Origin of the sequence: Chelativorans sp. ZYF759 (genome assembly GCF_012911015.1) — a bacterium.
Classification (GTDB): Bacteria; Pseudomonadota; Alphaproteobacteria; order Rhizobiales; family Rhizobiaceae; genus ZYF759.
The window spans coordinates 54,202-110,587 of sequence record NZ_WVVV01000011.1; the positions used below are offsets into that span (position 1 = coordinate 54,202).

The 56,386-nt window shown below is 65.3% G+C and carries 55 protein-coding genes (2 of these 55 running past the window's edge); 23 read left to right on the plus strand and 32 right to left on the minus strand.

Annotated features, from left to right (window positions below; genetic code table 11):
• From GRZ55_RS16865 to GRZ55_RS16875, 3 genes are all read right to left on the minus strand, one after another.
• Window positions 1-213: the 5' portion of an ABC transporter substrate-binding protein gene (locus tag GRZ55_RS16865; protein WP_169288129.1), read on the minus strand. Its footprint begins 1,059 nt before the window's first position; the window shows 213 of its 1,272 coding nt (coding positions 1-213); it begins with the start codon at window positions 211-213; its stop codon lies beyond the left edge, outside the window.
• Window positions 214-352: 139 nt separating this feature from the next.
• Window positions 353-1,360 carry a branched-chain amino acid ABC transporter permease gene (locus GRZ55_RS16870; protein WP_210257390.1) on the minus strand — a complete coding sequence of 336 codons (1,008 nt, stop codon included), beginning with the start codon at window positions 1,358-1,360 and terminating at the stop codon, window positions 353-355.
• Entirely contained in the window at window positions 1,360-2,250 is an 891-nt protein-coding gene (locus GRZ55_RS16875; protein ID WP_210257391.1) for a branched-chain amino acid ABC transporter permease, read from the minus strand. The genes GRZ55_RS16870 and GRZ55_RS16875 overlap by 1 nt, the downstream gene beginning before the upstream one ends.
• A gap of 179 nt (window positions 2,251-2,429) precedes the next feature.
• On the opposite strand from GRZ55_RS16875, the gene GRZ55_RS16880 reads away from it, so the two are divergent.
• Entirely contained in the window at window positions 2,430-3,092 is a 663-nt protein-coding gene (locus tag GRZ55_RS16880) for a phosphoenolpyruvate hydrolase family protein (RefSeq protein ID WP_169288131.1), read from the plus strand.
• A 7-nt stretch (window positions 3,093-3,099) separates the two neighbouring features.
• Here GRZ55_RS16880 and GRZ55_RS16885 read toward each other — a convergent pair whose 3' ends face one another.
• The 11 genes from GRZ55_RS16885 to GRZ55_RS16935 form a co-directional block, all read right to left on the minus strand.
• Complete coding sequence (locus tag GRZ55_RS16885) at window positions 3,100-4,848, minus strand: phosphoenolpyruvate hydrolase family protein (RefSeq protein ID WP_169288132.1); 1,749 nt, start codon at window positions 4,846-4,848, stop codon at window positions 3,100-3,102.
• Between the two features lie 63 nt (window positions 4,849-4,911).
• Entirely contained in the window at window positions 4,912-5,730 is an 819-nt protein-coding gene (locus tag GRZ55_RS16890) for a sugar phosphate isomerase/epimerase (RefSeq protein ID WP_169288133.1), read from the minus strand.
• Window positions 5,731-5,750: 20 nt separating this feature from the next.
• A complete protein-coding gene (locus tag GRZ55_RS16895; RefSeq protein ID WP_169288134.1) occupies window positions 5,751-6,614 on the minus strand; it encodes a carbohydrate ABC transporter permease in 864 nt (287 codons plus the stop codon).
• Window positions 6,611-7,483 carry a carbohydrate ABC transporter permease gene (locus tag GRZ55_RS16900; protein ID WP_169288135.1) on the minus strand — a complete coding sequence of 291 codons (873 nt, stop codon included), beginning with the start codon at window positions 7,481-7,483 and terminating at the stop codon, window positions 6,611-6,613. Before GRZ55_RS16900 ends, GRZ55_RS16895 begins: the two co-directional genes overlap by 4 nt.
• A gap of 60 nt (window positions 7,484-7,543) precedes the next feature.
• Complete coding sequence (locus GRZ55_RS16905; RefSeq protein ID WP_169288136.1) at window positions 7,544-8,830, minus strand: ABC transporter substrate-binding protein; 1,287 nt, start codon at window positions 8,828-8,830, stop codon at window positions 7,544-7,546.
• Window positions 8,831-8,857: 27 nt separating this feature from the next.
• On the minus strand, window positions 8,858-9,907 hold the full coding sequence (locus tag GRZ55_RS16910; protein ID WP_246734830.1) for an ABC transporter ATP-binding protein: 1,050 nt from the start codon (window positions 9,905-9,907) through the stop codon (window positions 8,858-8,860).
• A gap of 97 nt (window positions 9,908-10,004) precedes the next feature.
• A complete protein-coding gene (locus GRZ55_RS16915; RefSeq protein WP_169288137.1) occupies window positions 10,005-10,925 on the minus strand; it encodes an ABC transporter permease in 921 nt (306 codons plus the stop codon).
• Window positions 10,925-11,992: an ABC transporter permease gene (locus tag GRZ55_RS16920; protein ID WP_169288138.1), complete on the minus strand. Its 1,068-nt coding sequence runs from the start codon at window positions 11,990-11,992 to the stop codon at window positions 10,925-10,927. The genes GRZ55_RS16915 and GRZ55_RS16920 overlap by 1 nt, the downstream gene beginning before the upstream one ends.
• Window positions 11,976-13,517 carry an ABC transporter ATP-binding protein gene (locus tag GRZ55_RS16925; RefSeq protein WP_169288139.1) on the minus strand — a complete coding sequence of 514 codons (1,542 nt, stop codon included), beginning with the start codon at window positions 13,515-13,517 and terminating at the stop codon, window positions 11,976-11,978. Before GRZ55_RS16925 ends, GRZ55_RS16920 begins: the two co-directional genes overlap by 17 nt.
• Before the next feature lie 109 nt (window positions 13,518-13,626).
• Window positions 13,627-14,715: a BMP family ABC transporter substrate-binding protein gene (locus GRZ55_RS16930; RefSeq protein ID WP_169288140.1), complete on the minus strand. Its 1,089-nt coding sequence runs from the start codon at window positions 14,713-14,715 to the stop codon at window positions 13,627-13,629.
• A complete protein-coding gene (locus GRZ55_RS16935) occupies window positions 14,712-15,551 on the minus strand; it encodes a GntR family transcriptional regulator (RefSeq protein WP_169288141.1) in 840 nt (279 codons plus the stop codon). The genes GRZ55_RS16930 and GRZ55_RS16935 overlap by 4 nt, the downstream gene beginning before the upstream one ends.
• Before the next feature lie 234 nt (window positions 15,552-15,785).
• Between GRZ55_RS16935 and GRZ55_RS16940 the strand changes: the two genes are divergently transcribed.
• From GRZ55_RS16940 to GRZ55_RS16985, 10 genes are all read left to right on the plus strand, one after another.
• Window positions 15,786-16,658, plus strand: coding sequence for an aromatic ring-hydroxylating dioxygenase subunit alpha (locus tag GRZ55_RS16940; RefSeq protein WP_169288142.1), 873 nt, complete (start codon window positions 15,786-15,788; stop codon window positions 16,656-16,658).
• Between the two features lie 23 nt (window positions 16,659-16,681).
• The gene (locus GRZ55_RS16945) at window positions 16,682-17,590 is read left to right on the plus strand and encodes an aromatic ring-hydroxylating dioxygenase subunit alpha (RefSeq protein ID WP_169288143.1); all 909 of its coding nucleotides are present in this window, start codon (window positions 16,682-16,684) and stop codon (window positions 17,588-17,590) included.
• Between the two features lie 19 nt (window positions 17,591-17,609).
• Window positions 17,610-19,376 (plus strand): Rieske 2Fe-2S domain-containing protein, encoded by a 1,767-nt coding sequence (locus tag GRZ55_RS16950; RefSeq protein ID WP_169288144.1) that lies wholly within the window; start codon window positions 17,610-17,612, stop codon window positions 19,374-19,376.
• Between the two features lie 8 nt (window positions 19,377-19,384).
• Window positions 19,385-20,032: a glutathione S-transferase family protein gene (locus GRZ55_RS16955; RefSeq protein WP_169288145.1), complete on the plus strand. Its 648-nt coding sequence runs from the start codon at window positions 19,385-19,387 to the stop codon at window positions 20,030-20,032.
• A gap of 42 nt (window positions 20,033-20,074) precedes the next feature.
• Complete coding sequence (locus GRZ55_RS16960; protein ID WP_169288146.1) at window positions 20,075-21,202, plus strand: S-(hydroxymethyl)glutathione dehydrogenase/class III alcohol dehydrogenase; 1,128 nt, start codon at window positions 20,075-20,077, stop codon at window positions 21,200-21,202.
• 153 nt (window positions 21,203-21,355) lie between these two features.
• Complete coding sequence (locus tag GRZ55_RS16965) at window positions 21,356-22,390, plus strand: TAXI family TRAP transporter solute-binding subunit (RefSeq protein ID WP_169288147.1); 1,035 nt, start codon at window positions 21,356-21,358, stop codon at window positions 22,388-22,390.
• Window positions 22,391-22,505: 115 nt separating this feature from the next.
• Entirely contained in the window at window positions 22,506-24,509 is a 2,004-nt protein-coding gene (locus GRZ55_RS16970) for a TRAP transporter fused permease subunit (protein WP_169288148.1), read from the plus strand.
• Window positions 24,510-24,564: 55 nt separating this feature from the next.
• The gene (locus GRZ55_RS16975; RefSeq protein WP_169288149.1) at window positions 24,565-25,890 is read left to right on the plus strand and encodes an NAD(P)H-dependent oxidoreductase; all 1,326 of its coding nucleotides are present in this window, start codon (window positions 24,565-24,567) and stop codon (window positions 25,888-25,890) included.
• A gap of 180 nt (window positions 25,891-26,070) precedes the next feature.
• A complete protein-coding gene (locus tag GRZ55_RS16980; protein WP_169288150.1) occupies window positions 26,071-26,463 on the plus strand; it encodes a MucR family transcriptional regulator in 393 nt (130 codons plus the stop codon).
• Between the two features lie 122 nt (window positions 26,464-26,585).
• On the plus strand, window positions 26,586-27,017 hold the full coding sequence (locus GRZ55_RS16985; protein WP_169288151.1) for a L,D-transpeptidase: 432 nt from the start codon (window positions 26,586-26,588) through the stop codon (window positions 27,015-27,017).
• A gap of 81 nt (window positions 27,018-27,098) precedes the next feature.
• Here GRZ55_RS16985 and infC read toward each other — a convergent pair whose 3' ends face one another.
• Window positions 27,099-27,635: a translation initiation factor IF-3 gene (gene infC, locus GRZ55_RS16990; protein WP_169288195.1), complete on the minus strand. Its 537-nt coding sequence runs from the start codon at window positions 27,633-27,635 to the stop codon at window positions 27,099-27,101.
• Window positions 27,636-27,833: 198 nt separating this feature from the next.
• On the opposite strand from infC, the gene GRZ55_RS16995 reads away from it, so the two are divergent.
• The 8 genes from GRZ55_RS16995 to cutA all read left to right on the plus strand — a co-directional run bounded on the left by GRZ55_RS16995 (window position 27,834) and on the right by cutA (window position 35,122).
• A complete protein-coding gene (locus GRZ55_RS16995; protein WP_169288152.1) occupies window positions 27,834-28,616 on the plus strand; it encodes a carboxylesterase in 783 nt (260 codons plus the stop codon).
• Window positions 28,617-28,716: 100 nt separating this feature from the next.
• Window positions 28,717-29,136 (plus strand): DUF2852 domain-containing protein, encoded by a 420-nt coding sequence (locus GRZ55_RS17000; protein ID WP_169288153.1) that lies wholly within the window; start codon window positions 28,717-28,719, stop codon window positions 29,134-29,136.
• A 95-nt stretch (window positions 29,137-29,231) separates the two neighbouring features.
• Window positions 29,232-29,993: a M48 family metallopeptidase gene (locus tag GRZ55_RS17005; RefSeq protein ID WP_169288154.1), complete on the plus strand. Its 762-nt coding sequence runs from the start codon at window positions 29,232-29,234 to the stop codon at window positions 29,991-29,993.
• Between the two features lie 87 nt (window positions 29,994-30,080).
• Window positions 30,081-31,451, plus strand: a complete 1,371-nt coding sequence (locus tag GRZ55_RS17010; RefSeq protein WP_169288155.1) for a bifunctional diguanylate cyclase/phosphodiesterase — start codon at window positions 30,081-30,083, stop codon at window positions 31,449-31,451.
• Between the two features lie 343 nt (window positions 31,452-31,794).
• Window positions 31,795-32,697, plus strand: coding sequence for a GGDEF domain-containing protein (locus GRZ55_RS17015; protein ID WP_368856636.1), 903 nt, complete (start codon window positions 31,795-31,797; stop codon window positions 32,695-32,697).
• A gap of 119 nt (window positions 32,698-32,816) precedes the next feature.
• Entirely contained in the window at window positions 32,817-33,476 is a 660-nt protein-coding gene (locus tag GRZ55_RS17020) for a phosphoribosylanthranilate isomerase (RefSeq protein ID WP_169288156.1), read from the plus strand.
• A gap of 96 nt (window positions 33,477-33,572) precedes the next feature.
• The gene (trpB, locus tag GRZ55_RS17025) at window positions 33,573-34,793 is read left to right on the plus strand and encodes a tryptophan synthase subunit beta (protein ID WP_169288157.1); all 1,221 of its coding nucleotides are present in this window, start codon (window positions 33,573-33,575) and stop codon (window positions 34,791-34,793) included.
• Between the two features lie 5 nt (window positions 34,794-34,798).
• Entirely contained in the window at window positions 34,799-35,122 is a 324-nt protein-coding gene (gene cutA, locus GRZ55_RS17030) for a divalent-cation tolerance protein CutA (protein ID WP_169288158.1), read from the plus strand.
• 4 nt (window positions 35,123-35,126) lie between these two features.
• On the opposite strand, the gene GRZ55_RS17035 is transcribed toward cutA, so the two are convergent.
• Both GRZ55_RS17035 and GRZ55_RS17040 read right to left on the minus strand, forming a co-directional pair.
• Window positions 35,127-36,125, minus strand: a complete 999-nt coding sequence (locus GRZ55_RS17035) for a GGDEF domain-containing protein (RefSeq protein WP_246734839.1) — start codon at window positions 36,123-36,125, stop codon at window positions 35,127-35,129.
• Window positions 36,126-36,433: 308 nt separating this feature from the next.
• On the minus strand, window positions 36,434-36,934 hold the full coding sequence (locus GRZ55_RS17040) for a DUF2306 domain-containing protein (protein WP_169288160.1): 501 nt from the start codon (window positions 36,932-36,934) through the stop codon (window positions 36,434-36,436).
• Window positions 36,935-37,088: 154 nt separating this feature from the next.
• Between GRZ55_RS17040 and GRZ55_RS17045 the strand changes: the two genes are divergently transcribed.
• Window positions 37,089-37,847: a LytTR family DNA-binding domain-containing protein gene (locus tag GRZ55_RS17045; RefSeq protein WP_169288161.1), complete on the plus strand. Its 759-nt coding sequence runs from the start codon at window positions 37,089-37,091 to the stop codon at window positions 37,845-37,847.
• Here the strand turns inward: GRZ55_RS17045 and GRZ55_RS17050 are convergent.
• The 15 genes from GRZ55_RS17050 to hppD form a co-directional block, all read right to left on the minus strand.
• Window positions 37,811-38,686, minus strand: a complete 876-nt coding sequence (locus tag GRZ55_RS17050; RefSeq protein WP_169288162.1) for a YiiX/YebB-like N1pC/P60 family cysteine hydrolase — start codon at window positions 38,684-38,686, stop codon at window positions 37,811-37,813. The genes GRZ55_RS17045 and GRZ55_RS17050 overlap by 37 nt on opposite strands.
• A 7-nt stretch (window positions 38,687-38,693) precedes the next feature.
• Window positions 38,694-39,632 (minus strand): CHAD domain-containing protein, encoded by a 939-nt coding sequence (locus GRZ55_RS17055; protein ID WP_169288163.1) that lies wholly within the window; start codon window positions 39,630-39,632, stop codon window positions 38,694-38,696.
• Window positions 39,629-40,102 carry a CYTH domain-containing protein gene (locus GRZ55_RS17060; RefSeq protein ID WP_169288164.1) on the minus strand — a complete coding sequence of 158 codons (474 nt, stop codon included), beginning with the start codon at window positions 40,100-40,102 and terminating at the stop codon, window positions 39,629-39,631. The genes GRZ55_RS17055 and GRZ55_RS17060 overlap by 4 nt, the downstream gene beginning before the upstream one ends.
• 133 nt (window positions 40,103-40,235) lie before the next feature.
• On the minus strand, window positions 40,236-42,377 hold the full coding sequence (pnp, locus tag GRZ55_RS17065; protein ID WP_169288165.1) for a polyribonucleotide nucleotidyltransferase: 2,142 nt from the start codon (window positions 42,375-42,377) through the stop codon (window positions 40,236-40,238).
• A 263-nt stretch (window positions 42,378-42,640) separates the two neighbouring features.
• Window positions 42,641-42,910: a 30S ribosomal protein S15 gene (rpsO, locus tag GRZ55_RS17070; protein WP_169288166.1), complete on the minus strand. Its 270-nt coding sequence runs from the start codon at window positions 42,908-42,910 to the stop codon at window positions 42,641-42,643.
• A gap of 176 nt (window positions 42,911-43,086) precedes the next feature.
• On the minus strand, window positions 43,087-44,790 hold the full coding sequence (locus GRZ55_RS17075) for a sensor histidine kinase (protein WP_169288167.1): 1,704 nt from the start codon (window positions 44,788-44,790) through the stop codon (window positions 43,087-43,089).
• A gap of 116 nt (window positions 44,791-44,906) precedes the next feature.
• Window positions 44,907-45,884 carry a tRNA pseudouridine(55) synthase TruB gene (gene truB, locus GRZ55_RS17080; RefSeq protein ID WP_169288168.1) on the minus strand — a complete coding sequence of 326 codons (978 nt, stop codon included), beginning with the start codon at window positions 45,882-45,884 and terminating at the stop codon, window positions 44,907-44,909.
• Window positions 45,884-46,291 carry a 30S ribosome-binding factor RbfA gene (gene rbfA, locus GRZ55_RS17085; protein ID WP_169288169.1) on the minus strand — a complete coding sequence of 136 codons (408 nt, stop codon included), beginning with the start codon at window positions 46,289-46,291 and terminating at the stop codon, window positions 45,884-45,886. Before rbfA ends, truB begins: the two co-directional genes overlap by 1 nt.
• Before the next feature lie 106 nt (window positions 46,292-46,397).
• Window positions 46,398-48,953, minus strand: a complete 2,556-nt coding sequence (gene infB / locus GRZ55_RS17090) for a translation initiation factor IF-2 (RefSeq protein WP_169288170.1) — start codon at window positions 48,951-48,953, stop codon at window positions 46,398-46,400.
• Window positions 48,950-49,612 (minus strand): RNA-binding protein, encoded by a 663-nt coding sequence (locus GRZ55_RS17095; RefSeq protein WP_169288171.1) that lies wholly within the window; start codon window positions 49,610-49,612, stop codon window positions 48,950-48,952. Before GRZ55_RS17095 ends, infB begins: the two co-directional genes overlap by 4 nt.
• A gap of 20 nt (window positions 49,613-49,632) precedes the next feature.
• Window positions 49,633-51,243: a transcription termination factor NusA gene (nusA, locus tag GRZ55_RS17100; RefSeq protein WP_169288172.1), complete on the minus strand. Its 1,611-nt coding sequence runs from the start codon at window positions 51,241-51,243 to the stop codon at window positions 49,633-49,635.
• Window positions 51,244-51,288: 45 nt separating this feature from the next.
• Entirely contained in the window at window positions 51,289-51,906 is a 618-nt protein-coding gene (gene rimP / locus GRZ55_RS17105; RefSeq protein ID WP_169288173.1) for a ribosome maturation factor RimP, read from the minus strand.
• Window positions 51,907-52,060: 154 nt separating this feature from the next.
• Window positions 52,061-52,588, minus strand: coding sequence for a DUF1697 domain-containing protein (locus GRZ55_RS17110; protein ID WP_169288174.1), 528 nt, complete (start codon window positions 52,586-52,588; stop codon window positions 52,061-52,063).
• A complete protein-coding gene (locus GRZ55_RS17115) occupies window positions 52,585-53,043 on the minus strand; it encodes a MarR family winged helix-turn-helix transcriptional regulator (protein ID WP_169288175.1) in 459 nt (152 codons plus the stop codon). Before GRZ55_RS17115 ends, GRZ55_RS17110 begins: the two co-directional genes overlap by 4 nt.
• Window positions 53,044-53,169: 126 nt before the next feature.
• Window positions 53,170-54,282, minus strand: a complete 1,113-nt coding sequence (hppD, locus tag GRZ55_RS17120; protein WP_169288176.1) for a 4-hydroxyphenylpyruvate dioxygenase — start codon at window positions 54,280-54,282, stop codon at window positions 53,170-53,172.
• 131 nt (window positions 54,283-54,413) lie between these two features.
• Here hppD and GRZ55_RS17125 point away from each other — a divergent pair, with 131 nt between their 5' ends.
• The 3 genes from GRZ55_RS17125 to GRZ55_RS17135 form a co-directional block, all read left to right on the plus strand.
• The gene (locus GRZ55_RS17125) at window positions 54,414-54,878 is read left to right on the plus strand and encodes an Lrp/AsnC family transcriptional regulator (RefSeq protein ID WP_169288177.1); all 465 of its coding nucleotides are present in this window, start codon (window positions 54,414-54,416) and stop codon (window positions 54,876-54,878) included.
• 145 nt (window positions 54,879-55,023) lie between these two features.
• Window positions 55,024-56,070 carry a TRAP transporter substrate-binding protein gene (locus tag GRZ55_RS17130; protein ID WP_169288178.1) on the plus strand — a complete coding sequence of 349 codons (1,047 nt, stop codon included), beginning with the start codon at window positions 55,024-55,026 and terminating at the stop codon, window positions 56,068-56,070.
• A 68-nt stretch (window positions 56,071-56,138) separates the two neighbouring features.
• A protein-coding gene (locus GRZ55_RS17135; RefSeq protein WP_169288179.1) for a flavin-dependent oxidoreductase crosses the window boundary here: on the plus strand, window positions 56,139-56,386 show its beginning. It continues 1,051 nt past the right edge of the window; the window shows 248 of its 1,299 coding nt (coding positions 1-248); the start codon lies at window positions 56,139-56,141; its stop codon lies beyond the right edge, outside the window.

Sequence of the window (56,386 nt, forward strand, 5' to 3'; positions counted from 1 at the left end):
TCCCGCAATCGTGTAATCGATCTCCTCGAACGCCATTTCCATGGCCCGGTAGGCGTCCTGGCCGCCCGTGGCGAACGGACCTTCCAGGGTCGTGATCGAGCCGATGACGATGACGTCGTCTTCGGCCGTGGCCGGAGCCGGGCCCGTCAGGACGAAGGCCGCGGCGGCGATCGCTGCAACGGCGGTCGAATGGCTGAGTCTCTTTCGCAGCATTGGGAATCTCCCTTTAGCGTTTCCTCTGTGGCGGCGGACATGACCTCGTGGTCCTGTCCGGTGCTCCTTGGCGGCATTATCTGCCTGCTTCTTCGTTCGGTTGCGCGGCGGAGCGGGCCGGCGGCCGTAGGCTCGTCAGTTAGGTTTTCTCCTCCATGGTTTCGGTGGCCACGCTGCGACCGGTCCGCCAGCCGGTAAGGCGACGGAAGAGCCCGAGCAGCCCGTCGGGCGAGACCAGCACGATCACCAGGAACACGAGGCCGATCAGCGTGTTGAACCGGTCGCGGTCGTAGATCGTGGCGGCGAACGTGTCGAAAAGCGTGTAGACCAGCGCGCCGATGAAGGCGCCGATCGGGTGGCCGAGCCCGCCGATGACGGCCATCACCAGCACGTTGACGGTGGCCCAGATGCCGATCGAGCCCGGCGTGATCCCGATATTGTAGAAGGTGATGAGCACGCCGCCCCAGCCGGCGATGAAGCCGGCCAGCGCGAAGGATGCGACACGGTGGACGCCGACATTGAAGCCGATGGCGGAGACCCGGCGCGGATTGTCGCGGATGCCCTGCAGCACCAGCCCGAACGGGGTCTTCACCACATAGAGGACCAGGAAATAGAGCGCCGTGGCGACCAGCAGCGACGAATAGTAGAAGACATAGAGATTGCGGAACGGATAGCCGAAGATGTCGGGCCCGAGAATGTTGCGGATGCCTTCATAGCCGTTGAACCAGTCGATGTTGGACTGGGCGAACAGGCTGAAGCCGACGGCCAGCGCCAGCGTGATCATCAGCAGATAGATCTCGCGGGTCCGCACCGCGATCAGCCCGACGACGGCACCGGCGAATGTGGCCGCCGCTACGGCGAGCGGGATCAGTGCCCAATAGGGGAGCCAGTGGTTGCCGAGCGGGATCGCCGTGGGCGCCAGCACCGCGACCGTGTAGCCCGCAATGCCCGCGATCATGGTCTGGGCAAGCGAAATGAAGCCGCCATAGCTTGCGAGGAAGGTCAGCGACATCGCGACGATGCCGTAGACGATCGCGCGTCCCATGATGTTGCCGGTCCAGAAGCTCGGCAGCAGGAAGGGCAGCGCCAGGAGCAGCGCGAGAACCGCCAGGCTGATGGCCCATTGCAGACGGGAGAGCATCGGCATCAGTCGGGCCTCCCCATGATGCCCTGCGGGCGCACGGCGAGCACGGCTACCATGATCACGAAGGTCAGGATGACCGAGTAGGTCGGCAGCAGCGCCTGCCCCCATTGTTCGGTGACGCCGATCAGGATCGCCCCGATGGCGGTGCCGGGAATGGAGCCCATGCCGCCGACGATCACGACGACGAGGGAGGTCAGCAGGAATTTCACGTCGATGCCGAGCTGCGTTGGCTGAGCCGTGGCGCCGATGACGCCGCCGAAGCCGGCCAGGGCCGCACCGAGCCCGAAGACGAACACCGCGATGAGCGGCACGTTGATGCCGCAGGCGGCCAGCATCTGCCGGTCGTCGACGCCGGCGCGCACCATGATGCCCAGCCTGGTCTTGTTGAGCAGCAGCCACAGGCCCACGCCGACGGCCACCGCGACGCCGATCTGGAACACGCGGAAGGTGGAGTAGCGGCCGACGAAGGGAATCTCCATGGGGCCGAACAGGATGTCGGGCGCGAAGAACTGGAACGGGCTTCCCCCGAAATTGGCGAGCAGCTGGTCGGCCACGATGATCGAGATGCCGATCGTCACCAGTGCCTGGCGCAGTTCCTGCCCCTGCATCCAGCCCAGGAAGGCCACCTGCATGACGATGCCGACGATCGCCGCGGCGGCGATGCCGGCCAGGATGGCGATGTACCAGGCATAGGAATAGGTGGCGTCGTTCATGTAGAGCGGGTCGAAGACCGCGAAGCCGACATAGGCGCCGATCAAGTAGAGCGAGCCATGCGCCATGTTGACAGTGCGCATGAGGCCGAAGATCAAGGAAAAACCGCTCGCCACGATGAAATACAGGGCGGCAAGCGTGAGTCCGTTAAGCGTTACGGTTAACGCATATTGCAGCGACAATGTCTCCTCCCGTCGAAAGACTTTACGTCTTTCGCGAATCCAATTCTTGTATCGCGATGCGCTGTCCGGGATTCTCGTGGCACGCATCTTTATTGCGACCAAGGTTGCAAACTGGCGGGGCGCTTGCCAGAGCGGATTTTGCCGGTTTATGGGTAAGAGTGGGTAACAAGGTACGATTTTTGGAAAAGGCGATCCGACTTCTCATCCGCAGCGATCATGTTCCGTCCGCGCCCGGCGAGACATTTGTCTCCGCGCCGTGGCTCCGCGCCCTGCCCGCTGGCAACCCCGATCTCCTGTCCCTTCTGCCCGTCGCCGATCTCAACGCGGCGGCCTTGCGCCATCTCGACCCGCCGGTGCGGGGAAGCGACCGCGGCGGTGTCTTCACCGCGCTTGCCATGGTCGACCCGTTCCTGCGTCCGCGCGATGCGGTGGCAAGGCTTCGCCGGGCCGGGATTTCGGGGGTCGCCAACTTTCCCACCATGCAGATCGTGGATGGCGAGACCGCGCGCGCCTTCGAGGGGGCGGGGGCCCGCACCACGCGCGAAGTCGAGATGCTCGAAGCCTTCGTGGCCGAGGGATTGCGGACCATCGCATTCGCATGCGGCGCGGACGGCGCGCGGGATGTGGCCCGCACGCGCCCGACCATGATGGTGCTGCATCCCGGCGTCGCGCTTTCAGACTGGCGCCAGAGGGCGGCCGGTGCGCTGGCCGTGCAGCGTCTGATCGAACCGTGCCGCGCGGAGGCCGGCTGCCCCGTTCTCGTCTACCGGCCCGAAGGCTTCGGCAGCGAACTCGACCAGGCCATCGCGGAAGCCGATGGGGAAGCGCGCATCGCGGGGTGAACTGTCGTCACTCCAGAAGGCCGTGAAGCCGCATCTTGTTGTAGAGCGTCTTGCGCGAGACGCCGAGGAACTCGGCCGTCTTGCCGCGCCGGAATCGATTTCGGCGCAAGGCGTCGACGATCCATTCCTTCTCCGCCATGGGCGGCGCGAGGGGCCGCTCGCGGTTTCTGTCCTCGAGCGCCGCCTTGATGTCGGCCGCCCCGATCATGCGGGTCTCGCAGGCCACCGCCGCGCGTTCGACGACCCGGCGCAGCTCGCGCGTATTGTCCGGCCAGGAATGCGCGAACAAGGTCCGGATGCCGTCCGCGGTGATTTCGAGGGGCTCGGCGGCGCGGCCCACCCCGACGGCTTCCAGCACCAGGCGCGCATAGGCCGGAATGTCCTCCGGGCGATCGCGCAGCGCGGGCACGTCGATGCGCGAGGCGCCGAAATGATGCGCGAGTTCCGCGATGAGAGCGTCACCGTTGCGCGAAGGCGGCGTCGTGATCGCGACCAGCCTTGCCTGCGCCTGCACCGGCCGTTCGCCGCCGACCCGCTCGAAGGCGCCACGTTCGAGCAGATCCGCCAGCCGCTTCTGCGTACTTTCGGAAAGATGGTGGGCCTCCTCCACGACGATGGTGGCGTGAGCGGTCTCCATCGCCCCCGTGCGCCGTACGCGGCCGAAAGATGGTTCGGCACCGAACAGGAACTCCTCGTGGTCCAGCTCGCTCGTGCGCGCGTTGAAAACGATCGCAGGGCCGCGCCGTTTGCCGAGCGCATGGATGGAGCGCGCCAGCGTCGTGCGTCCGAGCCCGCGCTCGCCCACGATCAGCACCGGCAGGCTCGTGCCTGCCAGCCGCACCGCCTGTTCCAGCATGGTGCGGATGGAAGCCGACTGTCCGGCCACGCCGGCCAGTCGCGCGGCATGGGCGATCTCTTTGCTTTGCGCCTGGTCGGCCTCGCGCAGCACGTTGATCGCCTTGAAGGCGGACGTCACCTGCATCACCGAGAGTTCCAGCGGCAGCCGGTCGAGTGTCGATCCCCCGACATAGCCGTCCGCCTTGGCGTCGCGGCACACCCGGTACATGTCCTCCGGGTTGACGATCGGGCCGCCCTCGACGAGGCAGATCGTCTCGGGGCGCACCTGGCGCACCTGGTGGATGATGCGCCTTGCGCGATCGGCCGCCTCCTCGATGGTGAAGATCTGCGGCACCCCGCGCGAGCCGCCGGCATTCCAGCCGAAATTGAGGCAGATCACGTCGATCTCGGCATCCAGCATCTGCTGGATCTCGTTGCGCGTCTTGGCATAGCCGAAGGCGACGAGGCCGCGGCTCTTGGCCTCGCGCAGCATCTGCACCTCGCGCCCGTAGCCGATGCCGGCCTCCTCCAGTGCCTTGCGGAAGCTGCCGTCATAATGCGTCACGGTCGGAAAGTTGGCCACGCCGTGATAGCCGGCATCCGCCACCTCGCCCATGAAGGCGTCGAGATCGAGCTGGGGGTTGAAGGCGCAGGCCCCGAAGAAGACGGGGATCGCCACCTGGTCGAGGATTTCCCGGCGCGCGAAAGTGTCGGTGAAGCGGTTGGAATCATCCAGCGGCAGCATGGCCGCGATGGAGGCCGCCCCCATCACGCGGTAGCGGCCCGCATTGAGCGCCAGCAGGAAGTCGGCCCCGCCGCGTTCGGCGGCTTCCGCCGTCATGCCGACCCCGATCGCCGCACCCACCAGCGGCTCGTCGCCGGTCAGCCGTCCTCTCGCGATTTCCTGCAGCAGCCTCATGGGCGCGGAGAATGCCGCGCCCTCCTGCGCCCTGCAAGCTCCACCTGGCGGAAGGCCTTCTGCCTAGCAGGCGAGCCCCTGGGCCTCCAGCCGCGCCACCGTCTGCGGCAGGCGTTCCAGTTCCGAGCGCACTTCCAGCACAAGCCGCGGCTGGCTTTTCACGGCCCGCAGCGCCGAAAAGACGGGCGCCCACAGGATGCAGCCCTCGCCGGGATGCCAGTGCCGGTCGGCGTGGCCGTCGACATCCTGCAGATGGACGTGGTCGAGCCTGTCTTCCGCCGCGGCGATGAAGTCGACCAGCGGCGGCGCGCCGTAATTCTGGTGGGCGAGCTCCGCATGGCCGGTGTCGATGGAAAGCTTGAGGTTCGGGTGATCGATCTCGGCCACGAGGTCGAAACGGTCGGCGGGTGCCGTGTCGTCGATGTTCTCCAGCACGAGCGTGCAGCCGGTCTCGCTGGCGCGCTCCAGCACGGGCCGCAGGCAATCGGCGCTGGCATCGAAGAGCGATCGCCGGATGTCGGGATAGTTCACATAGTTCAGCGTGTGCCAGAAATTGAACGGGCTGTGGATCACCATCTGGTTGGCGCCGAGCGCCTCGGCGATCTCCAGGCCCTTGAGGAAGCGGCGCTGGATGATCTCGCGGATATCGCGATCCGGATTGGAAAGGTCGAGCCCGAAGAAGGGGCCGTGGATGCCGCGCAGCCCCTGATGCCCGTCGAGCGCCTTGCGATAGGTCTCCACCATCGGCGCCGTGTCGCCGGCGATCACGTCCGGGAAGACGAAATCCTGGATCTCGATCGTGCGGTCGTGGTCGACGATCCAGTCGCGGAGGATCTCGAAGGTGGCGTATCGCGTGGCGACACCCAGGCGGGGAAGTTCCATGTCGATCCTTTCGGGGGAAGTTACTTGATTCCGGCGCGCATGAAGCTTTGCACGAATTGGCGCTGGAACAGAAGGAACCCGATCAACAAAGGTCCGGAGGTGATCAGCGTCGCCGCGTTGATGATCGACCATTCGATGCCGCTGTCGGTGGTCGCGAAGATCGACAGGCCCACCGTCAGCGGCCGTGTCTCCACCGAGGAGGTGATGATCAGCGGCCAGAGGAAATTGTTCCAGTGATGCGAGACCGAGACCAGGCCGAAGGCCAGCATGGTCGGCTTGGCGAGCGGGACATAGACCCGCCACAGCAGGCCGAGCAGGCTGCAGCCCTCCACTCGCGCCGCCTCGTCCAGCTCCTTGGGCACCGTCTTGAACGTCTGGCGCAACAGGAAGATCGCGAAGCCGGAGGCGAAATAGGGCAGCCCGATCGCCAGGATCGTGTCGACCAGGCCGAGCGCGCTCATGGTCGCGTAATTGCGCACCAAAAGGATGTCCGGCATCACCATCAGCTGCAGCAGCACCAGCGCGAACAGGACGTTCTTGCCCGGAAACTCCAGCCGCGCGAAGGCAAACGCCGCCAGCGTGCACAGCACCAGCTGCGCCGTCAGCACCATGGTGACGAGCAGGATCGTGTTGAGGAAATAGCGCGCGAAGGGAGCCGCGTTCCAGGCGCGCACGAAATTGTCCAGCGTCAGCGGCGCGAAGAGCTCGAAACGCGTCTCGTAGGCCGGCGGATGAAAGGCCGTCCAGATCGCATAGGCGAGCGGCAGCAGCCAGATCAGCGCCAGCGCCCAGGCGCCGGTCACGAACAGCACCCGGTCGAGCCGGATCTCGCGGGCGGCCGCCAGCACGGATGGGTTTTCCCTGTCGATCGTCACGCTGGTCATCGGTAGTGCACCCGCCGGTCGAGGAGGAAGAACTGGCCGATGCCGATGATCGCCAGGATAACCACCATCACCACGGTCAGCGTGGCCGCATAGGCGGTGTCCCAGAAGCGGAAGCCCTGGTCGTAGATGTAGTAAAGCAGCAGCGCTGACGCGTTGTTGGGCCCGCCCTGCGTCATCACGAAGACATGGTCGACCATGCGGAAGGCGTTGATCGTGGCGTTGACCGAGACGAACAAAGTCGTCGGCATGATCAGCGGCCAGGTCACCCGCCAGAAGAATGTCCAGCGCGACGTGCCTTCGAGCGCGGCCGCCTCGCGCAGGTTCTCGGGGATCGTCTGGAGCGCGGCCAGGAAGAAGATCATGAAGAAGCCGGCCTGGTTCCAGACCGTCACCGCCGTGATCGAATAGAGCGCCGTCGATGGCTGGCCGATCCAGTTGACGGGCCTCAGCCCGAACAGCCCGCGGATCTGGTCGAACAGGCCGAAGCCCGGCAGGTAGAAGAACAGCCAGATATTGGCGACCGCGATGAGCGGCAGCACGGTCGGCGTGAAATAGGCCATCCGCAGGAAGCCGAGCCCCATGATCCTGCGGTGCACGAACAGCGCCATCCAGAGAGAGATCGCGATCGAGGCGGGAATGGTGATCGCGGCATAGATGAGGTTGTTGGTCATCACCCGCAGGAAGACCGGGTCGGCCGTCATCCGCGCGTAATTGTCCCAGCCGACGAAGGTCGACGGGCGGCGCCCGCGCGGCGTCGACCAGAAGCTGTCGATGAAGGTCTGGACCGCCGGAATATGGGTGAAGCCGAACAGAAGCACGAGTGCCGGCAGGAGCAGCAGCCAGGCATGGATCCATTCGCGCTTGATCATCGGCAGGCGGTTCCTTGAAGGGAGAAGGCCGGGGCGGCGTGGCGCCGCCCCGGGAAGCATTTACTGCCGGTAGGGAGCCAGGATGGCGTCGGCCTCGCGCTGGGCATCGGCCAGCGCCTCGGCAGGGCTCTTGTCGCCAACAACGGCGGCGGCGATGTTGTCGTTGAGGATCTGCGTGACGCGCGGCCCCTCGAAGGTGGCGAGTTCGGCCACCGCGTATTCGAGCTGGTCGCGGGCGACCAGGGCGCCCGGAACCTCCTGCGCATATTCGCGCATGGCGTCCGTTTCCCAGGTGTCTTCACGCGGGGCCACATAGCCGGTGGCGATCGACCATTCGGCCGCCTGTTCGGGCGCGGTCGCCCATTTCACGAAGTCGATCGCGGCAAGCACTTCTTCTTCGCTGTGGCCGGAGAAGAGGTAGAAATTGCCGCCGCCGCTCGGCGCGCCGGGGCGAACCTTGGCCGGCAGCATGCCGACGCCGAATTCGAAGGGCGCATTGTTGCGGATATTGGTCAGGTTGCCAGTCGTGGTCCAGGCGATGGCGCTCTCGCCATCCATGAAGGCGCGCGGCGTTGCACCCCAGTCGAGGATGCCGGGGGCCATGATCTCGTGCTCGGTCGACAGCGAGACCAGATATTCGAGCGCCTCGACGACTTCCGGCGTGTCGAAATAGACCTCGGTGCCGGCGTCATTGGCCAGACCGTCCTGCCCGTTGGCCGCCACCAGGCCGGTGAAGAGCCAGGATGGGAAGCCGGAGGAGGGGATGCGCACGCCCCACTGGGTGACGTTGCCCGCATCGTCGCGGATGGTCAGCTGCTGGCCCATCTCGACCATCTCGTCCCAGGTGGTGGGCGGCGTCTCGGGGTCGAGGCCGGCCGCCTCGAAGGCTTCCTTGTTCCAGTAGATCACCGGCGTCGAGCGCTGGAAGGGGATGCCCCAGGTCTTGCCCTCGGTCTGGCTGTTTTTCATGAAGGCGGGGTAGAAGCCACCGATCCAGTTCTCGATCTCGTCCTCGGAAAGATAGTCGTCCCAGGCCTCGACGATGTCCTCGTCGATCATGGTGAACATGTCGACCGAGAGCAGGATCGCCAGATGCGGCGCGTTGCCGCCACGCGCCGCCGTGATGGCGCGGGTGGTCGTGTCGGCATAGCTGCCGGTGTAGATGGCGTTGATGTTGACGTCGGGATTCTCGGCCACATAGGCGTCGGTCAGCGCCTGGATGGTGGCGGCGGCCTCGCCGCCCACGGCGACGGGGAAATAGAATTCAAGGTCCACGGCCAGCGCCGAGGACATCGACAGGGCCAGTGTGGCGGCGCCGAGGATCGAGGATTTCAGGAAGCGTGTCATCGCGTGTTCCTTGATTGACTTGATGGTCTAGTGAAGTCTGCGGCCGTCCGCGTCGAAGAGATGCGTGGCCTCCGCCGGCCAAGACAGCCGGACCTTCGCGTCCGGCGCCCCCGTCCGCGCCGGCTGGCGGACGATGATCTTTGCCGCGCCGATCCGCGCTGCGATAAGCTGGTCGGCGCCCAGATACTCGACGCCCTCGACCACCGCCTCGACACCCTCGCCATCGACAATCATGTCTTCGGGCCGCACGCCCACGAGGCTGCCCTCCGGCAGGTGGCGGTAGGCGGGCAGGTCGCGGGCGGAAATCAGGTTCATGGGCGGGGTGCCGATGAAGCGCGCGCAGAAGGTCGTCTCGGGCGCGGCGTAGAGCTCGCGCGGGCGCGCCACCTGCTCCACCCGACCCTGGTTCATCACCACGATGTGGTCGGCCATGGTCATGGCTTCGACCTGGTCGTGGGTGACATAGACCATGGTCAGACCCAGCCTCTGCTGCAGGTCGCGGATCTCGACCCGCATCTCCGCGCGCAGCTTTGCGTCGAGGTTGGACAGCGGCTCGTCCATCAGGCAGACCGGCCGTTCCGAGATCACGGCGCGCGCCAGCGCCACGCGCTGCTGCTGGCCGCCGGAAAGCTGGTTGGGGCGACGGTCGAGCAGGCCGTCGAGCCCCATCATGCGCGCCACCCGGTTCAGCCGTTCCCAGCGTTCGGCCTTGTCCACGCGCCGCACCCTGAGGCCGAAGATGATGTTCTCGGCCACCGTCAGGTGCGGAAACAGCGCATAGGACTGGAACACCATCGACAGGTCGCGTTCGGCCGGCGGCTTCCTGGTGATGTCGTTGCCGCCGAGCAGGATCTTGCCCGAGGTCGGCCTGTCGAGCCCGGCGATCAGCCGCAGCAGCGTCGATTTCCCGCAGCCCGACGGACCCAGCAGCACCGTGAAGGCGCCGGCCGGAATGTCGATCGTGACATTGTCCAGCGCCACGGCCGTGTCGTACGCCTTGCGCACGCCCTCGAGGCGCAGGCCGGCTGCGGCGATCGCGATCTGCTCGTCGATGGAGGTCATTGCATTCATGGCCATGGCGATACTGGTCTCATGCTACAGTTCCATGACATCCGGCGGAAGATCGCCTCCCGGGGGCTGGGGACAAGTCCCGCGCGGCCATGCCGAACCAAGCTCATCCGGAAGGCCTGAAGGGCTTGGCGAGCGACGCCGGGAAATTCAGCATCAGCAATTGCCGGTTGCGCGAGATGATCACCAGCACCACGATCGTCGCCAGATAAGGCACCGCCGAGAGCAGTTCGGAAGGCACGCGCAGACCGAAGGCTTGACCCTGGAGTTGCAGGATCGTCATGCCGCCGAAGAGCCAGGCGCCGACCAGCAGGCGCGTCGGGCGCCATGTGGAAAACACCACCAGCGCCAGCGCGATCCATCCCTTGCCGGCAGTCATATTCTCGACCCAGAGCGGGGTATAGGCGACCGAGAGATAGGCCCCGCCGATGCCCGCCATCGCGCCGCCGAACAGCACCGCCATGTAGCGGATGCGGATCACCGGCTGGCCGATCGCATGCGCCGACTGCGGTGATTCCCCGATGGTGCGCAGGATCAGCCCCGCCTTGGTCCTGTACAGGAACCAGCCCACAGCCACGACCATGAACAGGCCCAGATAGACCAGCGGGTCGAAGCGGAAGAACATCGGTCCCAGCACGGGAATGTCTGAGAGGAAGGGAATGTCGAGCCGGGCCAGCGAGGGGATCGGCGTCGAGCCGAAACCGCGGCCGATGAAGGCCGACACTCCGCCGCCGAAGATCGCCAGCGCCAGGCCCGCCGCGTACTGGTTTGTCATGAAGGTGAGAGCCAGAACCCCGAAGATCAGCGAGGCAGCCGCCCCCGACAGCGCGCCGATCAGGATCGCCACCGGCATCGGCAGGCCGGCGAAGACCGCCCAGAAGGCGAACACCGCCCCGATCAGCATCATGCCCTCGATGCCGAGATTGAGCACGCCCGACTTCTCCACCACCAGTTCGCCCAGCGCAGCGAAGACCAGCGGCGTGGCGGCGATGATCGTGCCGGCGACGATTGCGATGAACAGCGACATCAGACGGCCTCCTTCAGCCGGCGCAGGCGGTAGAAGATGAAGAAGTCGGCCGCCAGCAGGAAGAACAGGAGAATGCCCTGCAGGATGCGGGTGATGGCCGACGGCATGCCGAGCGTAATCTGCACCGTCTCTCCGCCGAGGATCAGGAGCGACAGCAGCAGGCCGCCCAGCACGATGCCGAAGGCATTGAGCCGGCCGATGAAGGCGACGATGATGGCGGCGAAGCCGTAGCCGGGCGAGATCGTCGAGGACAACTGGCCGAGCGGGCCGGCGGCTTCCGCCATGCCGGCGATGCCGGCCGCGCCACCGCCCGCCAGCAGCCCGACCCAGATCGCCGAGGATTCCCGGAAGCCCGCATAGCGCGCCGCCCGCGGCGCCGCGCCGCCCACCGTCAGCTTGTAGCCCATGAAGGAGCGGTCGGTGAACAGCCACATCGCGATGACCGCCACCACCGTGATGAAGATCGCCGGCGTCAGCCGGTAGGCATAGTCGAAGGGCTCGAACATCGCCGCCGGCGGCAGAAGCGCCGTCTGAGGGAAGTTGAAGCCCATCGGGTCGCGCCAGGGCCCGTGCACCAGCCACGACAGCACGAGTGCGGCGACATAGGTCAGCATCAGCGTGACCAGGATCTCGTTGGTGTTCATGCGCGCCCGCAGGAAGGCGGGGATGCCCGCCCACGCCATGCCCGCCAGCATCCCGGCCAGAAACATCAGCGGCAGGAGCAGCACGCTGTCCGGGTTTGGCCAGAACAGCCCGATGCCGGATGCCGCGATGGCGCCCATGATCAGCTGGCCCTCCGCGCCGATGTTCCAGACATTGGCGCGAAAGCCGATCGCCAGCCCGCAGGCGATCAGGATCAGCGGCGAGGCCTTGAGCAGCAGTTCCGACAGCCCGTTCATGGTGCTGATCGGCTGGATGAAGAAGGCATGGAAGGCGCGCAGCGGGTCGTGCCCGAGCGCCAGAAAGAGGATCGAGCCGACGAACAGCGTCAGCGCGGTGGCGATGACCGGCGCGGCCAGCCGCATGGTGACCGAAGGCTCGGGCCTTTGTTCAATCGTGAAGCGCAAGGTCGACCTCTTTGCGGCTTTGCGTGGTCTTGTCGAGGCCCGTCATCAGCAGTCCCACTTCCTCGCGGTTTGTCTCGGCGGTTTCGAGCGGGCGCGAGACCAGCCCCGCGCACATGACGACGAGGCGGTCGCAAATCTCGAACAACTCGTCGAGTTCCTCCGAGACGACCAGCACCGCCGTGCCCTGACGCGAGATGTCGATCAGCGTCTGTCGGATGAAGGCCGCAGCCCCCACATCCACGCCCCAGGTCGGCTGCGAGACGAGCAGCACCTTCGGCTCCAGCTCGATTTCGCGCCCGACGATGAATTTCTGCAGATTGCCGCCCGACAGGCTCTGTGCGACCGACTGCGCATTGCGTGCCTTGACGCTGAAGCGCCTGATCACGTGGTCGGCGAATTCCGCGGCCTTCTTGCGGTCGAGGAGGCCATGGCGGACCATGCCGCGGCGATGGCCCGTCAGAATGGCGTTCTCCTGCAGGCTGAGCGTCGGCACCGCACCGCGTCCGAGCCGTTCTTCGGGCACGAAGGCCAGGCCCCGCTGGCGCCGCCTTGCGGGATCGAGGTGGCCGGCTGGCTGGCCGAGAAGTCGGACCGTGTCGGCCTTCTCGGCGATCGTCTCGCCGCTCAGATAGGAGATCAGTTCCGCCTGCCCGTTGCCCGAAACGCCGGCGATGCCGACGATCTCGCCCGCCCGCACCGAAAGCGAGACGTCGCGCAGCGACACGCCGAAGCCTTCCGCGACCTCGGCCGTCAACCCGCGCACCTCCAGCACCGGCTCGCTTGAAGGTGTCGCCGGCGGATGGCTGGTCTTCGGCAGCTCGGAGCCCACCATCATGCGCGCCAGTTCCAGCGAACTCGTCGTCCTCGCGTCGGCCACACCCGTCACCGCACCGTTGCGCAGCACGGTCGCGCGTTCGCACAATTGCTGGATCTCCTCCAGCTTGTGGCTGATATAGAGGATGCTGCAGCCTTCGGCCGCCAGCTGGCGCAGTGTCTCGAACAGCTTTTCCACCGCCTGCGGCGTCAGCACCGAAGTCGGCTCGTCGAGGATCAGCAGCTTCGGGTCCTGCAGGAGACACCGCACGATCTCCACGCGCTGCCGCTCGCCCACCGAAAGGTCGTGCACGATGCGCTTCGGGTCGACCGGCATGCCGTAGCGCTGCGAAAGCGCGCGCACCTGTTCGGAAAGCGCCTTGAGATCGAAGCGCCCGCGCATGGCGAGCGCGATGTTCTCCACCACGCTGACGGATTCGAACAGCGCGAAATGCTGGTAGACCATCTCGATGCCGAGCTGGCGCGAGATGGCCGGGTTGTGGCGCTCGACGAGGTTGCCGTCGCAATAGATCTCGCCGGAATCGGCTTCGATCGCGCCATAGATGATCTTCATCAGCGTCGACTTGCCGGCGCCGTTCTCGCCCAGGATGGCGTGGATCTCGCCGGGCATGATCGACAGCGAGATGTCGTCGTTGGCGACGACACCTGGATAGCGCTTGTTGATGTTCTTCAGTTCGAGGCGCGGCGTCATGGAGGGGTCCTGGCGCTGGCATCTGCAGGAAACGGCCGACAATGCGCCACCGGACCGGCCGGGAGGCAAGACCTCCCGGCCGCCGATGCTGCCTGTCGTCGCGGATGGATCAGCTCAGGCTGCCGATCATGCCTTCCACGAACCACACCATGGATCGGATATCTCCGTCCGAGAGCACCTCACCCTCCGCGACGACGACCTCGCCATCCTGGTTCTTGAGTTCGCCGCGATAGGGATGCAGTTCGCCGGCCGCGATCGCCGCCTTCACCGAATCCATCTCGGCCTGGACCTCCGCCGGGATCGCCTCATTGTAGGGCGACATCTTGACGACGCCGTCGGACAGCCCGCCCCAATGTTCCTCGGCGACCCAGTTACCGTCGGCCACCGTGCGTGCCGCATCCACGTAGTAGCTCGACCAGTCGAGCGTGAACGCCGTCAGGTGACGGTCGGAGAACTGGCTCATGTCGCTGGCGTAACCGATCGACCAGGCGCCGAGCTCGCCCGAGGTCTGGACGCCGGTTGCCGTATCGGTCATCGAGCAGATCACGTCGCACCCTTGCGAGACGAGCGTGTTTACCGCCTCACGCTCGCGGCCCGGATCGTACCAGGAGTTGAGGAAGATGGTGCTGCAGGTAACGTCCGGATTGACACTCTGGGCGCCGAGCAGAAGCGCGTTGGCGGGGCCCACGATGTCGGGGATCGGGAAGCCGCCCACGAAGCCGATGCGGCCGCTCTCGCTCATGTGGCCCGCCGCCACGCCGGCCACATAGGTGCCCTCGTAATACTTGGCCTCGAACGTGCCGAGATTGTCGAGATGCACGATGCCCGAGCAATGCTCGAAGGCAACGTCCGGGAAGCGCGGTGCCACGCGTTGCAGCGGCGTACCATGCGAGAAGCTCGTGCCGAAAACGAGGTGGTTGGTGGAGGCGAGCTCGCGAAAGACGCGTTCGGCATCCTGCGGGTTGTAGACATTGTCGAGAACGGTCAGCTCGACCCGGTCGCCGAATTCCGCGCGGATGGCCTCGACGCCGAGGCTGTGCTGCTTGGTCCAGCCGATATCGGAGACTGGCGAGACATAGACCACGCCGACGCGCAGGATTTCGTCGGCCCGAGCCAGATTGGCCCAGCCGCCGAGGCCGAGCGCGGCGCCGGCCGCGCCGCCATACTTGAGAAACTTGCGTCGTGAAGTTCTGATCATTGAAGTGTTCCCTCTGGATTTGCGTTTGCCGAATGGTGTCCGTCGTGTCGATGCGAACGGATCTTGTTTGTTTTGCCGGCTTGGCTCGTTGTCCCGCCGGCTTCCTCCCGGATTTCTGATGCGTTCTCCGAACCCCGCGAGCCCTTCTCCGGTCTCGTCGTGTCCAGATAAGGTGCCAATGCGTCGCGCGGTGTCAATTCGACATGTGCCGGGCGGTCCATGATGTAGCCGCGCACCACGGTATTGTGATGCGAAGCGATGAGTTCCATGGCCGGCTTCAGGCGCCCCTTCTCCAGGAGGTCGATCAGCCGGCTGTGGTCGTCGAGCAGGTTGCAGTAATCGAAATCGGCGGGGATCAGCGAGCGCAGCAGGGTCGTGCGCCGGATCAGCTGGGCATGGATCTCCTGCATGACCTTGTTGCGCGACAGCCTTACGAAAAGCGTGTGGTATTCCTGGCCCAGAAGATCGGCGAGTGCGTCGTTGCCGGCTTCGACCGCCTGGCGCTGGCGCTCGACATGCTGGCGCAGCTCGTTCCAGCCGGACGGGCCGAGCCGCTCGCTGAGCTGCGCGGCCACGCCCTGTTCGACCAGCGTCAGCGCGTCGTAGAGCTCCAGAGCCTCCTGAAGGCTCGGCTTGGCAACGAACGCGCCGCGGTTGCGCTCGATCGTCGCCAGGCCGTCATCCGCGAGCCGGATCAGCGCCTGGCGGATCACGATGCGGCTGACGTCGAAGATCTCGGAAAGCTCGCGCTCGCCCAGCTTGCAGCCGGGCACCAGGCGATGGTCGAGTATCGCCTTGGTCAGAATAGCCGTGATGGTCTGGGAGCGGCTGCTCATCCCCGGCCGTCATGCCTCCATCTTGTATCCGTGCCGCCCTTTGTCGGGTCGTGACGCGGGTGGCGGCAGGAAAGGGCAAGTAGCGGTTAGCCGGCCTCCTTTTGTCAATCAAGCCAGGGCTGAATAAGTTTCAACAAAATCTATATTGATATCCAATCCTGCATTCCGGACTGTTTGTCCGTCGTGCTGTCGCGACCGCCCAGAAGCGGCCCCCGCGCCGCAGGGGAGGCTTGGATGAAGACCGCAGATCGTGCTGCTTGCGCCGACCCCATCCTCAACGAGGATTGGCATGTCGTCGCGGATCTGGCCTCGGTGCCGCCGGGCGCGCGATTTGCCACGAAACTGCTCGGCGTGCCGCTCATCCTCGATCGGGCGCCAGATGGGACGCTCGCCATTCACCGTCGCGACGACGGCGCCACGGTCGTCTCGCGCGAGCGCTACGGTTTCGCCTGGGCCTGCCTCGGCGAACCGCGCCGCGACATCCTGGACATTCCGGAAGCGTTGGAAACGGATCGCCATCTCGTTACCGGCGGCTCGGTCGGCGTCGCCGTTTCCGGCCTGCGCACGGTCGAGAACTTCCTCGACATGGGCCATTTCCCCTTCGTGCACACCGGCTGGCTGGGCGAGGAACCGCATACCGAGGTCGAACCCTACATCGTCGAGATCACCGAGGCGGACGAGGTTCTGGCCACCGAATGCCGGTTCTTCCAGCCTGTCGCCTCGCCCAATGCCAGCGGCGGCATCATGGTCGACTACATCTACAAGGTCGTCCGCCCCTATACGGTGCTGCTCTACAAGACCAACCCGCTCGAGACCGACCGCAAGGATGTCATCGTCCTGTTCGTCCAGCCGGTCGACGAGGAGAATTGTGTCGCCCATCCCTTCCTTTGCTATCTCAGGACGGGCATGGAAGCGGCCACGGTGCGCTGGTTCATGCAGCTGATCTTCGGGCAGGACAAGCCGATCCTGGAGAACCAGTATCCCAAGCGCCTGCCGCTGGATCCGCGCGCCGAGACCCCGATCCGCGCCGATGCCAGCTCCGTCTACTACCGCCGCTGGCTTCGCGACCGGAACGTGACCTATGGTGCCATACCCGCCCGGGCATGAATGAGCCCGAAAGGAGAACTGGAATGTCGAACGCCACGCACTGCTCCGACAGGGTCGCCCTCGATCTGTGGCATCCGGTCGCCGTCATCGAGGAAGCCGCGCCGGGCCTGGTCCACGCCACACGCCTCCTTCAGGAGCAGCTACATTACGCGCTGTTTGCGGACGGCACGGCCGCCGTCTGGCGCGCCGAGCCGGCTTTGCGTATCGGCGATCCGGTCGAGCCCGGCATGCTGCCGCCCGCGCTGCCGGTCAAGCTCGCCTATGGCTATGTCTGGACCTCGCTCGGCAATCCGCCGGCCGAACTGTTCGCCATCCCCGAATGGGAGGAGGCCGACCGCCGCCGTCTGCATGCCGCCACCATGGGCGTGAAGGTCTCCGCGCCGCGCGCCATCGAGAATTTCCTCGATATGGGCCATTTTCCTTATGTCCACACCGACATACTGGGCGCCGAGCCGCATACGGAGGTGAAGGAATACGACGTCGACATCTCCGTCGAACGCGATGAGATCCTCGCCACGCGTTGCCGCTTCTTCCAGCCCATGGCCTCCACCGCGTCTTCGGGTGGGGCCGATGTCGACTACATCTACCGCGTGCCCCATCCCTTCTGCTCGGTGCTCTACAAGTCGAGCCCGGTCGACGAGAACCGGCTCGATGTGATCGCCATCTTCGTCCAGCCGATCGACGAGGAGAATGTGCGCGCCCACATGATGCTGTGCGTTCTCGACGAGGACAACGAGGACAAGATCATCAAGCGTTTCCAGCAGACGATCTTCGGGCAGGACAAGCCGATCCTGGAAAACCAGTACCCCAAGCGCCTGCCGCTCGACCCGCGCGCCGAGACGCCCATCCGTGCCGACAAATCCTCCATCGCCTACCGGCGCTGGCTGCGCGACAAGGGGCTGACCTATGGCGTCATCCCCGCCGCCGCCTGAGCCGCCATCGGAGCACCGCATGTTCGACACCTCTCCCCACCGGTGGCACCCGATCGCCGCCTCCAGCGACCTCGTGTCCCGGCACGTCTTCCACGGCCAGCTGCTGGGCCGCGAATTCGCGGTCTGGCGGGCCGATGACGGCTTCGTCAATGTCTGGGAAAACCGTTGCCTGCACCGGGGCGTGCGGCTCTCCATCGGCATCAATGACGGGCGCGAGCTCAAATGCCAGTATCACGGCTGGCGCTACGCCAACCGCACCGCGGGCTGCACCTACATCCCCGCCCACCCGGCCGATGCGCCGGCCCGCACCATCACCAACCGCACCTTCGCCGCCGTCGAGCGTTACGGCATGGTCTGGTCGGCCGAGCAGCCCGAGGGCGAGGTGCCGGCCGTCGCCGGCATGGAAGAGGGCGGGCAGCTGGTGCTGCGGCCGATCCCGCTCAATGCCTCCGCCGATCGCGTGGTTGAGCATCTGAAGTCCTACGCCTTCGCGCCATCCGCCGCGCTGGATGCGCAACCTGTCGAAATGGCGGTCGAAGGCGGCGGCGCATTCTCGGTGGCCCTGCTCGCGCGCGCCGATGGCGCCGCGACCCGCGCCGCCTTCTTCGTGCAGCCCGTCGATTCCGGCCGCTCCGTCATCCGGGGCATGCTCGACGCGCTGCCCGACGGTGCGGACCGCGTTACGGTCCTGCGCCATCACAACCAGCGGCTTACCGAATTGCGCGAGCGGATCGAGCGGGAGGCCGCAAGGCTCCCCGCGCCGGAGCCGATGCAGCCCGCGATCGTGCCCGTCAGCGCCGAGCTGGCCGAGATGCCGGAACTCACGCCATCCGGCCGCAAGGCGGCCCTGCGCGTGCAGGTGGCGCGCAAATGGCAGGCGGCCGAGGGCATCGCCGCGCTGGAACTGCGCACCGTTAATGGTGTCCTGCCGACATTCCAGCCTGGCGCCCATATCGACCTGCATCTGCCCAACGGCCTGGTGCGCCAGTATTCGATCACCAACGGCCCCGGCGAGACCGATCGCTATGTGATCGGCGTCAAGCGCGAGGCGGCCTCCGGCGGCGGCTCGGCCTGCGTGCATGACACGCTGCGCGTCGGCGACGTGCTGGCCATCTCGGAGCCGCGCAACAATTTCCCGCTGCGCCGCGATGCGGTGCGCACGCTGTTCATCGCCGGCGGCATCGGCATCACGCCGCTCCTGTCCATGGCGCTTGCGTTGGATCATTCCGCACTGTCCTACCGGCTGCACTACTTCGCCCAGGCGGAAAGCCAGATGGCCTTTGCCGACAGGCTGGCCGAACTGAAGGGCAATCTCGTCCCCCATCTGGGCCTGTCGCCCGAAGCGACGCAGGAGAAACTGCGCGAAACGCTGTCGGGCTACGTGCCGGGCATGCATGTCTATCTCTGCGGCCCGGGACCGATGCTGGAGGCCGCCCGCGCCATTGCACGCGATTGCGGCTGGCCCGAGAGCGCCGTCCATTTCGAATATTTCAAGAACACCCACGAGATCGACGACAGTTCGAGTTTCGAGGTGGCGCTGGCGCGCTCCTGCGTGACGCTGCAGGTGCCGGCCGGCCGGACCATCCTCGATGTCATGCGCGAGGCCGGCATCGACATGCCGTCCTCCTGCGAGCAGGGTGCCTGCGGCACCTGCCTGGCCACCGTCATCGAGGGTGAGCCGGACCATCAGGACGTCTACCTCAACGACGCCGAGAAACGCTCCAACACCAAGATCATGACCTGTGTGTCGCGCGCGAAATCGGCGCGGCTTGTCCTGGATCTGTAGAGGCCGCGATGATCAAGCTCTACGACTACGAACTCTCGGGCAATTGCTACAAGCTGCGGCTTTTCATGAGCATGCTGGGTCTCGAATACGAGAGCGTGCCGATCGACTTCTATCCCGGCCGCGAGCACAAGTCGGACTGGTTCCTGCGCATCAACCCGCTGGGGCAATTGCCGGTGATCGAGGATGAGGGGCTGGTGCTGCGCGATGCGCAGGCGATCCTCGTCTACCTCGCGGCCAGATATGACACCTCGCGCCAGTGGTATCCGGTCGACGACCCGCGCCGCCTCGGCGAGGTCTCGCAATGGCTGTCCTTCGCCGATGGCATCACCGCGACCGCCTCCGCCGCGCGCCTGCATGACGGCCTGTTCTACGATCGCGACATCGAGGCCTGTCGCACGGGTGCGCATCGCCTGTTCCGCATCCTCGACGATCATCTCTGGTTCGGCGAGCAGGAGGGCTGCGACTGGATCGTTGCGGGCGATCGCCCCACCATCGCCGACATCGCCTGCTTTCCCTATGTCATCCTGTCGGAGGAGGGGGGCATCTCGCGCCAGGACTACCCCGCCATCCGAAGATGGTGCGATCGCGTGAAGCGGCTACCGGGCTTCATCGTCATGTCCGGCGTTTTTCCGGCTGGACCCGCCAAGGCGGCTTAGTCCATACCGGCTTTCAGATCAGCCCATGAGGAGGAGTTCACGATGAAGACACGTGCCGCAGTCGCCACCGCCGCCGGCAAGCCGCTGGAGATCATGGAAGTCGATCTCGAAGGCCCGCGCGAAGGCGAGGTGCTGATCGAGGTCAAGGCGACCGGCATCTGCCACACCGACGAGTTCACGCTCTCGGGTGCCGATCCCGAAGGCATCTTCCCCGCCATTCTGGGTCATGAGGGCGCGGGCATCGTCGTCGATGTCGGCCCCGGCGTCACCAGCGTGAAGAAGGGCGATCACGTCATTCCGCTCTACACGCCTGAATGCCGCTCCTGCCCGTCCTGCCTGTCGCGCAAGACCAATCTGTGCACGGCGATCCGCGCCACTCAAGGCCAGGGCCTGATGCCCGACGGCACCTCGCGCTTCTCGATCGGCAAGGACAAGATCTTTCACTACATGGGCTGCTCGACCTTCGCCAACCACACCGTGCTGCCCGAGATCGCGGTCGCCAAGGTCAATCCCGACGCACCCTTCGACAAGATCTGCTACATCGGCTGCGGGGTCACCACCGGCATCGGCGCCGTCTTCAACACCGCCAAGGTGGAGATGGGTGCCACCGCCGCCGTCTTCGGCCTGGGCGGCATCGGCCTCAACGTAATCCAGGGATTGAGGCTCGCCGGCGCCGACATGATCATCGGCGTCGACCTCAACAACGACAAGCGCGAATGGGGCGAGCGCTTCGGCATGACCCACTTCGTCAACCCGACCGAGATCGACGGCGACATCGTCGCCCACATCGTCAACATGACCAAGCGCGGGGCCGACCAGATCGGCGGCGCCGACTACACTTTCGATTGCACGGGCAACGTGAAGGTCATGCGCCAGGCGCTGGAATGCGCGCATCGCGGCTGGGGCGAATCCATCGTCATCGGCGTGGCGGGTGCGGGCCAGGAGATTTCCACGCGCCCCTTCCAGCTGGTCACCGGTCGCACCTGGAAGGGCACGGCCTTTGGCGGCGCCCGCGGCCGAACCGACGTGCCGAAGATCGTCGACTGGTACATGGACGGCAAGATCGAGATCGATCCGATGATCACCCACACCATGCCGCTCGAAGACATCAACAAGGGCTTCGACCTCATGCATGCGGGCGAATCCATCCGCAGCGTCGTCATCTACTGACGGTTGCACGCGCGGCCGGCCAGCCGCTGGGTCGGCCGCGCGGCTTTTCTCCTCCGAAGTTTGTATCCCCCGCCAAGCTGCGCTACGCTCGCGGCAGCGGCGTCGGGAGGACGCCGTCCCGTCTTGGACGCAACGAGAACTGGAGGAACGATCTTGAAGCATCATCTCACGACCGCCATTGCTGGCCTTCTTGCCGCTGGAGCTGTCGCAATCGCGGGCGCCGGGGCAGCCAATGCCCAGGACACGCAGGAAATCAGATGGGCCACCTCGTCAGTTGACTCCGCCGGCCACCGCGCGCTCGTCAGCCTCTCGCAGGTGCTCAACCGCGAGATGGACGAAATTTCCATCACCGTCATGCCCACCCCGGGTGCCGCCGCATCGGTGCGCGGCTTCGCGGCCGGCCAGTTCGACGGCTATTACGGCGCCGACGTCGCCTTCGTCGAAATCGCCAACGATACGGGTCGTTATGTCGGTTTCGAGCAGGGCGAGAATGAGCTGGTCCAGTCTTTCTGGGCCTATACGCTCGAAATGGGCCTCGGCGTGCGCGCGGCCGATGCCGAAGGCATGGATGGCTGGCGCTCTCTGTCGGGACGCCCGGTTTTCACCAGCCCGGCCCCGTGGGACACGCGTGCCGCGCTCGAGCGCGCCATGAACATACTTGAAGTCGGCCACAATTATGTCGAGCTCGATACCGGCCTTTCGGGCCAGTCGGTCCAGGACGGCACCATCGACGCCATGTCGATCTACACCACCGGCGAGACCTCGCCGGCACCCTGGGTGCAGGAAGCACTGCTGACCACCGACATCCACGCCCTCAATCCGAGCGACGAGGAAATCCAGATGCTCGAGGCCGAAGGCATCTCCGTGGTGCGCGTGCCGGCTTCGGCCTTCGACGCTGACATCGGCGTCGAGGAAGCGGTGCTCGTGCCGTTCTATTACGGCTTCCACGTCGGCATGAATGTCGACGAGGACGTCGTCTACAGGATGCTGGAGACCCTCGAGGCCAATATCGACGAGATCGTCCAGTCCGATCCGGGCCTTTCCCAGCTGCAGGAAGACCTCGTCGGCATGCAGGTGCGTGGCATCGAGTCGGTTGGCGACGCCGCCCCGATCCACCCGGGCCTGGCGCGCTTCCTGCGCGACCGCGACGCCTGGAACGATGATTGGGACGACCGCGTCGCCGGCTGAGCCCGCGCCGCGTTCACCGCAACAAGAAGCCCCGGCCGCATGACGGCCGGGGCGCTTCGCGGGTGACCGAATCCGGTCGCCGCCATTCCGCTCCTCCAGTGGCATCCGGTTCACCATGTCCGAAACCGTCGATATCGAAAGCGGCCCCCCACAACGCGACACGCCGCTGAAGCAGCGCCTCGGCCTTATCGCGGATATCCTCTTCTACGCCGCGGCGGCAGGCTTCTTCGCCTATCTCTCGCGCTACTACATGACGGGGGCGGGCGGGCCTTCCCTGCTCGCCGTCACCATGGTCCCGATGACCTTGTGCATCGTCGTCCTCAACGACCTGCGCAACCAGCGCTTCTATGAGAGGCTCGGCGCGATCGTGCCCTGGTTCATCGCTGCCGCCTATATCGGCTTCAGCATCTACGCGGCCTCCTATCTGCTGCGCGAGTTCGACGGCATCCGCATCTACCGGATGGGGATCTGGAACACGCATGATCTGATCGTTGGCGCCGGCATGGCCGCCCTGATCCTGGAATACACGCGAAGACGCTATTTCGTGCTCTTCGTCATCAACCTCCTGCTCATGCTCTACACGGTCTACGGCTATCTCGTGCCGGGCATGTTCAACCATCCCGGCATGTCCTGGAATCGCGTGGCCAGTTCGATCAGCGTCGAGATGTCGACGGGCATCTTCGAGCGCATGCCGCAGCTTGGCCTCACCCTGATCGGTTCCTTCATCCTGGTCCTGGCAGTCCTGCGCGCCTTCGGCTGCATCGATTCCATCCTGCAGGGCTCCTCGCGCCTTGCCATGCGCTCGCCGACCTTCCTGCCGCAGGCAGCCGTCATCGGCTCCTTCGGCGTTGCCGCGGTGTCCGGCTCTGGGGCTGCCAATGCGGCGACCACCGGCTCGGCCACCATCCCCGCTCTCATCAAGGCGGGCTTTCCGCGCGTCACGGCCGCCGCCGTCGAGACGGCCTCCTCGCTCGGCGGACAGCTCATGCCGCCCTTGATGGGCATCGCCGCCTTCCTGATGGCCGAATATCTGCGCGTGAGCTATTTCGAGGTCGTGGCACGCGGTTTCGTGCCCGCCTTCATCTATTTCTTCGGCGTCGCCTTCGCGGTCTATCTCCTGGCCTTGCGCCACCATCAGCGTGCGGTCGTGCTGGACGTCCCCCCGCTGGGCGTCATGGACAAGATCAACATCGGCGCCTACTTCCTCTCCGTCGTCGCCCTCATTTGGCTGATGGGCTTCGAGCGGCGCCCGGCCATGACCTCGGCCCAGACAGTCTTCGTGTGGCTGCTGGTGGCCCTTTCCGTCGCCTATCTCTGGCGGCTGTGGCGCCGGCGTGCCTTCAGTATCCGCGAACTGGCGAAACCCTATCTGCGGCTCGTCGAATCCTTCGCCACCATCACCTCGGAACTGGTGATCCTGCTCGCCACGCTGGGCATCCTGACGGCCAGCTTCACCATCACCGGCGTCCCGACCAAGGTCGGCGTCATCCTGATGGAAGGGGCAGCCATCAACCTCGTCCTCATGGTGCTGGTCGCCTTCGGCTTCGGCTATCTGGTCGGCATGGGCCTGCCGGTGGCCCCGACCTACATCATCACCGCCGTGGTGATCGCGCCCTTCATGATCCGTGCCGGTTTCGATCCCTGGGTGGTGCATTTCTTCGCCTTCTTCGTGGCCGTATTCGGCGAACTCTCGCCACCGACATCGGTCGTGGCCGCCGTCACGTCGCGTATTGCCGATGCGCCCTTCATTCCGACGATGATGCACGCTCTCCTCATCTGCATGCCGCTGATGGTCATGATGGCCGCCGTCTTTATCCGGCCCGACCTGGTCGTCGAGCCCGGATGGGCCCAGATGCCGGCCTTCGCGCTGGTGCTGATCGGCACGCTGGCATTGAGCTTCGCCGCCCAGGGCAAGTTCGTCTCCAGCCGCAAGATCGATTATTCGGCAAGGTGGGGCCTTGCCCTTCTGGCGGCGCTGCTGCTGCTCTATCCCGGCAACGACGTGGTGGCGGTCGGCCTGGCGCTGCTTCTGCTGGGCATCATGGGGTATGGCCTCATGCGCATGCGCGGCCGCTATGGAGAGGAGCGCGCCGCGGCTGCTGCGCCGACCTCAGGTTGACAATCCTTTTTGCCGGGCTTCTATCTCGCCGCGCAAACCTGAACGGAGAGAGAAGATGACGAATGTCGCATTGACCGGGCTGGCGCGGGATCTTGCCCGACGCGCCGACGAAGGCCGGCCGGTGCGTATAGGTTTGGTCGGCTGCGGCGAGATGGGCACCGACATCGTCACCCAGGTCGCCCGCATGAAGGGCCTCGTCATTTCCGCGATCGCCGACACGCGCGCCGAACGCGTCCATGAGGCGATCCGCATCGCCGGGCGCGCGGCCGAAAGCGCGGGCACGGCCGACGGCGCGGCCGAACTGGCGCGTCTGGCCGAGGCCGGCCGCACCGCCATCGTGCCGGACGGCTCCATGGTCGCCACCTCCGACCATGTCGATGTGGTGATCGATGCAACCGGCAAGCCGGCGGTCGGGGCCGAGCTGGGCGTGCAGGCCATGGAGAATGGCAAGCATCTCGTGATGATGAATGTCGAGGCCGACGTAACCATCGGCGCGTGGCTCAAGAGCGCCGCCGAAAGGCTGGGCGTCGTCTATTCGCTGGGCGCCGGCGACGAGCCTTCGTCGTGCATGGAACTGATCGAATTCGTCTCGGCCATGGGCCACGACATTGTCGCCGCCGGCAAGGGCAAGAACAACCCGCTCAACCATGACGCCACGCCCGACCAGTACGAGGAGGAGGCGCGCCGCCGCAACATGAACCCGCGCATGCTGGTCGAGTTCGTCGACGGCTCCAAGACCATGGTCGAGATGGCGGCCATCGCCAATGCGACGGGTCTTGTGCCCGACAAAGCCGGCATGCATGGCCCCGCCTGTTCGCGCGAGGAACTGTCGTCGGTCCTCTGCCCGGTGGCCGATGGCGGCCTGCTGTCGCGCAAGGGCGTGGTCGACTTCTCCGTCGGCAAGGGCGTTGCGCCAGGCGTCTTCGTCATTGCCGAGATGGATCATCCGCGCCTGCGCGAGCGCATGAATGACCTCAAGCTCGGCGAGGGGCCCTACTATACATTCTATCGGCCCTACCATCTCACCAGCCTGGAGGTGCCGCTCACCTGCGCGCGCGCCGTCATTCACGGCAAGGCCGACATGGTTCCCCTCGACCGGCCCGTGGCCGAGGTCTGTGCGCTGGCCAAGCGCGATCTTGCGCCCGGAGACCGGCTCGACGCCATCGGCGAATACACCTATCGCTCGTGGATCATGCGGGCCGACGAGGCGCGTGACGTGCGCGCCGTGCCCTGCGGATTGCTGGAAGGCGGTTCGGTAACGGCACCGATCGCCAAGGGCGAACTCCTCACCTACGCGAACGTCCAGCCGGATCGAAATTCTCGTCTGGTCGAACTGCGGCGGCTGCAGGACGAGATGATCTTCGGGTCCTCCCAAAGCTGATCATGTCCGCCGCACGAGCTGCTGAGGCAGATTGCTAAAACTTACCGATCGAGCTTAACTCCAGATTATCTTTCCCCAGCGGCAGGGGCTGTTCAAGTCTCTGTTTCGTCTGCCAAAAAAGCGCCGGCCGGTCTGCCGGCCCTTTTTAGGACGAAACTATATTGAGGGGATATTTTATTCATGCATGAGAAGGATGACAGCCGCCTCGTTCGGCTGACCGCACGTGTCGTCGGGTCATATGTCAGGGCGCAGTCTCTGCCGCAGACCGAACTCGTCAAGCTGGTCGAGTCGGTGCATCAGGCCATGGCGGGCCTCGATGGAAGGCCCGAAATGCTGCCGACGCCGGCGGTACCCGTTTCCGAGTCGATCAGGCCGGACTATCTGGTGTGCCTGGAGGACGGCCTGCGTTTCCGCACCCTCAAGCGTCATCTCGCTGTCGCCTACGGGATGACCCCCGACGAGTATCGGGCCAAGTGGAATCTGCCCGCCAACTATCCGATGGTGGCGCCCAATTATTCCCGTTTGCGCTCGCGTGTGGCGCGCGACAGCGGGCTCGGCGGAAGCAAGCGCTGAACCGGCGGGGTGGCGGCGCTGCCGCCAGTTAACGTTGAAAATCATCTTCACGGCTTCGTCGGTTGAGGAAGAGGATACCCGCGCCTATACTTTTCGGAAGGCAGAAAAGCCGGGGGTGGGCCGTGAAGAGGGTTCTTTCGTTACTTTCGATCTTGGTGCTCGTTGGCGTGTTTCAGCCATCCGCCGTGCTGGCCGCTCAGCTTGTCGCGCAGGTGTCGATTTCCACCCAGACGATGACGGTCATCCAGGGGGGCAAGGTCATCCATAGCTGGAAGGTGTCGACGGCCCGGCGCGGCAAGGTCACGCCGGTCGGTTCCTGGACCGCCAAATGGCTTTCGCGCAATCACCGTTCCAGCCGCTACAACAATGCGCCGATGCCATACGCCATCTTCTACAACGGCCATTATGCCGTGCATGGCACGGATCAGATCGGGCGCCTTGGAACGCCGGCTTCCGCCGGCTGCATCAGGCTTCACCCGCAGAACGCCGCAAAGCTCTTCGCGCTGGCCCAGCAGGTCGGGCTCAAGAACACGCGCATCGTCGTGCGCCGCTGATCGAAGGCGGCTGCCTCGGCCAAGACAAAAAGGCCCGGATCTTCGGATCCGGGCCTTTCTGGGAATGCGTTGTGACGAGCGTCAGCGGGGTGCGAGCACCATCATCATCTGACGGCCTTCCAGCTTCGGTTCGGCTTCGACCTTGGCGATCGGCTCGACCTCTTCGCGCACGCGATGGAGCAGCTGCATGCCGAGTTCCAGATGCGCCATTTCGCGGCCGCGGAAACGCAAGGTGATCTTGACCTTGTCGCCCTCCTCGAAGAAGCGTCGCACGGCTCTCATCTTCACCTCGTAATCGTGGGTGTCGATGTTCGGCCGCATCTTGATTTCCTTGACCTCGATGGTCTTCTGCCGCTTGCGGGCTTCGGCAGCCTTCTTCTGGCTCTGGTATTTCAGCTTGCCGAGATCGGTGAGCTTGCACACTGGCGGCTGCTGATTGGGTGATATCTCGACGAGATCCAGGCCGGCTTCCTCGGCCATCTGGAGCGCCTCGTTGATCGACACGACACCGCGGTTCTGGCCATCATCGTCGATAAGCTGAACCTGCGGAACGCGAATCTCGCGATTTGCGCGTGGACCATCTTTGGTCGGAGGCGCTGCTTTGAACGGTCTGCGAATGGTCGTGTTCTCCTTCGATTATTGATCCTGCGACGCCACGTCCCATGGCTTGATGCCCTTTGTGGTCGCGGCGCGGAACTGTCAATAGCACAACGATGCGCAAGAATCACGAACATCCCGGTATTCGTTCCTCTTTCGTCGCGTGCCGGTAGGTGGCATTAAGCCTCGATCCGGAACGATATGGGGACCGAGCGCGTAATGTCCAACATGCAGGCGCAGCCGGAAATGATCGAGGTCGAGGGCGTGTCCATCGCGGTGCGGCACCGCGCGGGGGCCGCGCCCGGCATCGTGTGGCTCGGCGGCTTCCGCTCCGACATGATGGGCACCAAGGCCGAGCGGCTTGACCGATGGGCGGAGGACACCGGCCACGCCTTCACCCGCCACGATTATTCGGGCCACGGCGAATCGGGCGGCCGCTTCCAGGAGGGCACCATCTCGCGCTGGCTGGCCGAAAGCCTCGCCGTCTTCCAGTCCTTCACCAGCGGTCCGCAAATCCTGGTCGGCTCCTCCATGGGCGCCTGGGTCGCGCTGCGCATGGTGGAGGAACTGCACAGGCAGGGAGACGGCGCGCGCATCGGCGGGCTGCTCCTGCTGGCTCCCGCGCCCGATTTCACGTCCGAGCTGATGGAGCCGCAGCTGACGGCCGCCCAGCGCAACGCGCTCGACGAGGAGGGCTATTTCGAGGAATTCTCAGAATACTCCCCCGAGCCCAACATCTACACCCGCGCGCTGTTTTATGACGGCGCGGCAAATGCGGTTCTCAAGGGCACGATCGACACCCACTGCCCCGTCCATATCCTGCAGGGCATGGCCGATCCTGACGTGCCTTGGCAGCATGCGATGACGCTGGTCGAGCATCTGCCGGCCGACGACGTGACGCTGTCGCTGATCCGCGACGGCGACCATCGGCTGTCCCGCCCGCAGGATCTCGACATGATCGTGGGCGCCCTCGAAGGCCTGATCGCCCGCATCGCGCCCTAGGCAAAATCGGCCCCCTTTCTTGAACCCGCGCCCTCCGCTTCCCATCTGAAAAACGAAGCGGCCCGTTGGGGGTCCGCGCAACACCAAGAAAGGAACGGATATGAACAAGACCGCAGTGATCCGTCCGGCGTGGACGCCCGCCACCATCGCGCTGATGGTGCTTGGCTTCATCGTCTTCTGGCCTCTCGGACTTGCCATGCTGGCCTACATTCTGTGGGGCGACCGCCTCGGCGACGTGAAGGGCGAATGGAACCGCATGAGCGAATCGCTCTTCTCCAATGTGCGGCCGACCGGCTTCAGCCATGCCCGCACCGGCAATGTCGCCTTCGACGAGTGGCGCGAAGCCGAGCTCACCCGCATCGAGGAAGAGCGTCGCAAGCTCGACGAGGCGCGCGACGAGTTCGATTCCTATCTGCGCGAGCTGCGCCGTGCCAAGGACCAGGAAGAGTTCGACCGCTTCATGGCCGAACGCTCCCGCACCACGCCGGCCCGGCGCGTCCGCAAGGACGACGCGGCCTGATCAAGGCCACGATCGGCTGGGATATCTGGAGGCGGCGTCGCGAGGCGCCGCCTTTCTCATGCGCGTTTCATCTCCGAATCATCTAGTCTGAGCCCATGCCCTTCGGTTTCTTCAAAGCCGCGCGACCCGCGCCGAAACCGCTCGCCACCACGGAGCGCATGCATCTCGTGGCCGAGCGCGCACTGCCGCTTCGCATCGTGGAGAACCCGCGCGCCCGACGCCTGACGCTGCGCATCGATGCCGGCGGCAAGGGCCTGCGCATCACCGTGCCGCCCGGCATCCGCGCCGGCGAAATCGACAAGTTTCTCACCCGCCACCAGGGCTGGCTGGAAGAGCGGCTGAAGAAACTGCCCGACCGGCCCGAACTGCGCCCCGGCGTCAAGCTGCCTTTGCGCGGCGTGCCGCATCTCATCGTCCACGAGCCTTCCCGCCGCGGCACCGTCGAGATCGGCGATGTCGACGGCAAGCCGGCCCTCATCGTGCATGGCGACCGCCGCCATTTGCCGCGCCGGCTGGCCGATTTCCTCAAGCGCGAGGCGAAGGCCGAGATCGCCACCCTTGTCGCGAAACACACCGGCAGCGTCGGGCGCAAGGCCAAGGCCGTGCGCTACAAGGACACGACCAGCCGCTGGGGCTCCTGCACCTCCGACGGCACGCTGTCCTTCTCCTGGCGCATCATGATGGCCCCGCCTGCCGTGATCGACTATCTCGTCGCCCATGAGGTGGCCCACCTGAAAGAGATGAATCACGGGCCGAAATTCTGGGCGCTGTGCCGCGAGCTCTGCCCGCGCACCGACGAGGCCCGGGCCTGGCTCAAGCGCAATAGCGGCGCGCTGCAGGCGATCGGCTTCGGGTGAGGGTGCCCGGAAGTATCCGTCCCGCCCCATTCCGCAGCGTAATTCCGCCCTTAACAATCCGCTCAATATTGTGCAGCATCCTGATGGATGATGTCACACCCGGACCAGACGCGGCCGAACGACAACCACGATCCATTCTACGCACGAATGGTGATGGTCTATCGTTACGGGTCGCTGGCCTTCGCGGCGGCGGGTCTGGCGTGGGCGGTGGTCTTTTCCTTCATGGGCTGGTGGGGGGTGGTGGCGCTGGATTTCGCCATCGTCGCCAGCGGGCTCGCCATCTACATGCTGATCCGGCGCGGCCATTTCGCGGCCGGGCTGCTGGCGGGCCAGGCGGCACTGATGGCGATCGCCACGACCATGGCGCTGGTCATGGACGTGCCCACCGCCGAATACCCGCGCGTCAGCCATCTCTACCTGCTGGTCATAGCCGCCTTGGGCTATCTCAACTACCAGAGGGCAAGATCGACGGCGCAGCTGGTCCTGATCGGCATCTGCCTGGCGGGCTTCGTCGTTTTCGCCAGCGCGCCGCTGGCCAATCCCTTCATGGTCGCCATGCCCGACAATCTGCGGGTCGGCGGCACCTGGGCCAATGCGGCGATGGCCACGACCATGCTGGCCGCCTGCATCCACGCCATGCACGCCGAATTCGCCCGCAAGAACAGCTTCCGCCGCGACCTGACCGCGGCGCTCTGGAACGACGAGTTCCGTCTCGTCTACCAGCCGCAGGTCGACACGGCGCAGGCCACGATTGGCGCCGAGGCGCTTTTGCGCTGGCACAGCCCGAGCCGGGGCGAAGTCCCGCCGGTCGAGTTCATTCCAGAGGCCGAGAGGCTCGGCCTCATGCCCGCCATCGGCGGCTTCGTGCTCGAAAGAGGCTGCCAGACGCTGGCCGATTGGGCGCGCCATCCCGAACTTCGCCACCTCAAGCTCTCCGTCAATGTCAGCGCCAGCCAGCTCGTGCATGACGATTTCGAGAAGACCGTGCGCGACACGCTGGCGCGCACCGGCGCCGACCCAGCCCTTCTCACCCTCGAAATCACCGAAAGCATGCTCCTGACCGAGATGGAGCCGATCGTCGCCAGGCTGGAGCGGCTCCGCGAAACGGGCCTCACCTTCGCGCTCGACGATTTCGGCACCGGCTATTCCTCCCTCGCCTATCTGCGCCGCCTCCCGGTCCAGCAGATCAAGATCGACCGCAGCTTCGTCCATGACGCCACCAACGCGTTGCGCGGCGCCCAGCTCGTCAAGAACGTCATTCACATCGGCCGCGATCTCGGCCTCGACGTGCTCGCCGAAGGCATCGAAACCCCCGCCCAGCACGCGCTTCTGTCCGCGGCGGGCTGCGAATATTTCCAAGGCTATTTCTACGGCAAGCCGATGCCGCTGGCGCAGTTTGAGGCGCGGGTGGCGGCGGAGGGCGGCGAGGTGCCGCTGGCGGGGAACGGGGCGGGGTGAGGGGCCGGGAGCTGATGGTCCAGCTTGCGGCGAATATGCTGGCGGATAGTTGCTGCTCGGTAGCGAGCTCGGACTGGGATCTGGCACCGCCAAGGTTTCGCCACCGTGCCAGCCTGGCAGGCCTTTCGCCCCTTTATTTTGCCGTTATTTGGGCCCTAAGGGTATGCGTCGGCGCGAACATGCAGCTTCGGATCGCGATCCCGCATCGCCCACCCTCTGGTGCTTTCCATGCCTTCTGAAACGCTACATTTACTCCCCCCATGGGAGGGTGAAGGCTTGGGAAAAATGCGTTGATTCGGGATCGCGTTGGATGAACAGATTGTTTCGAATGAGGGCCCCTGGGGTGGGCCCCGGCGTTTCGAGACGCGATGAGCCGACTCCGCTCGACCTCTACGAGCAGGCTGCAGCGGTCGCCTCGATTGGTGCTTTTGAGTGCGATCTGGCGAGCGAACGCCTTAGCTGGACTGGAGGGGTCTTCGAAATCTTCGGCCTGCCAGCCCACCAATCGGTCGAACGCCAGCATACAGTCGAAATGTACAGCGAAGAGTCGCGCGAACTGCTCCAACACAAGCGATCGCGCGCCATCGACGCGCGCGGCAGCTTCTCGCTTGATGCCAGCATCATTCGCCCTGACGGCTCGGAGCGCTGGATCCGGATCAACGCGGCAGTGCGCAGTTCCAATGGGCGGGCCGAAACGCTCTATGGAATGAAACAGGACATCACGGAGGAGCGTGCACGGTGGGAAGTGCTCAGGGCCCAGGCCGAATGCGACCCGCTCACCGGCGTCGCCAACCGGGTGCGGTTCCAGCGCTTCATGGAGCGGTCCAGTGATGATCCTTTGCTGAACAATATCGGCGCGCTGATCTTGTTCGATTTGGATGGGTTCAAGCAGCTCAACGACCGTTGGGGCCACGCGGCAGGAGACAGATGCCTGATGGTTTTCGGAGAGCGCCTGCGAAGAGCGTTTCCCCAGGCTCGTCTGATCTCCCGGATTGGCGGCGACGAATTTGCGGTCTTGCTGCCACCGGCCAGCTCACGCGGAAAGCTGGAGAGAGCGGTGCCTGGGCTTCTGGAATACCTGGGCGCCCCGACGCCATGGAACGGCGATCTGCTTCCGGTCAGCGTGTCAGTCGGCCTCGCCTTCGCCGAGGAAGTCGGCCTCGACCCGCAAGACCTGTTTGTCACGGCGGATCGGGCACTTTACGACGCCAAGAAGAACACGTCCCCTGCTCTCCTTCGAGCCTGACGCAGGCCATCGAACCTCGTTCACCTGGACCTCAAGCCAGAAGAGGGGCGGGCGCGAGCCGAGCTTGTTCCTTGGGGCCGACATCGACATCCCGCCCCCAACCCGCTATTTCCTCCCCCATGAGCCTCGACATCAAGATCTGTGGCCTCTCCACGCCCGAGACCGTCGCCGCCGCGCTTGCTGGCGGGGCGAGCCATGTCGGCTTCATCTTCTTTCCTAGAAGCCCGCGCAACGTGACGCCGGATCAGGCAGGGCAACTCAGGCAGGCGGCGAGCGGCAGGGCGCTGGCCGTCGCCGTCACGGTCGACGCCGATGACGCGTTGCTCGACGAGATCGTCGCCGAGATGGCCCCCGACATGCTGCAATTGCATGGCAAGGAGACGCCCCAGCGCGTGGCGGAGGTCAAGGCGCGCTACGGCCTGCCGGTCATCAAGGCGCTGTCGGTGGCAGACCGCGCCGATCTCGAAAAGCTTGCGCCTTATGTCGGCATCGCCGACCGCTTCCTGCTCGACGCCAAGCCACCGAAGGGGGCAACACTTCCCGGCGGCAATGGAGTAGCCTTCGACTGGCGCCTTCTGGAAGGCCTCTCCAGCGAGGTGGACTATCTGCTGTCGGGCGGGCTCGATGCGGGCAATGTCGGGGCGGCCCTGTCGCTCGTCTCCCCGCCGGGGCTCGACCTCTCCTCCGGCGTCGAAACCGCGCCCGGAATCAAGGATCCGGCCCTGATCACGCAATTCTTTGCCGCCGTTGACGCCGCGCGGGCGACTTCGCCCGCCTGAAGGTTTACATTCCGGGCCGAAAACGCTTAACCGGAAGCCTGTCACGGGCGGGCTCAGCGCCTATCTCATGGCCAGGCACTTATCAGGATTGTCGCGATGAACGAGACCCCGCTTCCCAATTCCTTCCGTTCCGGGCCGGACGGCGAGGGCATGTTCGGCATTTTCGGCGGCCGCTTCGTGGCCGAGACGCTGATGCCGCTGATCCTCGATCTCGAAAAGGAATGGACCGCGGCGAAGGGCGACGATGCCTTCTGGGCCGAGATCGCCCATCTCAATACGCATTATACTGGCCGGCCTTCGCCGCTCTATTTCGCCGAGCGCCTGACCGAGCATCTGGGCGGCGCCAAGATCTACTTCAAGCGCGACGAGCTCAACCACACCGGTTCGCACAAGATCAACAACTGCCTCGGCCAGATCCTGCTCGCCCGCCGCATGGGCAAGACGCGCATCATCGCCGAGACCGGTGCCGGCCAGCATGGCGTGGCCACCGCCACCGTGTGCGCGCGCTTCGGCCTGCCCTGCGTAGTCTATATGGGCGCCACCGATGTCGAGCGTCAGGCGCCCAACGTCTTCCGCATGAAGCTGCTCGGTGCGGAGGTCATTCCCGTCTCGTCGGGCCACGGCACGCTCAAGGACGCCATGAACGAGGCGCTGCGCGATTGGGTCACCAATGTCGAGGACACCTACTATCTGATCGGCACCGCGGCTGGCCCGCACCCCTATCCAGAGCTCGTGCGCGACTTCCAGTCGGTGATCGGCAAGGAACTGCGCGAGCAGATGATGGCGGCCGAAGGCCGGCTGCCCGACATGCTGGTGGCGGCCGTCGGCGGCGGGTCGAACGCGATCGGCCTTTTCCACCCCTTCCTGGATGACCGCGACGTGGCGATCGTCGGCGTCGAGGCCGGCGGCAAGGGTCTGGAGGGCGACGAGCATTGCGCCTCGCTCACGGCCGGCCGACCCGGCGTGCTGCACGGCAACCGCACCTATCTTCTGCAGAACGAGGACGGCCAGATCAAGGACGGCCATTCCATCTCGGCCGGGCTCGATTATCCGGGCATCGGGCCGGAGCATTCCTGGCTGAAGGAATCCGGCCGCGTCGAATATGTGCCGATCATGGATGACGAGGCGCTTGAGGCATTCCAGCTCTTGACCAGGCTCGAGGGCATCATCCCGGCGCTGGAGCCCGCCCATGCCTTGGCCGAGGTGATCAAGCGCGCGCCCAGGATGGGCAAGGATCAGATCCTCGTCATGAATCTGTGCGGGCGCGGCGACAAGGACATCTTCACCGTCGGCAAGATCCTCGGCATGGGGCTGTAGGCTCGATGGCGGCCTTTCTCGATGTCTGGGTCAACTGCCCCGACCGCGAGACGGCCGAGGCCATCGCCGCCGACTGCATCGAAAGGCGGCTCGCCGCCTGCGCCAATATCTTCGCGCCCATTGCCAGCCTCTATCACTGGAAGGGCAAGGTCGAGAGCGACCAGGAGGTGCCGCTCGTCCTGAAGACGCGCGCCGCGCTGTTCGACGACCTCTGCGTCGTGGTCAAGGCCAGACACCCTTTCGAGGTGCCCTCCATCGTCGCCACCGAGCTGGTGGCGATCGAAAAGGCCTATGCGGCCTGGCTGGAAGAAGAGACCGCGCCGCGCTAGACCCTCAGTCGCTGGCGTAGAGCAGCCAGTTCTTGACGAAGTTCCCGGTGGCCAGCTCCGAATAGCGCGTGACGCGATTGCGGCCATTGGATTTGGAGGCGTAGAGCGCGCGGTCGGCCTTGGTGTAGAGGTCGTCTGGCCCTTCGGCTTCCGAAGCCATGCACAGACCGAAGGAGATGGTGATCGGGCCGTAATCCTTGCCGGTGGCCACGTTCACGAAGGGCGTCTGCTCCACCGCGAGCCGGATTTCCTCGGCCAGCCTGGTGGCGCTCTCTTCGGTGTAGTCGCGCAGGATGAGCGCGAATTCCTCTCCGCCGGCACGCGCCACGAACACGCGCGAGCAGCTTCTGGCGCCGAAGATGCCGGCCACGATCTGCAGGATCCGGTCGCCCACAGGGTGGCCGTGCGTGTCGTTGACCGGCTTGAACATGTCGATGTCGGCCAGGATCAGCGAGGAGAACATCACCTTGCGCTTGTCCTCGTAGATGGCGGCGATCTCGCGGTCGAAGCTGCGGCGGTTGCTGAGCTGGGTCAGCGCATCGGTATCGGCGAGCTTCTTGTACTTCGCCAGCTTGGACTGCACCTCGGCCAGTTCGGCCGACCGGTCGCTCATCGATGAGGCGATCTTGCGCCCGTGGTCGAGGGTGGTGTCGGTGGCCGTCGAGATCAGCGAGACGACACGCTGCAGGAAATCCTGAGACAGGGCGTGGCGTCCGTTCAGCCCGAGCGAGGTCTCGCCGAGCAGCTGGCCATATTTCTCCAGCGCGGTCTGTTCGATCTTCAGAAGCGCTATGATCTCGGAGAGCTTGCTCATGATCTCGCCATGCGCCTCGCTCACCTTGGCGGCCTCGGGCCGGTCGAGCTGGGCCTCCGCCAGTTCGTCGAGCCGCGATTGCGGCGGCGCTTCGCCGAGCCGGGCCAGCGCGGCGGCGATCTCGGACTGGGGGTTGGTCACCGCTTCGTAATAGAGGGCGTAGTTGCGGGGGAGAGCCGACACGTTCATCCGCCGCATGGTGTTGGCGACTGCCGTGGCCAGGTCCGCGTGCTTGGTGGACGCCGGTAATCTTTGCTCAACTGGCCGTGGCTGCAATGCCGCTATCCCCCATCTGGCCGTTTCCAGCCGTCATGCGCTCGCTTTCGGCGCCGAACGCTCCTCCCCTCCAGGAAGAAGCTTTCGGCCCCAGTTCCGCGAATCGCGCACCACCCTTGACTTACGCAAGGTTAGTCGGAGGCAGCTAAAGCTTCGTTAAAGTGCGGCTTTACTGCGTGTAGAATCCCAGTCTCGTCAGATGAGATGCAGTGCGGTCGCACCTATGATACTTGCGTTTTGCCGGAGGCGGCCAGGCGCAGCCACCAGTACAGAATCCCGATGGCGGCAGCGATTCCGACGGCCAGCGGCACATATGCCGTCTCGAAACCGCCGAAGACCATCCGGTACATGATGCGCCCCGGCAGGAAGGTGAAATAGCCGGCCAGGATGAGCGCCCCGAAATAGGTCCACTGCATGATCCTCTGATGCTCCAGGATGCTTCCCGCCCGTGCGCTGCGGATGCCGCCAATCAGAGCTGCGAGCGTCGTCACCGAGAGGACGTGGATCGGACTCCAGATCCCGATCACCTGCACCGTATGGATGAAGAAGGAGGAGACGCAGACCAGCCCCATCAGGCCCGCCCAGATGCGTCCGCCCATGCGGTGCAGCCGGTCGCCCTTGCGGCGGAACAGCACAAGTCCGCCCAGCACGAACGCCAAGATGGCCGACACGGTGTGGATCTGGATCGCGACTGTCGCGTCGAGGAGCGGCTGGAGTGTCATGGCAAGGTTCTCCCGAAAACTGGTCAAGGTCCGGCGACCGGGCGTCTTGCCGTTCGCCTTTGCTTGGCCTATCCCAGCCAGACGCTCAGCAGGAAAGGGTGCATTCGCCATTCGACGTGCTCGCTTCGCCATCGACGCCAGCCTGCAGTTCACGATGCGCGAATTGCAGTCGGTCCTGTCCTCGCCCGTGTTGTGGGCGGGCCTGGCAGGCGCGTCGATCCTGCTCGGCATGGTCGGTCCCTTCGGCACCTACGATCAGCTGCCGCTCGCCGCGCGCCTGGCCTATTGGACCGCAATCGTCGTTTCGACCTACCTCACCGGCTTCGCGGTGGTGCATTTCGCCGTCGGCCTGCTCTTCGGCGAGGACCGCGGCGGGGTGACGGGGTATGCGGTGGCTGGCGCGATCGCGGGCGTCCCGATCGCTGCGCTGGTGGCGCTGTTCAACCGCTTTGCCTTCGGCGATGCCTCGGTATTCGGCTTCGTGACCGCCTTGCCCTATGTCGTGGCCACGGCGACCCTGGTGTCCGGTCTTGTCGCCTTCCTCATTCGCAATGCCGAGCCCGAGCCGGACGCCTCGGCGCGGGTCGCCGGCCCGCCCCGGCGTCCGCGTATCCTCGACCGCCTGCCGCACGACAAGCGCGGCCGGCTCGTCCGTCTCGGCATGCAGGACCATTATGTCGAGGTTCACACTGATCGCGGCAGCGCGCTCGTCCTCATGCGCATGGCGGACGCGATTGCCGAAACAGAAGGCGTGGAGGGCCTGCGCATCCACCGCTCGCACTGGGTCGCGCGCGAGGCCGTCGAGCGGCTGGAAAGGCGCGAGGGCAGGCTGGTCGTGCACCTGCATGGCGGGGGGGAACTGCCGGTCAGCCGCAGCTACTCCGAGGCGGTGCGCTCAGCCGGTTTCGGCTGAGCAGCCGGCGCGGGAGGCCGGGCGGGGCGCGGCTGCGTCATGGCCTTCTGCCCATCTTCCGACCATTCCAGCCTGGTGTAGTCGAAGCCGAAGACCAGCGTCGGCTTGACGATCTCGAAGAAGGGCGAAAGGTCGAAATCGCGCGGCGTATAGAGCGAGTGGTGGCGGATGTGCAGGATCTCGCGCCGCGAATAGGTGGATTCCGCATGCGCCCGGCCGCGCTTGGGCCGTACATCCGGCAGGATCGGGTAGAGGATTTCGGTGAAGGCCTCTGCGATCATCGACGAGCAGATCGCGCGGGTGGGATCGCCCGATCCGAAGGCGATCATGCGCCGGCGCCAGCGCACGGGGATCGGCGGCGTCGGCAGGAAATAGCGCAGGAGGTCGAAGATGTGCTTCATGTCGTAGCGATGCCCGATCCGCTCGACCATGAAGGAGACGACCCTGTCGCGGTCATCCGGCAGGAGGCCGGAAGCGCGGCAGATGCGCGTGTTGTAGGTCCGGTATTTGGACAGGGGCACCGCCACGCAACCCTCTCCCAGATTGACTTCGACCAGCCGCGGACGTTCCGAACCGTCCTCGGGTTCGGGCAGCGTATCGCCGACATAGAGCGCGGCATGCGACCATGTTGATTGCGTCAGATATTTGATCGCCCCGGAGATCTTCTGGTTGCCCTCCACCAGCAGCACGTCGCCTGGCTGCAGCGCGCGCCGCAGGGTTTCGGGGTCCGAGGGCGTGTAGGGCTGATAGCCCGACGACTCGTCCTGCAGCCGGTCGGCCAGGAAGCGTCCGAGCCGGTCGAGGAGGGTGTCCTTTTGCGCCTTGGCGGTGTCGACCATGGGGCGATCAGGCAGCCTTGCGCTGCTTTGGCGTCTTCGATTTGGCGCGCGCCCGCGCCATGGCGGCCTCGAAGCTTGCCCTGAGGCCGCTGGGCGGCTTGCCGAACAGTTTTTCCGCTTCCGCCACGCTGCTGCGGCGGAGTTCGAGCCGCTTCTGCTCGAGCAGTCGCGCGAAATGCCCTTCCGTGTCGAAACCCATCTCGACCGCGCCCGTGCGCATATGCCCTTCCATCACGTAGATGTCGTTGAGTTCGCCCAGCATGTTACCGAGTGCCTCGACGGCCTCGCGCCTCTTCTTCACGGGACCCGGCCAAAGATCGTGCAGCAGGCCCAGATGCGTCCAATGGCGCTTCACGGCCTTTCGCAGATTGTGGAAATCGTCCTCCTCGCCCGTGCGCCTGGCCTCCTTGCGTGCAGCCTCGGCGTCCTTCCAGGCGCGTTTCGCGCCCTTGGCCAGCAGATGCGCGCCCGCCTTGCTGGCATGGGGCAGGGGCCAGTTTTCGATGGCGCGGGCGGCCTCATCGCAGCCCACCACGCAGGCCTGGCCCGCCGCTTCCAGCGCGTCTCTGGTGGATTTCAGCAATTCAAGCCGCATCACCAGATGCGCGCGCAACGTCAGGAGCGCGCTGCGGTTGGCATCATCGGCAAATTCCTTGACGAAGCGGTCGACGGTCTCGATGAGCGCGGCGGCCTCGCGGGGGCCGGCAAGACTGGCTGAAATATCGCGCCAACGGGCGTTTTCCCTCCGGTAGAATGCCTTGTCGGTCGCGCGCGCCAGGCGCAGCGCCGCGCGGATTTTCTTGATCGCCTTGCGTGCCTCGTGGGGGCTCTTGAGCGGCTCTTCCGCCACCGCCAGGGCATGCTGCCTCACATGGTTGATCTGCAGCAGCATGACGCGCCGCAATTCAGCGTCGCAGGCCTTGCCGGGATCGAGGCGGAAGCTCAAGCCACGCCCTCCGGCAGGCCATTGAGCGCCAGCGCCAGGTTGTAGAAACCGGCCTCGTCGGTGACTTCGCGCCCGACCCAGCCGGGCCGCTGATCCGCGGGCACCATGTCGACCGATTCCACCTCGGCCATCACCAGTCCCGAAAGGGCGCCGGCGAATTCGTCGACCTCCCAGACATGTCCGCCGTGCGGAACCATGTGCCGTGTCTTGATGATCGGCGCGCCCAGGGCGAAGGCCTGCATCTCCAGGGCATCGGCAAGCGGAAGTTCGTATTCGAACTCGTCGCGCACGCGGCCGGCACCGCCGAATTTCAGGGTGAGAGTGGCCTTCTGTCCGTCACGAACCCGCACGCGCATGGAGCGGTCCTCACCGGCGGCCAGGTAGAACTGGCGCAATTCCTTGCGCTCGACCGCCGCCTCGCGCCAGCCTTCTGCAGTCACCAGGAACTTCTGCTCGATCTCTTTGGCCATCGCGTCCATCAAAGCGCGCCAGGCGCTGCGTTTCAAGCAGCTTAAACGCCGTGAAGCCGCGATGCGATCCTCACGAAAAAGGGGGCGCCCTGCGGCGCCCCCTTCTGGCGTGTGTATTCGGCAGGACAGACGATCAGTCGTCGGCGCCCTGGCTGGCCTCGGCGCGCGCCAGTTCCTTGCCCGTCTCCTGGTCGACGACCTTCATCGACAGGCGCACCTTGCCGCGCTCGTCGAAGCCCATCAGCTTGACCCAGACCTTCTGGCCTTCCTTGACGACGTCGGTGGTCTTCTGCACCCGCTCGGAAGCCAGCTGCGAGATGTGCACCAGGCCGTCCTTGGGACCGAAGAAGTTCACGAAGGCGCCGAAATCGGCGGTCTTGACGACCGTGCCCTCGTAGATCTCGCCGACTTCCGGTTCGGCCACGATGGTGTGGATCCACTTCTTCGCCGCCTCGATTTCCTTGGCGTTGGAAGAAGCGATCTTGACCGTGCCGTCGTCGTCGATGTTGATCTTGGCGCCCGTCTTCTCGACGATTTCGCGGATGATCTTGCCGCCGGCACCGATCACGTCGCGGATCTTGTCGGTCGGGATGTTCATCACCTCGATGCGCGGGGCGAATTCGCCCAGCTCGCCGCGGCTCTCGTTGATCGCCTTGCCCATCTCGTCGAGAATGTGCGTGCGGCCACCCTTCGCCTGGTCGAGGGCGATCTTCATGATCTCCTCGGTGATGCCGGCGATCTTGATGTCCATCTGCAGCGAGGTGATGCCGTCCATCGTGCCGGCCACCTTGAAGTCCATGTCGCCGAGGTGATCCTCGTCGCCGAGGATGTCGGAGAGAACGGCGAAGCGCTCGCCTTCCTTGATCAGGCCCATGGCGATGCCCGACACCGGCTTGGCGATCGGCACGCCGGCATCCATCAGCGCCAGCGAGGTGCCGCAGACGGTCGCCATCGAGGACGAGCCGTTCGATTCCGTGATCTCGGAAACCACGCGCAGCGTGTAGGGGAACTGGTCGGCTGCCGGCAGGACCGGATGGATGGCGCGCCAGGCAAGCTTGCCGTGACCGATCTCGCGACGACCGGGCGAACCGACACGGCCCGTCTCGCCGACCGAGAAGGGCGGGAAGTTGTAGTGCAGCAGGAACGATTCCTTGTAGGTGCCGGTCAGCGCGTCGACGAACTGCTCGTCTTCGCCGGTGCCGAGCGTGGCGACCACAAGGGCCTGGGTCTCACCGCGGGTGAAGACGGCCGAGCCGTGCGTGCGCGGCAGGACGCCGACTTCCGACACGATCGCGCGAACGGTGTCGAGCTTGCGGCCGTCGATGCGGCTGCCCGTGTCGAGGATGTTCCAGCGAACCACCTTGGCCTGCAGTTCCTTGAACGTCGTGGAAACCTGCTCCGGCGCCCACTTGGGCTGCTCGCCCTCGGGTGCCGCGAAGGCTTCCTTGACCTTGGCCTTGACCGCGTCGACGGCGGCGTAGCGCGCCTGCTTGTCGGTGTTCTTGTAGGCTTCGCGCAGCTCGCCCTCGACCAGCTTGAGCATCTCTGCCTCAAGCTCGGAGAGGTCGACCGGCACGAAATCGCGCGGCTCCTTGGCGGCGACTTCCGCCAGCTTGATGATCGCGTCGATCACCGGCTGGAAGCCCCTGTGGCCGAACATGACGGCGCCGAGCATGATGTCCTCGGAAAGCTCCTGGGCTTCCGATTCGACCATCATCACTGCATCGGTGGTGCCGGCGACGACGAGATCGAGCTTGGACTCGGGCATCTCGTCGGTATGCGGGTTGAGCACATACTCGCCCCCGATATAGCCGACGCGCGCGCCGCCGATCGGGCCCATGAAGGGCACGCCCGAAAGCGTCAGCGCGGCCGAGGTGGCAACCATGGCCAGCACGTCCGGATCGTTTTCGAGGTCATGCTGCAGCACGGTGACGATGATCTGCGTCTCGTTCTTGTAGCCGGCGGCGAAGAGCGGACGGATCGGCCGGTCGATGAGACGCGAGGTCAGCGTCTCCTTTTCGCTCGGACGGCCTTCGCGCTTGAAAAAGCCGCCGGGGATCTTGCCAGCCGCGAAGGTCTTTTCCTGGTAGTTGACGGTAAGCGGGAAGAAGTCGAGGCCGGGCTTCGGCTCCTTGGCCGAAACGACGGTGGCCATGACCACGGTCTCGCCATAGGTCGCCCACACGGCGCCATCGGCCTGACGTGCGACCTTGCCTGTCTCGAGGATAAGCGGACGGCCGCCCCACTCGATCTCTACCTTGTGATGTTTGAACATGTCTTGTCCTTGAATGGTCGGAGAGGCCCGCGAAACAATTCGCGTGGATGGCCCATCCTGGCTTCGTTCTGGACGAGCCACGGGCAAGACAACGGGTCGCTTGTGTGCCGGAAGCGACCGGCAATCCTGCCCCATGACAGGTCCACGATTTGGTTCCTTGAGGCGTCTTCGGATACGCTGGAGGAAACCGTGGCGGGCGACGGACTTTCCGTCCCCAGTGTGCGATCGGCGGGCCCCTTGCGGAGCCCGCCGGTCAATGCGTGCTAGCGGCGGATGCCGAGCTTGCCGATCAAGGTCTGATAGCGGCCTTCGTCCTTACCCTTCACATAGTCGAGAAGGCGGCGGCGCTGCGACACGAGTGCCAGAAGACCACGGCGGGAATGGTTGTCCTTCTTGTGGTCCTTGAAGTGCTCGGTCAGGTTCTTGATGCGCTCGGTCAGGACGGCGACCTGAACTTCGGGCGAACCGGTGTCGCCTTCCTTGGTCGCGTATTCCTTGAGCAGTTCCTGCTTGCGCTCTGCGGTAATCGACATCGCGTTCTTCCTTTCGAATTTGAGGAATTTGGGGTCGCCCGCAGCCGGGATGTCGTCCAGCAGGGGCCATGGTCAGTCGCGAAAAAACCGCAACGATGCGGCGCATATAGTGGAATGTGGCGTGAATTGCCAGCGAAAAAGCCGGCAGACGGCGCCGCGAGATGCGGCGGCGGGGCTCAGTCGTCCCCGCCGGGCATCACCTTGGCGCGCGGAATGGTGAAACGATATTCGATCCCGTCCGCATGCAGCGTCCGCTCGATGGTCGCATCCAGCGTGCCACCCACCATGCGTTCGATCACTTCCGTACCGAAACCACGCTCCCGGCCGCCGTCCGTGAGCGTCTCGACACGTTCGCGCCAGACGAGCTCGATGTCGTCCTGCGTCAGGTGCCATGACACGTCGAGATTGCCGGTGCGGCCGGCGAAGGCGCCGTATTTCGCAGCGTTGGTGGCCAGTTCGTGGAAGGCGAGGCCCATGGTCTGGGCCGCCTGGTTGGAGAGGCGGACGAGAGGTCCGTCCATGGCGAGACGGCCGTTCTGATCAGGACGGAAGGGTTCGATCTGGGCCTTGAGCAGCGCCAGGAGTTCGACGCCCGCCACGCCACCTTCGATCAGGAGGTCGGTAGACCGTGCCAGCCCCTGGACCCTCTTCTGGAAACTGTCCTGGAAGTCGTCGAAGCTCGCGGCATTGCGGGCCGTCTGCTTGGCGATCGAGGAGACCACAGTCAGCTGGTTCTTGGAACGATGCGCCACCTCGCGCATCAGGAAGCGGATCTCGCTCTCCGCCTTCTGCCGCTCCCGCCCGGCCTGCTCCAGGGCCTCTGAGACCGACCTGATCTCCGTCACGGGATAGTCGGTCGCCTCCACCATCTCGCCCGCGCCGAGCATCCGCGCATCGCGGGCCAGCCGGCGGACGGGCCGCGCGACCTGATGGGCCACGAGCAGGACGCCCGCAGCGCCGATCAGGATCATGGCCAGCCCACCCAGCAGGAAGGTCCGCATCGAGCGCCTCATGGGCTGTTCGATGATGGCGGTCGGTGCCCACAGCACCACCCGCCAATCGCTCATCTGCGATTGCGCGGTGATCGTCTGATAGGTCTCGCCCTCATGGGTGACGCGTTGGCGCATGCGGGCGTCTTCCGTCGGCATGCTCGCGGCGAGGAAGAAATCCCGCCCGACATCGGACGATATATACGAAGAGGAGACGACCACGTTCGCGCGGTCGATCAGGGCCGCGTTCCACCCGCCCCGCAGATTCCGGCTGGCCAGCGCTGCCGCCAGGTCCTCCGCGTTCTTGGTGAGGACGAGAGCGATGGGACTGCCCTGAAGTTGCCAGGGCAGGATCACGTTGAAGACCCATCTTTGCGAAAGGCTGCCGACGAAGACGTCGGAGACCAGCGGCTCGCCGCTTTCGAACGCGGCGCGCACGGGTTCAGGATCGGCGGTATGGGGGAGGGGGGTCCCGAATGGCACGCGGGTGTTGATCACTTGGCGCATGTCCCCGTCGAGGACGATGAGGTGGTCCTGGGTACCCCGCAGCGCGGTTTGGGAGCGGTAGTGGAAATCCCCGAAATCGGCCTCGGCCAGCGAACTGGCCGTCGACAGGACCCTGAGGGTCGTCAGCATGCTGGACAGCTCGCGGTCCACGGTTGCCGCGATGGAGCCCGCCGTCGCCTCGGCAAGCGTCATCGTCACTTCCTGCTGCGCCTCGTTGCTGCGCTGGAGGAGCACGATCGAGAAGGCCAGTGCCGGGATAAGGATGACAGCCGTCAGCAACAGCAGGTACACGCCGATGGGAAGCGACGCGCGGCGCCTGGTTCGCGCCGCCCCATCCTTCCCGTCAGCCGCCCGTGTCTGGCCGTCCTCGCTGAGTTGGTTCAACTGGCGCGCTCGCCTCTCCTTGCCACCGCGTCGTCTGGCTTAGCACAGCCAATCGCCACCGCCATAACATAAGGCGGTTGCGAATCGGTGGATACTGATTGCGCTTGAGAGCAGGGCTATCCGGCGAAAACGCGGCGGGGACGGAACATGCCGGCCTCGATCGCGCCGATGGCCACGAGCTTGCCCCGAGCAACGGCGCAGGCATCGTCGGCTTCGGGCGGGGCGTCGCGTCCGCGCACGATCACCGGGTTGCCGCTGCGCACGCGGGCTGCCGCGTCGTCCGTCAGGCTGACCTGGGGGAGGAATTCGAGCGCCGCCGACGTGTCGAGCAGAAGCCCGTCAAGCGCGACCAGCGCTGCCCCGGCGGGTCGGCCGGGTCTTTCGCCCTCGGCGAGTTCCTGTGGCTCGCGCGCCGCGGCGATCGCCGCCTCCAGTTCCTCGAGCGTCACCAGATCGTCGGCGGTGAAGGGGTCGACCTCGGTGCGGCGCAGATCGGCGATATGGCCGAAACAGCCGAGATCGCGTCCCATGTCGCGGGCCAGCGAACGCACATAGGTACCCTTGCCGCATTCGACCTCGAAGATTGCATGGTCGGCATCGGGACGTTCGACCAGGTCGAACCGGCCGATCTCCACCTCGCGTTCGGGAATGTCGACGGTCTCGCCCTCGCGCGCCAGGTCATAGGCGCGCTCGCCGGCGATCTTGATCGCCGAGAAGGTCGGCGGCTTCTGCATGATCACGCCGGTATATTTCGGCAGCAGTGCCAGGATCTCGGCATCGTCCGGCCGCTCCTGCGAGCTGTGGACGACGCTTCCCTCGAGATCGTCCGTCGTGCGCTCCTCGCCCCACGCCACGGTGAAGCGGTAGATCTTGGTGCCGTCCATCACATAGGGCACGGTCTTGGTGGCTTCGCCCAGCGCGATCGGCAGCATGCCGGAGGCAAGCGGGTCGAGCGTTCCCGCATGGCCGGCCTTGTCGGCATTGAAAAGCCATTTGATCTTGGAGACGGCATCCGTCGACCCCATCCCCTTCGGCTTGTCGAGCACGAGCCAGCCCGTGACGGACCTGCCCTTCTTCTTTCCACGGCGTGCCATCAGTTCCTGTCCTCGTCCTCGTCGTCGAGATCGCGCGCGACTTCCGGCGAGCGCAGCAACTGGTCGATGCGGGCCATGTTGTCGAAGCTGGTGTCGAGCCGGAAGCGGAATTCCGGCATGTATTTCATCTGTCTCAGCGCGCCCGATACCCGGCCGCGAATGAATTTGGCGTTGCGGGCCAGGGCCTTGATCACGGCCTGATCGTCGCTCGCGCCGAGCGGTGCGATGAAGGCGGTCGCGATCTTCAGATCCGGCGACATGCGCACCTCCGTCACCGAGACCACCGTCGCCTCGATCACGTCGTCGCGGATATCGCCGCGCTGGATCACGTCGGCGAGCGCGTGGCGCACCTGTTCGCCCACGCGAAGCTGGCGCTGGGAAGGACCCTTGTTGTCAAAGCGGGACATGTCGAAAAATCCTTGATAGCGGCCGACGGGATCGAACCGTCGGCCGTTTCGAAGCTCATGCCGGAACGGGGCGCCCGAAGGCGCCGCGTTGCCTCGGCAAATGCTGCTACAGCGTGCGCTTCACCATCTCGACGCGATAGGCCTCGATGACGTCGCCCGCGCGGATGTCCTCGTAATTCTCGAAGGCCATGCCGCATTCCTGGCCCACCGGGACCTCGGACACTTCGTCCTTGAAGCGCTTGAGCGTCTTGAGCTTGCCTTCGTGGATGACGACATTGTCGCGCAGAAGCCGCACGCCGGCGCCGCGTTCCATCTTGCCTTCCGTGACGCGGCAACCCGCGACCTTGCCGACCTTGGTGATGTTGAACACCTCCAGGATCTCCGCATAGCCGAGGAAGGTCTCGCGCCGCTCCGGCGAAAGCATGCCCGACATGGCGGCTTTGATGTCGTCCACCAGGTCGTAGATGATGTTGTAGTAGCGGATCTCGATGCCGGACTGCGTCGAGGCATCGCGCGCCTGCTTGTTGGCACGCACGTTGAAGCCGATGATCGCCGCACCCGAGGTTTCCGCGAGCGACACGTCGCTCTCGGTGATGGCACCGGCGCCCGAATGGACGATCCGTGCCCGCACCTCGTCCGTGCCGAGCTTGTCGAGCGCGGCGACGATCGCCTCGATCGAACCCTGGACGTCGCCCTTGATGATGAGCGGGAATTCCTTGAGTCCCGTGCTCTGCAGCTGCGTCATCATCTGTTCGAGCGAACCGCGCTGGCCGGCCTGGCGGGCCACGGCCTTCTCGCGGGAGAGCCGCTGGCGGTATTCCGCGATCTCGCGGGCCTTCGACTCGTTCTCCACGATGGCGAAACGGTCGCCGGCGAGCGGCGTGCCCTGCAGGCCGAGAATCTCGACCGGCATGGCGGGACCCGCCTCCTTGACCTGGTCTCCCCGGTCGTCGACGAGCGCGCGCACGCGGCCCCACTGGTCGCCGGCGACGATGATGTCGCCCACTCTGAGCGTGCCGGCCTGCACGAGGACGGTCGCCACCGAACCCCGTCCGCGGTCGAGCTTGGCCTCGATGACCACGCCTTCGGCGGTGCGGTCGGGATTGGCTTTCAGCTCGAGGATTTCCGACTGCAGGATGATCGCCTCGAGCAGCTTGTCGAGACCGGTATGCTTGGTGGCGGAAACCTCGACGTCCAGCACTTCGCCGCCCATCGATTCCACGAACACCTCGTGCTGCAGCAGTTCGGTGCGCACCTTCTGGGGGTCGGCGTCCGGCTTGTCGACCTTGTTGATCGCCACGATGATCGGGACTCCCGCCGCCTTGGCGTGGTTGATGGACTCGATCGTCTGCGGCATCACGCTGTCGTCGGCCGCCACCACCAGGATGGCGATGTCGGTTGCCTGCGCGCCACGTGCACGCATCGCCGTGAAGGCGGCGTGGCCGGGCGTATCGATGAAGGTGATCTTCTGACCGTCCTTCTCGACCTGATAGGCGCCGATATGCTGGGTGATGCCACCGGCCTCGCCCGACACGACATTGGCGCTGCGGATCGCGTCCAGCAGCGAGGTCTTGCCGTGATCGACGTGACCCATGATGGTGACCACCGGCGGACGCGATTTCTGCGTCTCGGGCGCATCCTCGATGTCGAACAGGCCTTCCTCGACGTCGGATTCCGCCACGCGCTTGACCGTGTGGCCGAATTCGACCGCCACGAGTTCGGCCGTATCGGCATCGATCACGTCGCCGGGCTTCATCATCTGGCCCTGCTTCATGAAGAACTTGACCAGATCCACGGCGCGTTCGGCCATGCGCTGTGCCAGTTCCTGGATGGTGATCGTCTCCGGCAGGACGACCTCGCGCAGGATCTTCTCGCGCGGCTCCTGGCTCATGGAGCGCTTGAACTTCTCCTGGCGGCGACGCATCGACGACAGCGAGCGTCCGCGCGCATCGCCGTCATCCGTCAGCGCCTTGTTGAGCGTCAGCTTGCCGCGGCGGCGTTCTTCCTCGCCTTTCGGCTTGACGGGACGCGGTGCGGCGACCTCAGGCTTGACGGGGCCGCGCTTGACGGCCGGGCGTGCCTCGACATCTTCGATGACGGGGGTCGCGGGCGTCGCTGGTGTCGCGGGCTGCGGGGAACGGCGGTTGGCCTCTTCTTCCGCGCGGCGGCGCGCTTCGGCCTCGGCGGCGAGGCGCGCTTCTTCCTCTGCCTGGCGCGCGGCAGATTCGTCGCGCTCCTTGCGGCGGCGCTCCTCCTCCTCGGCGCGGCGCGCGGCGTCTTCGGCAGCGCGCTTGCGTTCCTCGACCTCGCGTACCTTGGAATCCATCAGCGCGCGACGGCGCGCTTCCATCTCGCCGGAGGACAATTCGTTCAGCACGACACCGCCGGAGGAGGTCGGCCGTGGCGCAGGCGCGGGATCCGGGCGCCGGGGAGCCGGTTGCGGCTGCTGCGCGCGCGGCTTCAACGTCACGGCGGGCGCCTCCGGCTTGTCGTCCGGGCGCGTGAACTTCCGCTTCTTCGTTTCGACAACGACGGCCTTCGAGCGGCCGTGCGAGAAATTCTGTCGCACGGTTCCCTGATCGAGGCCCGGACGCTTGATCGACAGCGTCTTCTTGGCCCCGACGCTCAGCGTCTTGTCGTCATCGGATTTCGTATCGCTCATTCCATATCCTTTGCGGTCTCGGGGTCCGCGTCGCTATCGGCTTGGGACGGCCGATGCTCGGGGCTTGCGCCCCTGAACCGGGCCAGCGCATCGAGGCGCTTGAGAACCATTTCGCCGGTCTGTCCGGCGAGCACGGCTGCATGTATCACATTTGTGCCCCCCAATGCCAAACCCATTTCGGCTTCGGAGAACAGTTTGTAGGCCGGAACGGGCATGCCGCCGGCCTGTTCGACGGCATGTCGCGCCTGCGCCAGTTTGCGGATGCCGTCCGCGGAGGCCTCGCCGGCGTGAAGGACGGCAAGGCACCGGTTGGTGCGGATCGCCGAATCCACCTTGGCCGCACCCGTCAGGAGGGCGCCGGCCTTCCGCGCGAGACCGAGGGCCCCCAGCGCGGCGGAAGACAATTGACGATCCAACATATCCGCCAGATCGGGCGGAACGATGACTGTCTGGCGAAACGACCGCGCAAAGAGGTTCTTGGCGGCCGCCTTCTCGACGAGGCTACGCTCCGCCGTGACCCAGCAACCGCGACCCGGCAGCTTGCGCTTCAGGTCGGGAACGACCGTGGAATCGGGACCGACGACGAAGCGGATCATCCGCTCCGGCTCGCCGCCGAGGCGCGTCACTATGCATGTGCGCTCGTTCATTTCCGATTCCATGTTCGCCGCCCGGCGTCCTTTCAGACACCGGTCGTCTCCTCGCTGCTTTCGGCCTCTGCCGCTTCATCCTCGCCGACCAGATCTTCCTGGCTGATCCAGCCCATCTTCATGCGGGCGGCCACGACCATCTGCTCGGCCTCGGCGCGCGACACGCCGAAATTGCCCAGCACGCCGTCGAAGAAGGTCGTCTCGCCGTCCTTGCGTTCCTTCCAGCCGACCAGATCGTCGATGGCGTATCCGGCGAAGTCCTCGATCGTCTTCACGCCGTCCTCGCCGAGCGCCACCATCATCGCCGTGGTGAGGCCGGGGATCTCGCGCAGCTCGTCCTCGACGCCGAGTTCCCGACGCTTGGCGTCGTGCTCGGCCTCGATCCGCTCCAGATATTCGCGCGCACGCGTCTGGATCTCGGACGCGGTGTCCTCGTCGAAGCCGTCGATGGAGGCAACCTCGTCACTATCGACATAGGCGACTTCCTCGACGCTCGAGAAACCTTCCGAGGCGAGCACCTGGCCGACCATCTCGTCGACGTCGAGCGCCTCCATGAAGAGGTTGGAGCGTTCGGTGAACTCCTTCTGGCGGCGCTGCGACTCTTCTTCCTCGGTCAGGATGTCGATGTCCCAGCCTGTCAGCTGCGAGGCAAGCCGCACATTCTGGCCGCGACGGCCGATGGCCAGCGACAGCTGGTCGTCGGGCACCACCACCTCGATGCGCTCGGCATCCTCGTCGAGCACCACCTTGGCGACTTCCGCCGGCTGCAGCGCGTTGACGATGAAGGTCGCGGCGTTGTCGTTCCAGGGGATGATGTCGATCTTCTCGCCCTGCAATTCGCCCACCACGGCCTGCACGCGGCTGCCGCGCATGCCGACGCAGGCGCCGACCGGGTCGATCGAGGAATCGCGGGAAATCACCGCGATCTTGGCGCGCGAGCCCGGGTCGCGGGCGACCGACTTGATCTCGATGATGCCGTCATAGATCTCGGGTACTTCCATGGTGAACAGCTTCGCCATGAACTGCGGATGCGTGCGCGACAGGAAGATCTGCGGACCGCGCTGCTCGCGGCGCACGTCGTAGACATAGGCCCGGACGCGGTCGCCATATTTGTACATCTCGCGGGGAATGAGCTCGTCGCGGCGGATGATGGCCTCGCCACGGCCGAGATCGACGATCACATTGCCGTATTCCACGCGCTTGACCGTGCCGTTGACGATCTCGCCGATGCGGTCCTTGTATTCGTCATACTGGCGGTCGCGCTCGGCCTCGCGCACCTTCTGCACGATCACCTGCTTGGCCGACTGGGCGGCGATGCGACCGAAATCCATCGGCGGCAGCTGTTCGGCGATGAAGTCGCCGGCCTGCGCATCGGGATTGCGGTGGCGCGCGTCGTCGAGCGAGATCTCGCGCACGGGCTCCTCGACCGTCTCGACGACCTGCATCAGCCGCTGCAGCTTGATCTCGCCGGTCTGCGGGTTGATGTCGGTGCGGATATTGGTCTCCTGGCCGTAGCGCGAGCGTGCCGCCTTCTGGATGGCATCGGCCATGGCGCCGAGCACGATTTCCTTGTCGATGGACTTTTCGCGCGCGACCGCATCCGCGATCTGCAACAGCTCCAGCCTGTTTGCACTGACTGCCATGTCTTTCTCCTTCAGCAAGGGCGATTGGCGCCCATCTGCTCGATCTCAAGAATCCGTTTCGGTCTCGTCGGTCTCGTCCGTCTCGGCCGAGTCGCGGCCGCGATTTTTCTTGGCTTCCTGGCGCGCCTTCTTGTCCTTTTGAAGGGCATCGCGCACCAGATCGTCGGTCAGCACCAGGCGCGCTTCGGCCAGCGCGTCAAACGGGACCACGACCGTCGGTTCGTCGCCATAGCTCGCCTGGTCGCGCTCGATCGTCACGCCGTCCTCGCCGACTTCGCCGATGCGGCCCCGGAAACGCTTGCGCTCGGCGACCATCACGCTGGTCTCGATCTTGACCAGATGACCCTTCGCCACCTCGAAATCCGATTTGCGCACCAGCGGGCGGTCGATGCCGGCCGAGGAAACCTCCAGATGGTAGGCCTTCTCGATCGGGTCTTCCACGTCGAGAACCGGCGAGACGAGCCGGCTCAGCTCTTCGCAATCCTCGACCGTCATGGTGCCGTCGGGGCGCTCTGCCATGATCTGTAGCGTCAGCCCGTTCTGGCCCGACAGCCTGATGCGCACCAGGCGAAAGCCGCCGCCACGCATGGCGGGCGCGATGATCTGGGCGATACGCGCCTCGACCCCGGTTTCCTTGATGATGCGATCGTCGTTATCCGACATGCCTGTGAGAATTCCCGTTTGTGGACGGTCGCTGGCGAGGCTTCGGGTAACAAAAAAGAGCGGGACCGGTGGGACCCACTCTTCGCCATATCGACCAAGAATTTGAAACCCATATAGCCGCACGGGCGTCCATAATCAAGACAGCAGCATCCGATCAGGTCAGCGTTGCTTCCAGCTCGGCCGCCAGCCCCGCCATGCGCGCCACCGTGTTCATGTTGCGCGCCGTGCCATGCTTCGATGCGGCAAGCGCAAGCTTCGATTGCCCCTGGCCGCTGGGGTACTCGACATAGATTTCGCGCCGACCGAGAGCGATTCTCTCGTCGGCGCGGCCAACGGCCGTGGCGATCGTGTCCGCGGCCGGTGCCGTGTCGAGAAAGATCGCCACCGTCTGGCTGGGATTGGCCTCGGGGAAGGGATTGGACGCCAGCACCGCCGCCATCTCCGCGGCGTCGCGCACCAGCACCGCCACGGGACGGCCTGCATGCGCGCTCACGCGCTCCTCCAGCATGTGCTTGATCGCCGCCTCGTCCAGCCCGCTGGCCAGCACCGCATTGCCGCTGGCGATGTGGGTTCGCACGCTGGCAAAGCCGCAAGCCGCGCACATCGCACGCAGATCTTCCATGGCAAGCTTGCCGGTGCCCCCCACATTGACGGATCGCAGGAACGCGACCCACGCCCTCATTCCCGTCCCGCCTCTGCGACGATGGCCGCTTCCAGCGCGGCCAGCCCCTTGAGGAGCTGGTCCGCATCGTCATCCTTCAGCGCGTCGAGGAGCTCGGTCTCGAACTGCCTGGCAAGCGGCACAAGCTCGCGATAGACGTCGAGTCCCGCCCGCGACAGTTCCAGATGCTCGGTGCGCCGGTCCTCGCTCGCGGTGGTGCGCGTCAGCCAGCGCCGCTCTTCCAGCGCGCGCACGGCACGGCTGACCTTGGTCTTGTGCATCGCCGAATGCCCGCCGACAGACGTGGCGGTCATGCGGCCATACTGGCCGAGCGTTGCCAGAAGCCGCCATTCGGGACGCGTCATCCCATAGCGGTCGCGGTAGATGCGCGCGAAATTGCGGCTCACCGCCTCGGCAAGCCGGTTCAGCCGGTAGGGAAGAAATTCTTCCAGGGAAAGCGGGGGCTTCTCTTGCATGGTGTCGACCTGCTGGAAACCGGTCGCACATGCAACGATCCCGGCGCCGCGGTCAAGCTTGGTAGAAAACCGAAACGCCCCGCGAAAGCGCGGGGCGTTCGGAAAAAGCCGGCCTTGCGCAGAACCTTATTCGGCGGCCTCGCGCGAGATGACACCGCGGCGAATCTGGTCTTCCTCGATGGACTCGAACAGGGCGCGGAAATTGCCTTCGCCGAAGCCCTCGTCACCCTTGCGCTGGATGAACTCGAAGAAGATCGGGCCGATCACCGTCTTGGAGAAGATCTGCAGCAGGATCTTGGTCGTGCCGCCATCGAGAACGCCTTCGCCGTCGATCAGGATGCCGTGCTTCTTCATCCGCTCGATCGGTTCGTCATGCTCGTTCACCCGATCGCGGCTCATCTCGTAATAGGTCTCGGGCGGGCCGGGCATGAACTTCAGCCCGTTCGCGGCGAGCTTGTCGGTGGCGTCGTAGATGCCATCCGTGCCGACCGCGATGTGCTGGATGCCTTCGCCCTTGTACTTCTTCAGATACTCCTCGATCTGGCTGTTCTCGTCCTTGGACTCGTTCAGCGGAATGCGGATCTTGCCGCAGGGGCTGGTGATCGCCCGGCTCATCAGCCCGGTGATGCGCCCGTCAATGTCGAAGAAATGGATCTGCTTGAAGCCGAACATGTCGCGGTAGAAATCCCACCACTTGTCCATGTTGCCGCGATAGACATTGTGGGTCAGGTGATCGAGGAAGTAGAAACCGACGCCCTCTGGCTTCGGATCGGCCTCGCCCAGCCACTCGAATTCGTCCTCATAGGCCGAGCCCTTGCCCCGGTATTTCTCCACGAAATACAGCAGCGAGCCGCCGATGCCGACAATGGCCGGCACGTCGAGCGCCTTGCCGTCGCCCTCATAGGGCGTCGCGCCCTTCGACACGGCATGCTTGAAGGCATGCTGCGCATCGACCACGCGCCACGCCATGGACGGCGCGCAGGGGCCGTGCTCCTCCACGAAACGCATCGCATGCGAGCCGGGCTCGGCATTGACGATGTAGTTGACATCGCCCTGGCGCCAGACCGTGATGTCCTTGGTCTTGTGCCGGGCAACCGCCGTGTAGCCCATCTTGGTGAAGAGTTCGGCGAGCTTCTCGGGCTCGGGATGGGCGAATTCCACGAATTCGAAGCCGTCCGTACCGGCCGGATTGTCGGTAGTGATTTCGGCGGGCGGGGCATCGTGCGGGAAAGGACCCATCTCATCCTCCTTCATGGGATTTGAACAACAATTCCCAAGATTAACGCGTATCGCGCACAAGAGGGTTGCATTCGGGCGCGGCTTGGCGCCTATTTTTGCGAGAAACACGCATCAAAGGATCGTCAATCGCAATGAACGAGCAGATCGACAAGTTCGACCGCAAGATACTGGCCCTTTTGCAGGCGGATGCGCGGCTGACCAACAACGACCTCTCCGAGCGGGTCAACCTGTCGCCCTCCCAATGTTCGCGCCGCCGCCAACGGCTGGAGGAGGTGGGGTTGATCATGGGCTATCGGGCGGTGCTCGATCGCGAGCGCCTGGGCTTTCCGCTCGTCAACGTGATCTCGGTCACGCTCGCCACCCACAACCGCGACAATGCCCGCCGCTTCGCGGAGCTCCTGCGTGGCCTGCCGGAAGTGCAGGAGGCGCACGCGCTGACCGGCGAGATGGATTACGTGCTCAAGGTCGTGACGCGTGACCTCAAATCGCTCTCGCAATTCGTCAACGATGTGCTGCTGCCGCATGAATCGGTGCAGCACGTCAAGACCGCGATCGTGCTCGAAACGCTCAAGGAAGCGGGCCCGCTGCCACTGTGACGGCGCCGGCCTGCCGCCGACGCGTTACAGAAAAACGCGCACCCCCCTCTTTATTGTTACATAATCTCTTGTAGGATCGCTTCACCGGATGGAGGAGCACCGGGCCAAGGCCCGCCGTCCGCGCGTATTTTAGGAGGAGATTATGATGACAGGTTTGAAGAAGACCGTGGCGCTGGCCGCCTCGGTCGCACTTGCCGGCTGGCTGGGTGCGACCCAGCTCGCCTTCTCGCAGGAGGTGACGCTCAGGCTGCACCAGTTCCTGCCCGCCGCCGCAAACGTTCCGGCCCACATTCTCGACCCCTGGGCCGACTCGATCGAGGAACAGTCCGACGGCCGCATCCGCATCGAGCGCTACGCGGCCATGTCGCTCGGCGGCACGCCGCCACAGCTCTACGACCAGGCCGTCGACGGTTCGGTCGATATCGTCTGGACGCTGCCGGGCAACACGCCGGGCCGCTTTCCGGCCACCGAGCTGTTCGAGCTGCCCTTCATGATGACCAATGCGGAGGCAACCTCGCGCGCCTACTGGGACATGTTCGACAAGCACATGCGCGACGATTTTGCCGAGACCCACATCCTCGGAACCTGGGTCCACGGCCCCGGCATCATCCACACGCGCGAGCCGGTCAACGAGATCGCCGACCTTCAGGGCATGACCATCCGCGCGCCCACCCGCATCATCAACGCGCTTTTGGGTGAGTTGGGTGCCACGCCGGTCGGCATGCCGATCCCGCAGGTGCCGGAGAACCTGTCGCGCGGCGTCATCGACGGTGCCGTGGTCCCCTGGGAGGTCACAGCCGCCCTGCGGGTGCCCGAGCTCGTCGGCAACCACACCGAGTTCGGCGGCGACCACGCTTTCTACACCACGACCTTCGTGCTGGCGATGAACAGGGACGCCTATGAGGGCCTGCCCGAAGATCTGCGCGAAATCATCGATGCCAATTCCGGCCAGGAATTCTCGGCCTTTGCCGGGCGCACCCAGCAGGAATACGATGCGCCGGGCCGCCAGATGGCGGTCGACAACGGCAACAACATCGTCGAGCTTTCGGCCGAACAGGCGGAAGCCTGGCGCGAGGCCGCCCAGCCGGTGATCGACAATTGGGTCGCCGAAATGGACGGTCGCGGGCTTGACGGGCAGGCACTTCTCGACGAAGCACGCGAATTGATCGCGCGCTATACCGAAGAGCAGTAGCTCACACTGTCTTGGCTTGAGCGCGGGGCGGGTTTCCGCCCCGTTCTCGTTACGGGGAGGGGCATTCCATGACCGTCGTAATCGCGGGAGCGGGCATAGCCGGGCTGACCCTGGCGCTCTCCCTCCATCAGGTCGGCATCGCCTGCCGGGTCTACGAACAGGTCGCCGAACTCAGTCCGCTCGGCGTCGGCATCAACGTACAGCCCCATGCCGTGCGCGAACTGTTCGACCTCGGCCTCGAAGACACGCTCGAAATGCTCGGCGTTCGCACCCGGGAAGTCTCCTATTTTTCCAAGAAGGGCGGGCTCATCTGGTC

Excerpts from the sequence above, each read along its gene's own strand:
- GRZ55_RS17050 (WP_169288162.1), bottom strand. The coding sequence starts at position 38,686 with ATGGTCGACACCGCCAAGGCGCAAAAGGACACCCTCCTCGACCGGCTC.
- GRZ55_RS16915 (WP_169288137.1), bottom strand. The coding sequence starts at position 10,925 with ATGTCGCTGTTCATCGCAATCGTCGCCGGCACGATCATCGCCGCCACG.
- GRZ55_RS17115 (WP_169288175.1), bottom strand. The coding sequence starts at position 53,043 with ATGCAAGAGAAGCCCCCGCTTTCCCTGGAAGAATTTCTTCCCTACCGG.
- infB (WP_169288170.1), bottom strand. The coding sequence starts at position 48,953 with ATGAGCGATACGAAATCCGATGACGACAAGACGCTGAGCGTCGGGGCC.
- GRZ55_RS16980 (WP_169288150.1), top strand. The coding sequence starts at position 26,071 with ATGCATGAGAAGGATGACAGCCGCCTCGTTCGGCTGACCGCACGTGTC.
- trpB (WP_169288157.1), top strand. The coding sequence starts at position 33,573 with ATGAACGAGACCCCGCTTCCCAATTCCTTCCGTTCCGGGCCGGACGGC.
- GRZ55_RS17130 (WP_169288178.1), top strand. The coding sequence starts at position 55,024 with ATGACAGGTTTGAAGAAGACCGTGGCGCTGGCCGCCTCGGTCGCACTT.
- GRZ55_RS16960 (WP_169288146.1), top strand. The coding sequence starts at position 20,075 with ATGAAGACACGTGCCGCAGTCGCCACCGCCGCCGGCAAGCCGCTGGAG.
- rimP (WP_169288173.1), bottom strand. The coding sequence starts at position 51,906 with ATGTCGGATAACGACGATCGCATCATCAAGGAAACCGGGGTCGAGGCG.
- GRZ55_RS17040 (WP_169288160.1), bottom strand. The coding sequence starts at position 36,934 with ATGACACTCCAGCCGCTCCTCGACGCGACAGTCGCGATCCAGATCCAC.
- GRZ55_RS16885 (WP_169288132.1), bottom strand. The coding sequence starts at position 4,848 with ATGAGGCTGCTGCAGGAAATCGCGAGAGGACGGCTGACCGGCGACGAG.
- GRZ55_RS17125 (WP_169288177.1), top strand. The coding sequence starts at position 54,414 with ATGAACGAGCAGATCGACAAGTTCGACCGCAAGATACTGGCCCTTTTG.
- hppD (WP_169288176.1), bottom strand. The coding sequence starts at position 54,282 with ATGGGTCCTTTCCCGCACGATGCCCCGCCCGCCGAAATCACTACCGAC.
- pnp (WP_169288165.1), bottom strand. The coding sequence starts at position 42,377 with ATGTTCAAACATCACAAGGTAGAGATCGAGTGGGGCGGCCGTCCGCTT.
- GRZ55_RS16890 (WP_169288133.1), bottom strand. The coding sequence starts at position 5,730 with ATGGAACTTCCCCGCCTGGGTGTCGCCACGCGATACGCCACCTTCGAG.
- GRZ55_RS16945 (WP_169288143.1), top strand. The coding sequence starts at position 16,682 with ATGTCGAACGCCACGCACTGCTCCGACAGGGTCGCCCTCGATCTGTGG.
- truB (WP_169288168.1), bottom strand. The coding sequence starts at position 45,884 with ATGGCACGCCGTGGAAAGAAGAAGGGCAGGTCCGTCACGGGCTGGCTC.
- GRZ55_RS16925 (WP_169288139.1), bottom strand. The coding sequence starts at position 13,517 with ATGACGCCGCGCCTCGAACTGAAGAACATCAACAAGCGCTATCCAGGT.
- GRZ55_RS16950 (WP_169288144.1), top strand. The coding sequence starts at position 17,610 with ATGTTCGACACCTCTCCCCACCGGTGGCACCCGATCGCCGCCTCCAGC.
- GRZ55_RS16975 (WP_169288149.1), top strand. The coding sequence starts at position 24,565 with ATGACGAATGTCGCATTGACCGGGCTGGCGCGGGATCTTGCCCGACGC.
- GRZ55_RS17060 (WP_169288164.1), bottom strand. The coding sequence starts at position 40,102 with ATGGCCAAAGAGATCGAGCAGAAGTTCCTGGTGACTGCAGAAGGCTGG.
- nusA (WP_169288172.1), bottom strand. The coding sequence starts at position 51,243 with ATGGCAGTCAGTGCAAACAGGCTGGAGCTGTTGCAGATCGCGGATGCG.
- GRZ55_RS16995 (WP_169288152.1), top strand. The coding sequence starts at position 27,834 with ATGTCCAACATGCAGGCGCAGCCGGAAATGATCGAGGTCGAGGGCGTG.
- rpsO (WP_169288166.1), bottom strand. The coding sequence starts at position 42,910 with ATGTCGATTACCGCAGAGCGCAAGCAGGAACTGCTCAAGGAATACGCG.
- GRZ55_RS17035 (WP_246734839.1), bottom strand. The coding sequence starts at position 36,125 with ATGAACGTGTCGGCTCTCCCCCGCAACTACGCCCTCTATTACGAAGCG.
- GRZ55_RS17095 (WP_169288171.1), bottom strand. The coding sequence starts at position 49,612 with ATGGAATCGGAAATGAACGAGCGCACATGCATAGTGACGCGCCTCGGC.
- GRZ55_RS16910 (WP_246734830.1), bottom strand. The coding sequence starts at position 9,907 with ATGGCCATGAATGCAATGACCTCCATCGACGAGCAGATCGCGATCGCC.
- GRZ55_RS17010 (WP_169288155.1), top strand. The coding sequence starts at position 30,081 with ATGATGTCACACCCGGACCAGACGCGGCCGAACGACAACCACGATCCA.
- GRZ55_RS17005 (WP_169288154.1), top strand. The coding sequence starts at position 29,232 with ATGCCCTTCGGTTTCTTCAAAGCCGCGCGACCCGCGCCGAAACCGCTC.
- cutA (WP_169288158.1), top strand. The coding sequence starts at position 34,799 with ATGGCGGCCTTTCTCGATGTCTGGGTCAACTGCCCCGACCGCGAGACG.
- GRZ55_RS16970 (WP_169288148.1), top strand. The coding sequence starts at position 22,506 with ATGTCCGAAACCGTCGATATCGAAAGCGGCCCCCCACAACGCGACACG.
- GRZ55_RS16955 (WP_169288145.1), top strand. The coding sequence starts at position 19,385 with ATGATCAAGCTCTACGACTACGAACTCTCGGGCAATTGCTACAAGCTG.
- GRZ55_RS16905 (WP_169288136.1), bottom strand. The coding sequence starts at position 8,830 with ATGACACGCTTCCTGAAATCCTCGATCCTCGGCGCCGCCACACTGGCC.
- GRZ55_RS17000 (WP_169288153.1), top strand. The coding sequence starts at position 28,717 with ATGAACAAGACCGCAGTGATCCGTCCGGCGTGGACGCCCGCCACCATC.
- GRZ55_RS16940 (WP_169288142.1), top strand. The coding sequence starts at position 15,786 with ATGAAGACCGCAGATCGTGCTGCTTGCGCCGACCCCATCCTCAACGAG.
- GRZ55_RS16930 (WP_169288140.1), bottom strand. The coding sequence starts at position 14,715 with ATGATCAGAACTTCACGACGCAAGTTTCTCAAGTATGGCGGCGCGGCC.
- GRZ55_RS17020 (WP_169288156.1), top strand. The coding sequence starts at position 32,817 with ATGAGCCTCGACATCAAGATCTGTGGCCTCTCCACGCCCGAGACCGTC.
- GRZ55_RS16900 (WP_169288135.1), bottom strand. The coding sequence starts at position 7,483 with ATGATCAAGCGCGAATGGATCCATGCCTGGCTGCTGCTCCTGCCGGCA.
- GRZ55_RS16935 (WP_169288141.1), bottom strand. The coding sequence starts at position 15,551 with ATGAGCAGCCGCTCCCAGACCATCACGGCTATTCTGACCAAGGCGATA.
- GRZ55_RS17045 (WP_169288161.1), top strand. The coding sequence starts at position 37,089 with ATGCGCGAATTGCAGTCGGTCCTGTCCTCGCCCGTGTTGTGGGCGGGC.
- GRZ55_RS16870 (WP_210257390.1), bottom strand. The coding sequence starts at position 1,360 with ATGCCGATGCTCTCCCGTCTGCAATGGGCCATCAGCCTGGCGGTTCTC.
- GRZ55_RS16895 (WP_169288134.1), bottom strand. The coding sequence starts at position 6,614 with ATGACCAGCGTGACGATCGACAGGGAAAACCCATCCGTGCTGGCGGCC.
- GRZ55_RS17110 (WP_169288174.1), bottom strand. The coding sequence starts at position 52,588 with ATGAGGGCGTGGGTCGCGTTCCTGCGATCCGTCAATGTGGGGGGCACC.
- rbfA (WP_169288169.1), bottom strand. The coding sequence starts at position 46,291 with ATGTCCCGCTTTGACAACAAGGGTCCTTCCCAGCGCCAGCTTCGCGTG.